A 57,406-nucleotide genomic window follows, 5' to 3' on the forward strand; every position below is an offset into this window, starting at 1 on the left:
CGGCCGCGGTGACGTTGGCGGCGGCGGCGAGTTCCGCGGGCGGAGCGAAACGGCGCTCCTCCTTGAGCAGGTTGGCCAGGCTCTCGTTGCTCAACAGGTCTCCTTGTACGAGTTTGGTGCGGGAGGCCCCGCCGTACGGGACGGCGGGGACTCCGGTCGTGCTGCTTCTGAGCATGGACCGCCGGAAGCCGGTTGACACCGGACTCCGGTGGAATTCTCGGTGTCGCGGGCAAAACCTTTCGGTCATGCCGGGAGCCATCAGACGGCTGTCCGGGCGTGCAGGCCCCGGTCGCTCCACCAGGTGCCGGCACTCGCGCAGTCCCCGACCGACAGCGGCCCGCCGGCCGGTGCGGCGACCAGGCAACCTCCTTGGTGCGCGCGGATCCTGAAGCGCATGGCCGGCCGCCGGGCGACCGGGTCGAGCCGGATCACGGGCATCCGTTCGGCGAACCGCCAGAGCTGCGCACTGACTTCCTCCCCGGTCTGCGAGCGGTCGCTTCGAAGGTCCACCAGGCCGTCGGGCTCGGCGGTGAGCACCAGCGGGCCGGAGGTGCCGCCGGACAGCAGGGACCGGACGGTGAACTCGCCGTCCTGCTGCGGCTGGAGGATCCACTCCTGGCTGTTCTCACCGGGCTTCTCGCGGGTGCCGACCACCGTACCTTCGGCGGCGGAGGACACCTTGGCGCCGAGGGCGTCCATCCGCTGGGCGGATTCCCACACGTCCAGCGTGCCCAGGCCCCGGTACGGGGCGACCGCCGTCATGGTCGCGGCCGTCACCGGCGGGATGTCCGGGGCGCCGAGCGGACCGGGACCCCAGCTCTCCAGCGGACCGGAGTACATGCCGATCGGGCCCGGCGCGGGGCGCGATGGCGCGGTGGTCACCGTGTCCGGATGCCCGACCGTGGCGATCAGGAGCATACCGGGGACGACGGTGAGGTAGGCGACGGCCTTGGCGGCCATCAGCGCCGGTTGGTGCACGGGAGTTCCTTGCTGTGAGAGAACGGTTCGACCGGCTCGGGGCACGATGGACGGCGGAAGGTCACGGCTGCCCCGCGCCCGCCGGCGCCACCGGTTCCGCAGCGGGCGGTCGCATGTGTCGCAACACCGACCCGCCAGGCCCGTCCTGCAGCTCCAGCCCGGGTACCCGGAGCAGTTGGGAGAGGCCGGGCGCCGGGAGTTCGGAGTGGATCGGGCTCACGGGAGTCGCGCCGTCCGGAGCCGGGTGCGGATGGACGTGCGCCTTCCCGACCACCATCACGTACTTCCCGTCGCCGGCGACCGCGTCGGCCGCATAGGTGTTGAACCGTGCCGCCCGCTCGTACAGCCCCCACTCGCCGGCCTCCCGGCGGGCCGGACGCCCGTCCACCGCCCGGATGTCGACGCCCTCGGCCTTGGCCGCCTCCACCACCTCGCGCAGACCGTTGCCCGGCAGCGAGCCGTGCGAGGAGTCGTAGCGCGAGATCATCGTGTCGAGTTCCGGTGGCATCGCCGACCCCTCCGGGGAGCGCAGATGGGTGTCCAGGTGGTGCTGGAAGCTGTCGTCCCGCAGAGCCTCCAGGTACACCGTCCTAACGCCGTGTTCTCGAAGGGCCGTCATGTTCTCCTTCAGGAACGGCCAGCTGGTCGACGCCGAGTGCACCTCGCCCAGCACGAAGCCCTGGTGCTGCGCGAGGATCCGGCCGGCACCGGTGACGGCGTCCGGGGCGTCGTGCAGCGCGGTGTCCACCCGGTGCAGGGACTCAGGGGAGAGTCCGGCGGGCGAACTCGCGGTGTTGGCCGCCACGATGACGTCGAGCTGCTCGCGGCGGGCGTCCTGTCCCTTCCAGTAGTCGGCCGTCCGGTAGTCCAGGCGAGCCGCCGCCTCGATCCTCTCCTGTCCGCTTCCGCTGACCTTGTCGGGCGCCCAGCGGGTGAGCGCCGCGTCGGTGTCGTTCCGGACCGTGCGCACGACCTGTGACGAGAGATCGTTGAGCGTGGTCGGGTCGTGATCGGTCTTGAGCGTGTTGGTACGCGTGTTCAGATGGATGCCCTCGAAGGGCCGCCCGGTGCCGGACTCCGGGTGCAGGTACTTGCCGCCGGAACTCTGCTGCGGCATGAGTTCCTTCAGCTCGTGCACGGCGGCCGGAACGTCCGGTCTCACCAGGTTCTTCGCCTTGAAGAGCGCCTTCTGCACCGCGGACTGCTGGATCGGGTAGACCAGCGCCGGACCGGAGGGATGCTCGTGCAGCCCACGCGTCGGCTGCGTCTGACCGGCCGGCCGCTCGGTTGCGGTCCGTGACGCGTCACCCGGACCCGGCGTCAGGTTCGGTGCCTCGGCGGGCGACCCGCGATGGACGGAAGCGGACGGGCCCTGGCCGATCGTCTCCGGCTGGGCCACCGCCGCGACCTCGGTGTGCGCGAGGTTCGGCGAGCGAACGTCCGCTGCGTGGGGGCCGAGGTTGATGGGGACGGGGGTCTCGTGGACTTCCGACGGGGTCTCGGTTGGTGGCAGGTGCGGTGAGGGTACGTCGGCCGCGTGCGGGCCGAGCCTGATCGGGGCGGGGGCGTCGTGCGCTGCCATCGGTGTTTCGGCCGGCGGCAGGTGCGGTGAGGGAGCATCCGCGACATGAAGGCCGGACGCAGCCGGAACACCGTGCCCGCCCGCCGTGCCCGGCTCACCAGTAGTCAGTGGAGCTCCGCTGTCCACGGCCGAGTGCGGCGCCGGATGGCCGGTCTCAGCGGCGGGTGCGTGCATCGGGCCCTCGAACGCGGGTGATGTCTCGACGTGTCCGGGAGCGGCCCCGGCGGCCGGAGCAGCGCCGTCGCCGATGCCCCGCGACATAGGTTGGGCCGGGGAACCGGCCTCTCCCGCGGGAGCGGCAGCCCCCGTGCTCGTGTGGTCCGACGTGACGGGGTGGGCCGAGCCGTCGGCTCCCGGGTGCGTCGCACCGCTCGCCGGAGCCGGACCGTCCGAGCCGGCGGCCGCGCCGGTGCCCTCCGCCGACCGCGGGACCGCCGCGCCGTGCTCGCCGGCACCGGGCTGCACCTCCGCGCCGGTCGGCACACCCGCGTGCGGGGCTTCGGCGGGAGGCCGGAAGTGCTCGTTGAGCGCGGCGCCACCGGCGTGCAGACCGGCGCCCGTGGCGCCGCTGAGGCCGGAGCCGAGCAGGCTGTGACTGTCCACCTTGCCGGTGGTGACCGCCTGGGTGATGACGTCCGCGCCGACCCCGACCGCTCCGGCCGTGACCATCCTGCCCGGCAGGGTGCCCATCACCCGGCCGAGCCCGGCCTTGGCGCCGGCCGCGCCGACGCCCTTGCCCAGCAGGTTGCCGGATGCACCGGCCACCGCACCGCTCGCGGCGTTCTGGCCCACCTCGTTCAGGTCGACACTCTTGCGGTGCCCCTGCATGACCTCGATGGACTGGGCGAGCAGGTTGATGGCGGCCATCTGGACGGCCTGCTTGGCCGCGAACTCCAAGGCCTCCAGCGCCAGTTTCTTGATGATCTGCTGGACGACCGTGCGGATGGCGGCGACCGCGACCGGGATCTGAGCCAGCGAGACGCCCGCGGTGAAGGGCGCCTCCACCTCGGCAGTCGCGATGTCGACGGCCAGGATGCCCAGTTGAGCGATGATCTGGATCTTGGCCGTCTCAGCGGAGTTGGCCATCGACTCCAGCATGTCGCCCATGCCGTTGCACGCCGCGACCAGACCCGGGAAGACGCCGGGCTGCTCCTCGCCCTTGCCCGTCGTGAAGTTGGCCCAGTACTCGGTCAACTTCGTTGCGGCCACGCCCTGCTGGTCGGCCAGTGCACGTCGCATCGTGGCGTCCGAGGTCTCGCCGATGTCGTCGAGAGCGCTCGCCACGGAGCGCCAGTGCTCGGCCATCTGCCGCAGGTTGTCCTCGTCGGCCTCGGGCCAGCGGGCGCCCGACAGCAGCAGCAGAACCCACTGCAGGGGTTCGGGTACCTCCACAGCCATGATCAGCGCCCCCCACCGATGCGGCCGCGGCCGATCTCGCGGTTGGTCGCGCTGAGCACCACCGGTGACGGCGGGCCGGCCGTGGCACCTGCGGGCGGAAGGGTGATCACCGGAGTGGGCAGGGACTCCACCACCTGGAGGTCCCGGCCGCGGCCGTTGAGGTCGGCGACCGTGTCGGACTCGGCCGACTCGTAGTTCTGTGCCATCGTCTTCAGGCCTTCCGCGACGCGGTGCAGGGCAGCGGGGAGGTTCTTCAGCCCCTTGAGCGTGGCCGCGCTGTAGGCCAGGTAGCCCTTCTCCCCTTCGGCGAACTGTTCTCCCGCGTGGTCCTTGCCCCAGGGCGAGGTCGCGTTCATGCTGGTCAGGAACCCGTCGAGGCCGAGATACAGCTGTGAGACACGGTCGGCGGCGGCGGACATCGGGGAACTCGCCGTCCGGTACTGCTCAGGGCTGATCTTGATACCCGTGCCCGCGCTTGCGGCCGTGGGCGCCGCCTGGGCCGCGTGGGCCGCCGCACCCCGGGAGACCGTCAGGGTTCCCATGCCGGGGGCGGGCGAACCGACGGCCATCGTCGCCATTCCAGGAGCGGGTGAACCGACGGCGGCGGTTCCCATGCCGGGGGCGGGCGAACCGACGGCCATCGTCGCCATTCCGGCGCCCTGCGGACCGACGGCCATCGACCCTGTCGCCGGCCCCGTCGACTGGCTGCTCGGCGTCGGCGCCTCGCCGGGCCCATGCACCTTCGTGCTGAACGGATCTTCCATGACACTTCCTCACCGACTTGTGCCGCCCACCGGTCGGACGACCGGTGGGCGGAATGGCTGCGAGCGCTGGCCGACGGCCGACAGCACGCGTTACTCGTTGTCTGCGCAGCCGCTCACTGCTGAGGGCTCTGCGGCACGGCCGAAGACCGCGGGGGCGCCGAGGTGGGTTCGGACCTGTCGAACGCACCGGAGGTCGCCAACTTCGCGAGCGCGGCCCGCAGATGCGGGCTGGGCACCTGGTAGCCGCCCTCCTCCCGCAGCGGCGCGCGCTTGGTCGCGGCCTCCGCTCCGGTCTGCGCCGATGCCCCGGCACCTGTGCCCTGGTCCGGCTCGCCCCGGCGCCGCGGGGTGGCCGTCCGGCCCTGCTCGACGCCCGCGCCGTCACCGGCCGGCCGGCCCTCGGCCTGCCCGGCTGCGGCTCCACCGGCTCCGGCCGGACCGGAAGCCGCCGCCGGCCCCTTTCCTTCCGGCTCGGGGCCGAGCACCACGCTCGTCAGCTGCTTGAGGAGATCGCTGTCCCCCTCGGGCGGGGGCTCCTCCTCGCCGGGCGTCTGCGGGGCTCCCGCCCGGCGCTCTCCGGCGGCGCCGGTCCGCGCGTCGTCCAGCCAGCGCTGCCGTGCCTGTTGCGCCCGCCGGTCACGTACCGGGGCGTCCCCGGCCTGGCCCTGGATGCCGGAGTCGGTGAGTATCTCCTCCTGCTCCGGTGCCTCCTCGGTGAGGAGTCCGGGCCTGCGCCTGCCACCCGTGTTCTTCTTGCCCCCGGCGCGACCGGTACCGTGCATGCCGCCGATGACGGGGCCCCGGCCGGAGGCGCCCGCACCGGCAGTGGCGGCACCCGAGCCCGCCCGCCCGCCGCTAGCGGAGCCCGCACCCGAGCCGAGCGGTTGCCGTGTCGGCTGGAGCGTGCTCTGCCCACCGGCGCCCGGCACCGTGCGGGACCGTGCATCGGGACCCGCGCCCGCAGCGGACGGCATGATCCCCGCCCCTGCCCGGCCCGCCGTCCCGCCGACGGCAGGCCCGCGCCCCGCAGCCCCGTTGACGGCACCCGCGCCGACCGCGGCCGCACCGAGCGCACCGGAGGACGCACCCCCGGAATCCCCCGGGGCCCCGGAAGCCCCGGCAAGGTCGGCGGCAGGTGCCGCGCCCGGCACGTCCGCACTCGCGACGGCACCGGTGAAACCCGCCAGACTCAGCCCGGCGGTCGCGGAGCCGTTCGCCGGGCACGCCGATCCGCCTGCCCTGCCGGGGACTTCGGCCGAGGCGAACGCGCCGGCGGTGCCGCCGTCCCGGGTACTGGTGCCACCGAGTGCGCAGACCTGCCCGGCACCGTCCATGCGCTCGATCCGGTCCGCGCTCCGGCGAAGCATCGAGTCGACCTCGGCGCCCGCCTGGCCGACATGGTGTCTGCACGAGTCCACGGTCAACCGCACGCCCTCGGACTGCGCCGCCACCTCGGGCGAGGCGCCCGGCAGGCTGCTGTCGAGGTAGTGCTTGGTCGACCAGAGCTGCTCGACCATCGTTGTCTTGGCACGGGCGACAGTACCGGAAGCGCCGCGCAGGCAGTGGGCCATCGCGAGCCCGGTCTCCAGCGTGGTGACCGCATGAGCGTCGTCACGGCCGCTGTACCGCTCCAGGTACCGGTGGAAGCCGTCGGCGGCCTCCCCGGACATATGGGCCACGGCCTGCCGCGCACAGGCCACGATGGCCTGGATCCGGGGCTCGGCGGCAGCGGTCCAGGCCTCCCAGGCTTCGGCGAGTTCCGTGAGCTGGTCCTCGTCGACATCGGGGAAGGCAATCTCGGTTCCGTCCTCACGGAGCTGGACGACCGTCAGCACCTCGGCCAGGTCGGCGGGCAGCTCGATCACGACGGACCACCGCTTTGGAGTGCAGCGGCATTGGCACCGTCGGTCTCGCGGTACCGCCGGCACATCAGCAGCAGGTTCTCCGCCATCGCAGCGGAGTTCCGCAGGTAGCGGTGGATCCCCTGGAGGGCCTGCTGCTGGTGCTCGACCAGCCCGCCGGCCCCGGACCCACTACCGGACAGAGCCCTGCCCAACTGATCGGTGCCGTACCCGGCTTGGGGAACCCGCCGCACCGCGCTCTCGACCCGTGCGGTACCGGACTCCAGCTCGCGAACGATGCTCTCGATCTTCCTGGCAGCCGCCTCGACCTCGTGAAGGTCGATCCAGAACGTCCCGCTGCCCATCCTGTTCCCCCGTCCTCAAGGTGTCCGGGCCATCTCACGGCCACCCAAGGATTGACGGTCTCTCACGCCGGTAATTGATCGATAAGTATTCTGCAAAACGCCACCCGACGTCCGTTGTGCGCCGGGCCCGCCAGCACGCTTGGAAAGCGCGTTGGGGGCAACCCCTCACGAGTTCGAATCTCGTATCCTCCGCCTCTGCCCGCCAGGGCAAACGAGGGCCCGGACAGCCATGCTGTCCGGGCCCTCGTCGTTCGTCGTCCCATCCGTAGTCCCAACTGCCCTTCCCGGGGGCCTGTGAGTCGTCCCCGTCGGCGTCCTTGGCCACCTGCCGGAGAGGCCACCGCGGGGCGTCACCCAGCCGTCCAGCGGGACTGCTCGGCCACCGGCCGGTCGTCTGGCCTGTTCGGGTGCCACCTGTGGGCCGTATAGGTCACCAAGGGCGAGGACCTCCGAGGCGAACGCCGCCGGCCGGTGCAACCTCGTGTGGGGCGCTGGCTTCCCGCTGCTTCCGGGCAGGACCGCCAGGTCGGTGGAGCCATCGCTCCGATTCCGCGCGGGTGAGCAGCAGAAGGAGGAGGGACGTGCCTGCAGCTATGGGTGCCTGGCACCGCTGGATGGCGGCTGCGACGGTGATGGTGACGGCTGGGGCACTCGGTTCGCTAGGGGCAGGCACGACTGCAGCCTCCGACCTGATGGAATGGGACCGTGCCCAGTGCGCGACCCGGCCCGCCCCGCCGGCGACGAGCGTACCGCCACCGATCACCTCCGGCAGCGATGTGTGGAGCTTCGTGTCCGCGCCGAAGCTGCATCCCATGCGGGTCACCGTTGCCACGCGACAACGGGGCACGGCCCCGGGGGACGTCTTCGTCGCCCCGTACAACCTCACCCAGCCGGTCGGCCAGACCGGGGCGCTGATGCTCGAAGACTCCGGCGATCCGGTCTGGTTCCGCCCGCTTCCCGTCGCGAACCTCGAGAACGGCGACTTCCGGGTGCAGACGTACCACAACCCCCGGACCGGCGTCACGCAGCCGGTGTTGACGTTCTGGCAGGGAACCATCGCGATTCCCCCGTATTACACCGACCTTCCCGGCGGCGCCCCCGAGCCGGGAGGCTGCTACTACATCTACGACGACCACTACCGCCTGCTCAGGACGGTCTTCGCCCGGCACGGCTTCTACCCGGATTTCCACGAGTTCCTCCTGACGCGCCGGGGGACCGCACTGTTCATCGCGTCCAAGCCGGTCCCGATGGACCTCACCCCGTACGGGGGGCCGAAGAACGGAGCCATCGAGGACAGCGAGGTCCAGGAGGTCGATCTCGCGACCGGGAGACTCGTCTTCTCGTGGGACATCCTGGACCACGTGAACCCGGCGGACTCCGAGGTGTCGGCCTCCTCGGCGTCCTCGTCCGGCGGGGTGTGGGACGCGTACCACGTGAACTCGATCGACGAGGGCCCCGACGGCCAGCTGCTGATCTCGGCCCGAAACCTCTGGGCGGTATACGACGTCGCGCGGCAGACAGGCGACATCCGCTGGCAACTCGGCGGCAAGAGAAGCGACTTCAGCTTCGGCCCGAACGCGGACTTCTACTGGCAGCACCACGCCCGGTTTCGGCCGGGAAACCGGATCAGCATGTTCGACGACGGCTGCTGCGACCAGCCGGACGGCACCCCCGAACAACAGTCACACGGCCTGATCCTCAACCTCGACTTCCTCAACCACCGCGCGACCGCGGTGCGGACCTACTACCACGCACCGGGGTTGTACGCGGCGTCCCAGGGAGACACCCAGGCGCTCACCAACGGCGACGAGTTCGTCGGGTGGGGGCAGGAGTCGTACTACTCGGAGTACAGGGGTGCCGGGAACACCGAGGGCGACGGCTCGAAGAACCTGCTCTACGACGCCATGATGCCGGGCTCCGACATCTCGTACCGGGCGTTCCGCCACAAGTGGGTCGGCAAGCCGTGGTATCCGCCCAGTGCGGCGGCGCGCGGCGGCAGCGGCGGGCAGAGCACCGTCTACGCCTCCTGGAACGGTTCAACGCAGACCAGAGCGTGGCAGGTGCTGGCCGGACCGGACGCCCGTTCCCTGTCGGTGGTCGTCGACCACGCCGACCGGACCGGCTTCGAGACGGCCGTCACGACGGACAACCCGGGACCGTACTTCCAGGTGAGGGCGCTGAACGCGAAGGGGGAGGTCATCGGGACGTCCCACGTCGTGACCCGCTCCGGTTGACGGTCGACGGCTCGATGCGACGGCCTGCACCAACACGCTTCCCCGCCGGCCGCCGAAGCGTGCCGACCAACGGTCCAGCACGGTGGAGGTGTGATCGGTACCAAGTCGGACTCCGCAGGAAGGACCGCTCCTCGGGCCGTTTTCGGTGGCAGCATCGCCCGCGACTGTCGAACGGCAGCCCCAGCCTGGTCTCAGTTCCGGTCAGTTTTGTTGTCGGTTCGGATTTTGGGCTTGACCGGGCAGTCGTCACTGGCCCCAGCCGGGCTCCTCGGCGGACCCCGCCACTTGCTTCGCGAGCCCTTTGCGGCTGGCAGGCCACCCCAGACTGGTAACGCCGAGTGCTGGGAAGCCACCACGGGACCGACCTCCCTCGCTCGGGCGTACCCGCCTGTCGCCCTGGCTATTGACCTCCTGCCATAAGCGCCGCCGCCCCGGCGACAAGCCGGTGCCGCCAGGGTGACAGGCCGCTGCCGGACAGCAGGCCGCCGAGGGTGCCGCACGCTGTGGAGCCGGGTCGTCTTCCGGGTGGCGCAGGGTGGAATCATCCCGTATGCCGGGAAGTACAAGGGGCCGATGCAAGCCATCCCGTCGCGGGGCCGGCGGGACTTCCCGGAGGGGACTAACCGTGCTCTCACAGCCTGACTGTGTTGTGGCGGTGGTGGCACACCCGGACGATGCCGAACTGATGTGCTACGGGACGTTGTGCCGCTTCCGCCGGCTCGGCGTCGCCGTCACAGTCGTCATCGCCACCAACGGCGTCAACGGTGTCTCGCTCACCGACCGCGACCGGGTACGGCTGGGTGAACAGGAACGCCTGGCCGAGTCCGCCGTCTCCTTCGCCGACACCGGCATCGAGGTGGTCTGCCTCGGGCTGTCGGACGGGGCGCTCAGAGCGGACCGGGAGCTGATCTCACGGATCGAGAGCGAGCTGGTCCGTCTCGGCTGCACGATGCTGCTGACCCACAGCCAGCACAGTGGCAACGACCACCAGGACCACCTGGCCGTCGCCAAGGCCGCCTCGAACGCGGCTACCCGGGTGCCGAGCTGCACCGCAATCCTGCACGGCGAGCCGCACGCCCCCCGCAACACCTTCCGCCCCAACGTGCTGGTCGACGTCACCGACGTGCTCGCCGACAAGGTCAAGGCGCTGCAGGCCCACCAGACCCAGGGCGGCCGCTGGTACCTCAGCGAGGAGTACACCCGGCACCGGGCGGCGGAAGCGGGCTGGAGTCTGACCCCGGCCCGCGCGGCGCACGGCCGGTACTTCGAGGCGTTCGAGGCCTCGCTGATCACGCTGCTCGGCCCGGAGGACTGAGCAGCGGTCCGAGCAGGCCCGCTGTCGAGCAGTCCCCGTCCGTGGCATGCCAGGGCTCCAGCGAGACACGCATCGCTGACACTGTCGACGGCGCGGCCCTGATTCGCGTCCTGCACTTGGCCTATCCCGTACCGCTCATTTCGGATCGGGTCACGGACGGATTCACCACCTGCACCCGTTCGTCACCGGCCGGCAGCACCGCCACGTTCGGCCTGCGCACCCACCGCTTCCAATCGTTCGGGACACGCCACCACCTCGGCGCGGCGTCCCACTGCGCCGAGGTGGTGGCCGCAACGTGCAGCACGGTCAGCCGCAGCGGATCCTGAGCGGTCGGCCGCGCCGCCGGGGGCCTTTCGGTGGAGTACGGAGTCCGGAGCGTGTTGCGCGCGGAGGTGAGCGGGCGGGAGCGGGCATTCCCCTCCCAGACCGGTCGCCGGCGCCCGCCGCCGCCGCTTCCGGATGCCACCGCAGGGGGTGTCGGCGCCGGGGTCACGTGGAAGCCACGGCAGCGGCTCGTCGGAGGTCGCGTTCGGCGACGAAGGCAACGCAGACCGCCGCGTAGTAGACGACCGACTTCAGACCGAAGATGGCCCCGATGAGCAGCAGGAATCCTGAGCTGTCGGACGCGATGGCGCCTATCGCGGCGGCGGTCAGGATGAGGGCGAGGGCAAGCTCCATACGGACCGAGGCGAGTACCCGCCATCCCGAGGCCCCGGCCTTGAACTTGGTGGTGCGGCGCCAGGCCGTGTTCTTGGTCAGGATGCCGTGGAGCGTGGCGCAGGTGCAGATCCACGACAGGGACGAATCCACCACCATGGCCATGAGGGTGTCCTTGGACGCGGAGCCGGCGATGTATCGGTACCGGCACCAGCGAAGAGCCAGCGCGGAGCTCAGACCCATGACCAGCCCGATCCACAGGCCCCGGTTCATGGGCGGCTGCTCACCGTGGACCAGCATCGAGACGAGCGCTGCCAGGGCGAGTGGCATTGCGGTCAAGAACCCGAGGCCCCCGGTCACAAGGACGAAGCCGTGTTCCAGGCCGAGGATCTTCTGCTGGACGGACATCGTCGACGGCGTCGCGAAACGCCTGGGCAGGAAGAGCCGCCAGTGCTGCTTGAGCTGCTGGACCGGTCCGTAGGTCCAGCGGAAGCGCTGCTTCTTGAACGCGGCGAAGGTTTCCGGGACAAGGCCCGCTCCCACCGGGTCGTCGAAGGTGAACGACCTGTAGCCGACGGCCTGGATGCGGACTCCGATCTCGGAGTCCTCGGTGACGCACGACATCGACCAGCCGCCCGCATCGACGATCGCCGCCCGGCGCAGTACGCACGAGGTGCCCATCGGATAGGCGGCCATCCGGTCGTTACGGCTGCGGAAGAGCATCGAGAACGACACCTGGTAGCCCCAGTAGGCGCCGCTGCGGAAGAGGCTGTCCTGCCAGTCCCGGAAGTTGTACTTGGCCTGGATGAAGCCGAGCCTCTTGTCGTCGAAGTGTCCGACCAGACGGGCGAGGAAGTCGGGTGCCATCTGGTAGTCGGCGTCCACCAGCGCGATGAGTTCCGCGTCCTGGGCGGTCCGGGCCAGAGCGAAGTTGAGCGCGCCGCCCTTCGCACCGGCCAGCGGGGCGACGTGGAAGAAGCGGAACCGTTCGCCCAGCCTCCGGCAGTGCTCCTCGACCGGGCGCCAGAGCGCCGGGTCCCTGGTGTTGTTGTCCACCACCACGACCTCGAAGTTGTCGTACCGCAGGCGGGCGAGAGCGTCGAGGCTGGCGATCACCATGTCCGGGGGCTCGGCGTAGCACGGTAAGTGGACCGAGACCTTCGGCCCGTTGACCACCGAGGATGCGTGCGGCATGTTCCGGCGTGCCCACTTCTCACGGCAGAAGGCTTCGATGTCGAGGAAGGAGTGCACGCATGACATGGGCAGGGCCACCAGCATGGACGGGATACCCGCGATGAAGAAAGCTCTCGTCAGCGCTGAGACGTTGATGGTGAAGGCGAAGTGGATGTACCACGTCACTGCGGCCAGCACCGCCGAGTAGAAGGAGACGAGCAGCAGAGAGCCGGGCAGGTGCATGGGCGAGCGGCGGTACAACAGGAAGACCATGCCGGCTTCGACGGTGGCGATCCCCACCAGCCAGGGCCGGAGCCCGTACACGGCGGTCGCCGCGACCACTGCCAGCAGGCAGCCGAACGCTCCGGCGGGAGCGGCGCGGCCGGGATCCGACCGTGGAAGGTACCGAAAGAACAGGAGAACGAGGGCGCTGCCCATCGCGAGGCAGTTGCAGACGAGCGCGGCTCCGAAGAATGTGTCCACCTGTTGACTCCCTCCCCGACAAATGACGGAAGGACCCCCTTTCCCACTTTTGCAGCATCGCCGGTCCGCGCAAGCCGACCCCCTGCACGCCCGGTGAACCGCCGCTTCCCGACGGTCCCCAACACGTGTTTTCTTGACCCTGGCGGCCTCGTAATCGGTCTGGTCAGCCCTCAACCACCGTGCCCTACTCCCACGTCGTTGTTCAGGACAGGGAGGTGGCGGGCCCGATGTCGCCGGGCAAAGAGCGGGCAGCGCAACGGCACGGAGACACTCCGCCGGCTCCGGCAGCTTCCCGATGCACTCCTCGACCTGACAGCTCAAGCGCGATCAGTCAGCAGCGACCCGGATGCGCGGGCCTGGACGGGCCCCGGCGACGACTTCTGCGTCGACGAGGCAGAAGCCGGCGGGTCTCAATGCCCGGCGAAGCGGTCCGGCAGGACGGCGGCGCCGTGCTGATCACGTCCGAGCGGCACGTCGTCACCCCGGACCGTGTGAACCTCAAGATCGTCGGCTATGCCGATTCGGCCAGCCAGTCCGCGGGCGGCTGGGTCACACCGGACCAGGCCCGGCCCTGCACGCGGCCTCCCTACAGATGATGTACCGCTTCCAGGACGCCGGATCCGACGCAGCGCTGAAGACCGACATGGCCGCCGCCACCAAGGGCCTGCCGTCCAACGCGCCGACTGGGACCAGCTCCTACCTGGCCATCAAGGCAAACCTCGCCAAGGGCCCCGACACCTACGTGCCGTTCCTGACGGTCTTCGGCGTCCTGGGCCTGATCGTCTCGGTCCTGATCGTCGTCAGCGGCGCCGTCGTCTCGGGCTTTCGGCACATCGGAGTCCTCAAGGCCCTGGGATTCACACCGAACCAAGTGACGGCTGACTACCTCGTCATGGTCACGTTCCCGGCGGCGATCGGCTGCGCGCTCGGCTCGGTACTCGGCAGCCTCGTCGGCAAGAAGCTGGGGCGCCAGACGTTCTGGGGCATCTTCGGCAACGACCTCGTTCGAGACAAGGCGACCGTCCCGACCTGGGTCTATCCGGTCGTGCCGATCGGGATGCCCTTGCTGGTCGCGCTGTCCGCGTTCGAGGTCTCAGTTCTGGTCTCGTTCACCACCGTTCAAGCACGTTCAGCAGGCTCTCCAGCGGCAAGAATGCCGCAGGTCAGGATGTGCACGGATCCAGCTGAACGGCGCTCAGCAGAATTGGAAAGCGTGTTGGGGGCAACCCCTCACGAGTTCGAATCTCGTATCCTCCGCCTCTGCCCATCTGGGCAGACGAGAGGCCCGGACCGCACTGCGGTGCGGTCCGGGCCTTCGTCATGTCGTGCTCTCAGTTTTGGTCTCAGTCAGTCCGACCGGATCTCACCGAGCAACGGGGAGCACCAACGGCTTCACGGAGTCGAGGCGGCGGCGAGGAGCCCGGTGGCGCGGTCCGCCGTGAGCACGCCGAGGATGTAGCCGTCCTCGTCGACGACGGGCCAGACCACCAGGTGCTTGATCCGCATCGCGATCGCGGCCAGGGCCAGGGCCATGGTCGGCCAGGCAAACGGGCCGCGCTGGTGCGAGGTGGCGCTGATCGCAGTCCGCTCGGTGGACCAGGAGCGGGTCAGGAACGGGTGCAGTCCGGTGCGGGTGACCAGTCCCTCGCACCTGCCGTCGTGGTCGCGGACTAGGAGGTACTCGACGTGGGCGCTGTGGAAGATGTCATTGGCCTGGTCGACGGTGCTGTCGTTGGCTATCTGGTAGTCGCAGGGTTCCATGGCGTCGGCGACCGTGAGGCCATGGCCGGGCCGTGCCGACTGAGGGGAGTGAGTGGTCACGGTGTTCACCGGTTCCTGTCTCCGGCTGCCCGCCGGGGCTGCCCGGGACGCTTTTCACCCAGAACGAAGCCGGAACGGATACCGGAATGCGGGATGCCCTGGATGTTTTCGAGGCTACTCCCGTGGCGGGCGGCCGGGGGAGACCGCTGCGGAGTACGGTGGGAGACAACCGAGGACATTCCGCACACCGGCATCAGCGCCGACGTCGCCCTGGGTCATGATTGGTCCACCCTCGTGGACCGGACGGGCGGCTCCGCATGATGCCGATCCCCCTCCCCGCCCCTTCCTCTTCCGGGCCGTGGACGGTGCCCGACGCCCCGCTACTGCCTCGCCTGGAACTGGAACCGACGATGTCGCGGGAGGGCGTCTTCGACGGGGCCTGGTGGCCCCGCTCGAACCACGTCCTCGCCGAGCTGCCGGACCTGATCACCGCGCTCGGCGCCCACCTCGGGCGCATCGTCCGGGTCGGCCTCGACACCTCGGCCTGGGACGGCGTGCCCCGGTCCGTCGTGGTGAACGGCCTGATGATCAGGATCAACTGGTTCGCCGGCAGCGACGCGACGATCAGCGTCACGCGGGGCTTCCAGGACCACTTCCTGCTGCTGGTGGTGCCACCCGGCACTCACTCCGGGGCGGCCGCCTTGGCGATGGCCGGAGCCTCCGCAACCGGAAACCACACCCCGGCGGCAGAACTCCTGCTCGGCTGAACGGTCCGTACCGCCGCACGCCGGACACTCCGACCGAGGTCTTCTCCGCCGAGCTGCACGGCGCTTTCGCCGTGAGCGTCGGCGTCGTCAGCCGCGCGGCTGCCGTTCAGTCGGACCAGACCCCGGGGGTGTGGGGGCAGCCGCACGAGCCGCGCAGCACCAGGCGGGACGGGAAGCACCGCAGCCGATCGCCCCGCCAGCCGGCCTCCTGCGGACCGCCGCCGATCGCCAGCTCGACCGCCGTGCGCGCCATCGCCTCGCGGTCGGAGGCGACGGTGGTCAGCGGCGGGTCGGTCAGGGCCGCCTCCTTGATGTTGTCGAAGCCGGCGACGGCGAGGTCACGCGGGACGTCGATCCGCAGTTCGCGGGCGGCCCGCAGCACGCCGATCGCCTGGTCGTCCGTCGAGCAGAAGAGAGCGGTCGGCCGGTCCGGCCGGGAGAGCAGGCGGAGAGCCACCTGGTACGCGTCGTACCGGCTGTACAGAGCGTGGAACAGCCGGCCCTCGGTGGACAGTCCGGCCTCCGCCATGGCCTGGCGCCAGCCCGCCACGTGGTCGGTGACCGGGTCACCGATGACCGGTGTGTATTCCGCGCCGCCCAGGCACGCCACGTAGGCGTGGCCGTGTTCGAGCAGATGCTTCGTGGCCAGCCGGGCGCCGCCGAGATCGTCGGTCACCACGGCGAACTCGTGGATGGTTTCCGGGTGTTCGTGCATGAGGACCACGCGGGAATCCCACGCGGCCAGTTCGGCCGCCGCCGACTCGCTGGGGCCGAGACTGACGAGTATCAGGCCGGCCGCACGCATGCCGAGAAAGGCACGCAGATAATGGACTTCCCGTGCGTCGCGATAGTCGGAGTTGCCGACGAGGACCATCTTGCCCCGGTCGGCCGCGGCCTGCTCGACTGCATGTGCCAGCTCTCCGAAGAAGGGCTGGCGGGCATCGGGGACTATCAGGCCGAGCAGATCGGTGCGGCGGCTGGCCATCGCCTGGGCCACACGGTTGGGGCGATAGCCGAGTCGGTCGATGGCCGAGAGCACACGCTCGCGGGTCCCGGTGGCTACGGGTCGGGGGCCGTCGTTGATGACGTAACTGACAACAGCGGTGGAGGTTCCCGCAAGTCTGGCCACATCGTCGCGCGTTACCTTCTTCACGTCCGAAGTCTACGCGTCGCAACTGTGCCTAGCAGTAAATATGCTGACGAGGCATCACCTGAAATCGGGGCGGAAGCGAGGGGCCGGATACCTTCTGTCCCCGTGACTTGAACTGCCATATCCAATTCGCGCCCGTTGACCGGCGGTTCTCGGGAATGCCCATCGGGCCGAAGGTGGCCGACTCGGCGGCGAGATCGCAGGCGTTGCCGGCGTACAGAACCGACATTTCGTCAGTCAATCGGTCACCAGGCCGGAGCCGATCACGTCTTCCGTGCAGGTCTCCTGCCACCCGCCCAGGAATGTCCGCAAGCCAAGGGGGTGTTGCCGGTGTCGGCGCATGCGCTCGGTCCAGCAGTCCACCCTCCTTCAGGCACAGGAGCCAGTCCATGTCCTATGACGCCGAGGTGCCGAGGTCCTCTTCGGCACAGGAACTCGTAGCTTCCACTGAGGCCTTACCGGGCACTTCGCAGCCCCAGTCCCGGGCCGGATTCAGCGGCCGCATGGTGGCGGCCCTGGTCGCCCTGTCGATCGCCCAGTTCCTGGTGGCCCTCGACTACTCCATCATTTACGTCGCTCTTCCCAGCATCGGTTCGGGGCTCGGCCTGCCGGCAGACCGGCTGCAGTGGGTGGTGTCGGGCTACGCGCTGTTCTTCGCGAGCTTCCTCGTCGTCGGCGGGCGAGCCGCCGACCTGACCGGCCCCCCTCCGGCTCTTCCTCTGGGCCCTGCTGCTGTTCGGCGCCGGTTCGCTCGCCGGCGGGATCTCGGGGAACCTCTGGCTGCTCGTCGCCGCGCGTGCGGCCCAGGGCATCGGCGCAGCGGCGCTGACGCCGTCGATGCTCGCCCTGATCAGCGCGACCTTCCCGGCCGGTGCGCTGCGCTCGCGGGCCCTGGCGATCTGGGGTGCGCTGGGCGCGGTGGGCCTGGCGGCCGGCGTCCTCATCGGCGGCGCGCTGACGGCGGAACTCTCCTGGCGCTGGGTCTTCTTCGTCAACGTCCCCCTGGTGGCGGCGACCTTCCTGCTCGCCGTGCGCGTGCTGCCCGCCGGGCAGCGGACGGGCATCTCGGTCCGCGAACTCAACATCCCCGGTGCCGCACTGTTCACCAGCGCGATCCTGTCCGTCGTGTTCGCGCTGACCGAGGCCGCGGGGGCCGGTTGGACCTCCTTGTCCACGCTTGCCTTCCTGGCGGGCTTCGTGGTGCTGGGCGGTATCTGGCTGGCGCACGACCGCCGGCCGTCGGTGACTCCGCTGATCGACCCCGCACTGCTGCGGATCCGCTCGCTGGCGGGCGGCGGCCTGATGTCCGCGCTCTACATGGCCAGTGTCGGCGCCGAGTTCTTCCTCATCACGCTGTTCCTGCAGGACCAGCGCGGCTACGGGCCGCTGGCGGCGGGCTTGGCCTTCCTCCCGCTCGCGCTCTGCGTGGTGGCCGGCAACCTGGTCACGGGCCGCCTCACCGAGCCGCTCGGCATCCGCGCCACTCTGGCCACGGGCTTCGGGGTCGGAGCGGTGGGGTTGGCCCTGCTGGGTCTGGGCGTCCACGCGCACTCCTACTGGCCGGGGGTCCTGCCGGGGCTCGTCGTCAGCGGACTCGGCCAGGGTATGGCCTTCGCGGGTATGTACATCGCAGGCACCAAGGACGTGCAGGACAGCGCCCAGGGCACGGCGGCGGCCATCCTGACCACCACGCAGTACACCGGCGGAGCGCTCGGGCTCGCGATCCTCGTCCTGGTCCTGGGCAAGACCCCGAGCGAGGGAAGCTTCGGCAACGCCTACACCGTCACCGTCTGCGTCGCCGCCGCGGCCGTCGTCTGCGCCCTGCTGACGCTGGGACACCACTCGACCGACAGCCGGAAGGGAGCCTGAGACGACCTTGCCCAGAATCATTCGGCCCGGTGGGGGCCTGGCGTTGACGTCGGTGGCACGCCCGTGTCGTTCCTGGTCGGCGGCCAGGAGACCGGAGCCCCCTGCGGGCGGGCGGCCGTGATGGCAGGCTCCCGTTGATCCGAGTGAGGCGCCGAGTCCAGGGTGCGGAGGACGGCGGCAGCGCTCGGCGCTCCGGGATGCGCCGGGGGCCGTCCTGCCGCAGGGTCGCAGTATGGGTTCTGTGATCGTGCTGTTCGAGCTGGACCCCGACCAGGCGATCGGGCCGGAGGGCGTCGAGCCGGTCGTGCTCCTGGTCCACGCGGCGGGGGCCGATCCCGATGCGTTGGAGGACCCTTTGCCGACGACGCTGTGCGGGCTGAGTACCGACCCGATGGAACACAGCCACTACCGGCCGGCCAGGCCGGGAGAGCCCTGGTACCCGCCGAAGCTGTACGACCGGCGCTGCCGGGAGTGCGAGGCCGTCCTGCGGAGCTGCTGAAGCGGTCCTGCCGGAGCCGCTGACCCGCGCTTGGTTACTAGTCGGTAGCGCACTGTCGGTCAGGCCGGATACGGTATCCGGTGGCAGAACGGTGCTATGGGGAGGACGGCGATGGTGCGGTTGGCGGACAGTCCGACGGTCGAGGTGAACGTACACGTGGCCGCGCCGCCGGAGCGGGTCTGGGCGCTGGTCAGCGACATCACCACGCCGGCCGGACTCGGCGGGGAGCTGTACGAGGTCGAGTGGCTGGACGGCGCTCCCGGGCCGGCCCTCGGCGCGACCTTCGTCGGGCGCAACCGGAACGACCGGCTGGGCAGTTGGGAGACCGTCTCGCGGATCTTCGACTACCGGCCGGAGCATGCGTTCGGCTGGGAGGTCCGGGCGCTCCAGGGCGGCTTCGACCGGCCCGTCGCCCGCTGGCGGTTCGACCTGGAGGCCGAGAACGGCGGTACCCGGCTGCGCCAGTCGGTCACGCTCGGACAGGGCGGCTCGTACCTGAGCACGGCGATCGAGGCCCAGCCCGAGCAGGAGGAGCAGATCATCGCCCGCCGGATGGGCATGCTGGAACAGGGCATCCGGTCGACCCTCGACAGCATCAGGGCGCGCGCCGAAGCCTGAGTCCGCCCCGGGGCGGGCTTCCGGCGGCCTTCGCACAGCCGAACTCCGTCGGGGCGGGCGGGAGATGCCGCCGGTAGCGAGCCCGGCGACGGCACACCGGGAATCGCCCCGGGGCGGACGCCCGTCTCCCCGGCCAGCAGGCCGGGGAGACGGCCCTGAGGGGCACGGCGGGTTACAGGGCGCGCTCCAGCCGGTCGGCCATCAGCTTGATGAAGCGGGCCGGCTCCCGCAGCTGGCCGCCCTCGGCGAGGAGGGCCATGCCGTAGAGGAGTTCGGCGGTCTCACCGAGGCCCGGGTCGTCCGTGCGCTCGGTGTGCGCCGTCCTGAGGCCGCTGACCAGCGGGTGGCCGGGGTTGAGCTCCAGGATGCGCTTGGCCCGGGGGATCTCCTGGCCCATGGCGCGGTACAGGTTCTCCAGGGCCGGCGTCGCGTCGTGGGTGTCCGAGACGATGCAGGCGGGCGAGACGGTCAGCCGCGAGGAGAGGCGCACCTCCTTGACCTCCTCGCTCAGCCGGCCGGCCATCCAGGTCAGCAGCTCCGCGAACTCCTGCTGCCGCTGCTCGCGTTCGGTCTCGGCCTGCTCCTCCTCCTCGGCGCCGAGGTTGATCTCGCCCTTGGCGACGGACCGCAGCTGCTTGCCGCCGAACTCGGGAACGGAATCCACCCACAGCTCGTCGACGGGGTCGGTGAGGAGCAGGACCTCGATGCCCTTGGCCTGGAACGCCTCCATGTGCGGGGAGTTCTCGATGGTCTGCCTGGACTCGCCGGTCAGGTAGTAGATGTGCTCCTGCCCCTCCTTCATGCGCTCCACGTACTGCTTGAGCGTGGTCAGCTCCTCCTCGTCGTGCGTGGAGGCGAACGAGGAGGCGGCGAGGATGGCGTCGCGGTTCTCGTAGTCGCTGAGCAGGCCCTCCTTGAGGACGCGGCCGAACTCGCGCCAGAGGGTGGCGTAGCGCTCCGGGGAGCCCGTCATCAGGTCCTTGACGGTGGACAACACCTTCTTCGCCAGGCGGCGGCGCATCAGCTCGATCTGGCGGTCCTGCTGCAGGATCTCGCGGGACACGTTGAGCGACAGGTCCTGGGCGTCGACGACGCCCTTGACGAAGCGCAGGTACGGAGGCATGAGCGCCTCGCAGTCGTCCATCACGAAGACGCGCTTCACGTAGAGCTGGATGCCGCGCTTGTACCCCTGGGTGTACAGGTCGTGCGGTGCGTGCGAGGGGAGGAACAGCAGGGCCTGGTACTCGAAGGTGCCCTCCGCCTGAAGCCGGACGGTCTCCAGCGGATCGGTCCAGTCGTGGCTGATGTGCTTGTACAGCTCGTGGTACTCGTCGTCGGACACCTCGTCACGGGAGCGGGCCCACAGCGCCTTCATGGAGTTGAGAGTCTCGGGCTCGCGCACAGCGGCGTCGTCCCCGTCCGCCGTGCCCGGGGCGGCCTCGGCGGCCATCCTGATGGGCCAGGTGATGAAGTCGGAGTACCGCTTGACGATCTCCCGGATCTTCCAGGCGGAGGTGTAGTCGTGGAGCTGGTCCTCGGTGTCCGCGGGCCTGAGGCGCAGGGTGACCGAGGTGCCCTGCGGTGCCTCGGCCACGGCCTCCAGTGTGTACGTCCCCTCACCGGTCGACGTCCAGCGGGTGCCCTGGCTCTCGCCGGCGCGCCGGGTCAGCAGCACGACCTCGTCGGCCACCATGAAGCTGGAGTAGAAGCCGACACCGAACTGCCCGATCAGGCCCTCGGTGGCGGCCGCGTCCTTGGCCCCCTGCAGCTCCTGCACGAACTTCGCGGTACCGGAGTTGGCTATCGTGCCGATGAGCTGGATCACCTCGTCGTACGACATGCCGATGCCGTTGTCCCGCACGGTCAGGGTGCGGGCCTCCCGGTCGGTCTCGATCTCGATGTGCAGGTCGGACACATCCGCACCCAGCGCGTCGTCGCGCAGTGCCTCCAGACGCAGCTTGTCCAGCGCATCGGAGGCGTTGGACACGAGCTCGCGCAGGAACACGTCCTTGTTCGAGTAGATCGAATGGATCACCATCTGCAGCAGCTGGCGCGCTTCCACCTGGAACTCGAACGTCTCAGTCGACATGACTCGTGACTCCTCCTCAGGACACCAAGGGACAGGAACTACCCCGAGCACTGTAGATCAACCGGCCGGCGTGCAAGTCCTGTCTTCCGCCGGGCGTGTCAACTCCCGTCCCGGCCACGGAAGTCCTGGCGGTGGCGGGGAACGGGGCGCGCCGATCCCGGAGTTGCCGGTCATCTCCGGACCCGCTCCGGCCGGGGGCGGAAGGACCGTTCGTACTCGTCGGCCGAGTCGCCGAGTCGCCGAGTTGCCGAGGCGGGGGAGCGCCGGGGAGCGCGGGGAGTGTGGAGCGGGGCAGGTGCGGACGGTGTGCGCGACGAGCTGCGCCCGTGCGCCGTCGGCTGCGGACCGCGAAGGACGGCAGGGGAGGACGGCAGGGGGAGGACAGCAGGGGGAGGACGGCTGTCTGGCCGAGGAGCTGACTATGAGAGCCCCGTCACAGTCGCCCCCGCCGAACGTGAGAACGGTCTCAAGAAGCCGTGAACGCTTTGGAAGCGCGCGATCGACGGCCATTGTCGAAGGGAAGCCCGGTGTCATGCCGGGCCTTTGTACGACCCCAGGAGTAACAGCCATGCCGGATCAGGGCACGACCCGCACGATTCTTCGCCGGGCCGCCGCAGGATGCGCCGCCCTCCTCCCGCTCGCCCTCGCCTGCGCGTGCGGGCCGACCTCGAACGGCGCCTCCGCCGCCGCGAGCCCGAGCATCCACGCAGGCGCCACCGCGTCGGCGACCGCACAGTCGGCCCCCGGCAGGGCAGCGCTCGGCTCCGTGGCCGCCACCACTGCCGGTGCGCCCGGTACGGCGGCTCCCGGCATCACCGTCGCCACCACAGCGCTCCCCGCCGCCGGTGCGCCCAGCGCCGCGACGCCCAGCACCCCGGCCCCCGGTCCCGTGACTCCCGGCACACCCGCCTCCGGCACCGCGGCCCCCGCGGCCCCCACCCGGCACGCGCCCGCTCCCGGCACCCCGGCCCCGGCGGCGACTACCGGACCCGCTGCCGCCACCGCCGCGCCGGACGCTCCGGGCTCGTCGATCGTGTACCGCACCGCGAGCGGCGGCAAGACGGTCGCGCTCACCTTCGACGACGGCCCCGGCCCGGCCACCGGCGCGATCCTCGATCTGCTGAAGCAGTACCACGCCAAGGCGACCTTCTGCGAGATCGGCCCCCAGGCCGCCGCGAACCCGAAGACGGTCCAGCGCATCCTGGACGAGGGCCACCGCCTGTGCGATCACACCGTGAACCACCCGCAGCCGATGCACACCCTCCCGCGCGAGCAGCAGGTCTACGAGATCGACGCAGCCAAGGCGATGATCCTCAAGTCCGGTGGCCCGGACGCCAAGGTCGCCTGGTTCCGGGCCCCCGGTGGTGACTTCAGTGCGCAGAACCGCCAGATCGCCGTACAGGACGGTCTGCGCCCGCTCGGCTGGACGGTTGACACCCGCGACTGGGCGAAGCCCGGCGTGCCGGAGATCGTCGCCACCGCGCAGCGCGAGCTGCACCCGGGCGGCATCATCCTGATGCACGACGGCGGCGGCGACCGCAGCCAGACGGTGGCCGCGCTGGCCCAGCTGCTCCCGTGGCTGGTCCAGCAGGGCTACACCTTCGACTTCCCGGACTGCTGACCGTACGACCGCACCCCGCCCGGAGGCCGGGCGGGGTGCGGTCAAAAGGCGTTCAGGCGGCGTGCGAGAGCTCGCGGAGGTCGACCGCCCGGGAGATCTGCCGCAGGTCCGTGTAGAGGGCGGACGGCGGAACGGCGACGACGGGGCAGCGGGCGTGGGCCAGGCAGTAGCGACCCACCGAGCCGTGGAGGTAACGCTGCAGGCTGCCCTGGCGTCCGGTGCTGATGACCAGCAGGTCACCCGGCCGGTCCGCGACGTGGACCAGGGCCGGTCCGGCGTCACCGCGGATCACCAGCGGCTCGACCTCGACGCCGACGGGGAACCCGCCGAACGCCTCCTCGAAGGCGCGCTCCAGCCGCGCCCTGGCGGCCGTCTCCCAGGCGCGCAGCAGCGGCGGGCAGGGGTGGGCGCGGTAGCTGAGCTCGCCGCCCACGGGCGTCCAGGCCAGCACGGGAACCAGCACCGCCTGCTGGGCGCGGGCCTCGTCGACCGCGCGGTGCAGTGCGGTCAGACTGTTCAACGAGCCACTCACTCCGACGATGACACGCGCGCCGTGCGACATGGGACTTGACTACTTCCGTTCTCGATCGCTCCACGGGATCAATCCCGATCCCTGTGATTATGCTGACATGCTCGCCGATCTCCCTGCAAATCGAAAGCATCTGATCGCTTTCGCCTTCCATGCTTAGGAATTTTGATGGCTGGCGGGTGTCATCTGGGTGTTGCGGAGGTGTTCGGGGCGCTTCCGGCGAGCGTGGCCGTCCCCGTGCCGGCATGGCCTGACCTGCGGCGAGATCCCGTCGGGGTGTCCCGTCGTGCGCCGCTCCGGGTGCTGTCACCGGCGCGCCGGAGGGGTGGCGGATCTTAGGGTGACGGGCTCCGGTGTCCGGCTAGCCAGTCGTTGATCTGGCAAAAATTCACTGGATCTACACACTTTCCTTGCGGATCCTTCTTGATGATCGCGCCCGGTGGCGACGCCCGCCGTGCCGCTCGCGTCCGGGGCTCACCGGTCGACTGCCGGGGCGGATCTGTGCGCCCGTTGGGTGCGCAGTTGCCGCGCCAGATCCCCCGGTGTCAGCTCGACGGTGTCGGCGCTGCCCTCGATCGGCCGGTCCGCCTGGGCGCGGAGCGCGTCCAGTTCCCGGCGCAGCCAGTCGTGCACCTCGGTGATCCGGTCGCCCATGCCCTTGACCCGCTCCTCGCCAGGGGCGGGTTCGATCCGGTGCAGCACGATGACCGGGATCTCCCGGAAGGTCCTGGCCTGGTGGTCGGCGTACCCGGGCGCCTCGGCGACCACGCGCTCGAAGAGGGCGTCCCGCTCCCGGCCCGGCGGGATGGCGGCGATCGCCCGGTAGGTCTCGGTGCCGGTCTCTACCGTCACGACCGGGTTCTTCCGGATGTTGTGGTACCAGGCGGGATGCCGGTCCGCACCGTTCGCGGACGCCACGACGACCCCGTTCCCATCGAGTTCGAGGTACCCGAGGATGCTCTCCCGGCTCAGGCCGGTCCTGGCGCCGGTGGTCGTCAGTACGGCCAGGGACCAGCCCTCGAACATGCCGGTCATCCGCCCGTTGTTCGCCCGGAACTCGGCGATGACCCGGCGCTGGAAAGCGTTGACGTCGAAATCGGCCCAGCTGCGGGCCTGTTCCTCGCTCATGCACTGCCTCTCGTGTCGATTCCGTCGATCGGAGGGCGGCGCCACGGGAGAACGGCACGGAAACACCCCGCATGCCTACGCAGTGGAAAATGGAGGCGCAGCAACCCCAGGACGGGGATTGACGAGCTGCGGGAGACGGAACGTGCCGATCTCCGTGGTGGCTGAGTAGCCGCTACCTCCAGATGTAGGCCCATACGGGGCTCGGCTGGACCGTAACACGTGCGCGACGAGCTGGGCAACGCGTCTCGTCGGCAGGCACGATGAGGGTGGCACACGCCAAACAGCCTGGTCGGGTACGTCACTGACGGACGATCACTTGGACATCGTCCGTCGTCTCGCGCCAGCCCGACCGGTAGTCTGCGGCGGACACCGGTAGAAACTCTGACGGTCCGGCAAACACACTCACGCCCCGGAGGCAAGGTGCCAGCGGTCCAGCGGATCACCTCACGCAACGCGCGGTTCCAGCAGTGGCAGGCGCTGCTCACCAACCGCAACAAGCGGCAGCGGGCGGGGGAGTTCCTGGTGCAGGGCGTGCGGCCGATCTCGCTGGCGGTGGAGCACGGCTGGCCGGTGCGCGCACTGATCTTCGACGGGAGCCGGAACCTCTCGCGCTGGGGTCAGGAGCTGCTGCGGACGGTGCGGACCGAGCAGATCGCAATGGCCCCGGAGCTGCTGGCCGAACTCGGCGAGAAGAACGAGTCCGCGCCCGAGGTGATCGCCGTGGTGGGGATGCCCGCCGACGACCTCGACCGGATCCCGGTGGGGGACGACTTCCTCGGGGTGCTGTTCGACCGGCCGACCAGTCCGGGGAACATCGGGAGCATCATCCGCTCGGCCGACGCGTTCGGCGCGCACGGCGTGATCGTGGCCGGGCACGCCGCCGACGTCTACGACTCCAAGTCGGTGCGCGCCAGCACCGGTTCGCTGTTCGCCCTGCCCGCGGTCCGGGTGCCCGCGCCCCGTGAGGTGGCGGACTGGGTGGCCGGTCAGCGGGCCTCGGGGCGCGGGGTGACGCTGGTGGGGACGGACGAGCACGGCGACTGCGACGTCTTCGACTTCGACTTCACCCAGCCGGTGCTGCTGCTGGTCGGCAATGAGACCAGTGGACTCAGCAACGCCTGGCGCGAGTTGTGCGACCACACGGTGAGCATCCCGATGACCGGCGCGGCGAGCTCGCTGAACGCCGCCAACGCCGGCACCGCGGTGCTGTACGAGGCCGCCCGGCAGCGGATCGCAGCCGCGAGGCGCGGTCCGCGCCCGGTGTGAGACCGACCGGCCGAACAACTCGGTTGCCCACCTGCGCAACCGCGGCCGAGAATCGCGGGCGTGCAGGAAGTGCTGACAGCAGAACAGATCGAACGGTTCGTCACCGACGGGTTCGTCCATCTCGAAGAGGCGTTTCCGCGCCCGTTGGCCGAGGAGTGCCGGGCGTTCCTGTGGCGTGGGACGGGGCTCGACCCGGACGACCCCGGAACGTGGACCGAGCCGGTCGTCAGGCTCGACGGCTACGCCGAGGAGCCGTTCCAGCGGGCGGCCACGACCCCGCGCCTGCATGCCGCCTTCGACCAACTGGTCGGCGCGGGCCGGTGGGTGCCGCGCGTCGGCCTCGGCACCTTCCCGATCCGGTTCCCCCACCCCGACGATCCCGGTGACACCGGGTGGCACATGGACGCCAGCTACACCCCCGAGGGTGAGAGCGGGTACTGGCTCAACCTCCGCTCCCGCGGCCGGGCGTTGCTGATGCTGTTCCTGTTCTCCGACGTCGACGCCGACCACGGGCCGACCCGGATCAAGGTCGGCTCGCATCTGGACGTCCCGCCGTTCCTGGAGCCCGCCGGTGAGCGCGGTGCCGACCTCTTCGGCCTCTGCACGGAGATGGACACCACGGGCAGGCTCGACGCCCCCGACCGGCCGACCGCCCTCGCCACCGGCCGGGCCGGCGACGTCTACCTGTGCCACCCGTTCCTGATCCACGCCGCGCAGCCCAACCGCGGTACCCGCCCCAGGTTCATCGCCCAGCCGCCGCTGGTGCCGACCGGGCTGCTCGAGCTCGACCGGAGCGACGGCGCGTACTCGCCGGTCGAACGCGCCGTCCGGCTCGGGCTGGGCCTGCCCGATGACACGGGGCGCCGACCGGTCTGACGCGGGGCGCCGGCCCGCCTGGGCATCGCCCGCAGGTCGGCCCGGCGGCACCTCCCGGCGATATCCTTGATCCCGCGAACACGGTGCGGCAGCGGAGGCTCTCCGGCCCGTCGCCCGGCCCGGTGCGGTGGGAGTGCCGCGGCGGGAGGTCGATTGCCATGGCGCCGGAGACAGGGGCCCAGCTCTCCGAGGCACAGATCGCGGTCCACTGGCGCGAGGAGCGCACGTACCGGCCACCGGCCGCCTTCGTCGCCCAGGCGAACGCCGCCGACCCCGGGATCCTCGAACGGTTCGGTGAGGAGCACTTCCCCGACTGCTTCAACGAGTACGCCGACCTGCTCAGCTGGGACACCCGCTGGCACACGGTCCTGGACGCCGGGAATGCGCCGTTCTGGAAGTGGTTCACCGGCGGCAGGCTGAACGCCTGCTACAACTGCGTCGACCGGCATCTGCCCACCGGCCGGAACAAGGCCGCCCTGATCTGGGTGCCCGAGCCGGAGGACCAGGCCACCGAGACGATCACCTACCAGGAGCTGTACCGGCGGGTCAACGAATTCGCCGCGCTGCTGCGTGAGTTCTGCGGGCTGGAGGCCGGTGACCGGGTCACCTTCCACCTGCCGATGGTCCCCGAGCTGCCGGTGGCGATGCTGGCCTGCGCCAGGCTGGGCGTGATCCACTCCGAGGTGTTCGGCGGGTTCAGCGGCGCCGCCTGCGGCGATCGGATCGCCGACTCGGCCAGCCGGGTCCTGGTGACGGTGGACGGCTACTACCGGGGCGGCTCGCTGGTCGACCACAAGGCCAAGGCCGACGAGGCGGTGGAGGCCGCCCGCAGGAACGGCCGGGAGATCGAGAAGGTCCTGGTGTGGCGGCGGCACCCGGGGCGGTACGCCTCGCGGACCCCCATGGTCCTGGGCCGCGACTTCTTCGTGGACGACCTCCTGGGCGGCTACCGCGGCCGGAGCGTGCCGCCGGTGTCCATGCCCGCCGAGGCGCCGCTCTTCCTGATGTACACCAGCGGGACCACCGGCCGCCCCAAGGGCTGCCAGCACTCCACCGGCGGCTACCTCGCCTATGCGGCGGGCACCGCCAGGTACCACCTGGACATCCACCCCGAGGACACCTACTGGTGCGCCGCCGACATCGGCTGGATCACCGGCCACTCGTACATCGTCTACGGGCCGCTGGCGCTCGGCACCACCAGCGTGCTGTACGAGGGCATGCCGACCCACCCCGACGCGGGCCGCTGCTGGCGGATCGCCGAGCGGCTGGGGGTGGACATCTTCCAGACCGCGCCCACCACCATCCGGATGCTGCGCAAGCTCGGCCCGCACGAGCCGGCCAGGTACCACCACCGGTTCAAGCTGATGACCACCGTGGGCGAGCCGATCGAGCCCGAGGTCTGGCGCTGGTACCACGACGAGGTCGGAAAGGGGCAGGCGGTGATCGTGGACACCTGGTGGATGACCGAGACCGGCGGCATCCTCGGCACCACCCTGCCCGCCCTGCAGCCGATGAAGCCAGGCAGCTGCGGGCCCGGGGCACTCGGCATCCTCCCGGTGATCTACGACGAGGACGGTGCGGTGGTCGAGGCCGGCAGCGGCCGGGCGGGCAACATCTGCATCCGCAATCCCTGGCCCGGCGTGCTGCAGACGATCTGGGGACAGCCCGAGCGCTTTGTCGACGTCTACTACGGCAGGTACTGCCGCGACCCCGGGAGCAAGGACTGGCACGACTGGCCGTTCCTGTGCGGTGACGGCGCCGTGCAGGCGAGTGACGGGTACTTCAGGATCCTCGGGCGGATCGACGACGTGATCAACGTGGCCGGCCACCGGCTCGGTACCAAGGAGCTGGAGTCGGCGGCCCTCACCGTCGAGGAGGTGGCCGAGGCGGCGGCGGTGCCGGCGGTCGACGAGGTGCGCGGCCGCGTGGTCGAGATGTACGTCGCGCTGAAGCCGGGGCTGAGCCCGAGCCCGGAGAGCGGGCAGAAGGTCACCGCGGCCATTGAACGGGAGATCGGCAAGCTCGCCCGGCCCGCCCACGTGTGGATCGTGCCGGACATGCCCAAGACCCGCTCGGGCAAGATCATGCGCAGGGTCATCGCCGGTATCTCCAACTTCGCCGACGTGGGCGACATCAGCACCCTGGCGAACCCCGAGATCGTCGACGACATCCGCCACCGCGTGCAGAGCGCGAAGCTCGCGCGGGGCGAGGTCCCGCGCGAACTCACCGCCCAGGAGGCCGAGGAGATCGGCGACTTCGGCAAGGCCGAGTGAGCGGACCTCAACTCCGCTCGCCGGCGGGCCGGATGCGGCGAGGGGTGGGTGGCGTGTCCTGAGGGGGGACGGCTGCGCCGTGACGGCCGTCCGCAGCTCGGTGACAGCGGTCGGCGCCGTCCTCGCCCTGCTCCTCGTCGTCCCGTGCTGACCGCACGGCCCCGTGCGGCGCCGCCACCCGGAGCGGATGCCACCCTGCCCGCGCAGCCCGTCCGAACCGGTCGGCCCACCTCGGCCGGACACGAACGAAGCCGGCCTGCGGGGCTCTTCAGGCCGGGCTGGATCAGCTGAAAAAAATTTTGGCCGACTTTCTGTTATCCGAGCCGAGGCCCCTGCTCTCCCAATACGTCGGCAGCGAACCCCTCATGCCGACAGGGAGGGTTACATGGCACGGAACAGAGCGTCACACCGGCGGCGGAACCGTCGCCCGCTTGTGATCACGGCAGTGGCCGTGACGGCGGGCGTGATCGCCACCGCCGTCGGGCTCAACGTGGCCACGAGCGGTCAGGACGCGCACACGGCCGCCACGGCGCAGGTGGCCCAGGTCGCCGCGGGTGACGACTCGCCGCCGTCCCCCGCGGCGGCGCCGCAGCACAAGGAGGCGCCGGCCCCGCTGGGCTCGGTACCGAAGAGCGATCCGGCGCGCGGCATGGTCTACACGGGGCTGACCGTCGCGACCAAGGACGACAAGTGCGCGGGTGTGTTCCGCACCTCCGCCGCCGATCTGTGCACCCACGGTCCGGACACGGCCCCCAAGGACGTGGACATCCACAAGACGGTCGCCCCCGCCGTGGCGGCGGTGGCACCCAACCCGGACCTGCACGGCGACTCCCAGGCACCCGCGGCCGACGACCTGTTGAAGGGCGCGCCGCCGGTGCTGAACGCCCAGACCGGTGCCACGCTGGCCTCTGCCGCGCCGGCTTCGGCGAGCCCGGGCAAGGCCGCCGCCGGCGGCTCCACGGTGGTCTGCGACGGTGACGGCAGCAGCGGCAACCGGGTCCAGGTGCTGTACGTGCACGGCTCCGGCGAGGACCGGTACGCCCAGTACCTGGCCTCCTTCAAGAAGTGGGCCGCGGACGTCGACGTCATCTACAACGCCAGTGCCCAGCAGACCGGGGGCACCCGCCACGTCCGGTTCGTCACCGACGCCGACTGCAGCGCCAACGTGCTCGACGTCGAGCTGCCCGACTCGGCGATGAAGGAGTTCGGCGCGACCAACGACGCGCTGGCGGCCAAGGGCTTCAACCACAAGGACCGCAAGTACATGATGTTCGCCGACGCCCAGGTGTACTGCGGCATCGGCACCTTCGCGGGCGACGAGCGCCCCAGTCAGGACAACCTGAGCAACTTCGGCCCCTCCTACGGCCGGAGCGACTCGGGCTGCTGGAGCGGCCATGTCGCCGCGCACGAACTGGGCCACAACCTCGGTGCGGTGAACAACAGCGCGCCGGACTCCAGCAAGGCCGGGCACTGCACGGTCGACTGGGACCTGATGTGCTACTCGGACGCCCCGTACTACCCGAAGATGCGGACGGTCTGCCCGGACCAGAACCAGCAGGACCGGCTGGACTGCACCAAGGACAACTACTTCAACACCAACCCCAAGCCGGGCAGCTACCTGTCCTCGCACTGGAACGTGGCCAACAACCGCTTCCTGATGGCCGACAACGGCACCAACCCCAACCCCAACCCCAATCCGTCGCCGACATCGACCCCGAGCCCGAGCCCGACCTCGAGCAAGGGACCGGGCAAGGCGCCGAACGTGACGGTCAGCCAGGTCACCCAGAACTCCGCGGTCCTCTCCTGGCCGAAGGCCGACTCCGCCGCCGGGTACGAGATCCGGCTGAACGGGCGCGCGATCGGCACCGTGACGTCGACCGTGGTGCGGCTGGTCTCGCTGCAGCCGGACACCGACTACCAGGTGGCAGTGGCGGTCCGCGACCAGAGCGGCAGCACCTCGCAGCCCGGTCGTGCGGCCTCGTTCCACACGATCGCCAAGACGAACCCGACCGGTCCGACCAAGCCCGGCACGCCGTACCTGATGTCCAACAGCCTCACCGGCCAGGTGGCCGACATGTGGGGCGGTTCGAGCAACGACGGTGACGTGCTGATCGCCTACCAGCGCACCGGCTACCAGAACCAGCAGTGGCTGTTCGACGACGCGGGCGACGGCAACGTCCGGGTCAAGAGCGTGCTGTCCGGCAAGTGCCTCCAGGTCGGAGGCGACCTCGCGCAGGGCCAGTTCGTGTTCCAGCAGCCGTGCGGGAACAAGGACTCGCAGGACTGGAAGCTGACCGCCGCCGGCAGCGGGTACACCCTCACCCCCAAGGGCTCCTCGCTGGTGCTCGGGGCCAGCAACCGCTGGTACTACGGCGGTTGGCTGCTCGAGCTGCAGCAGCCGAACCAGCAGGCGTACCAGAACTGGACCATCCAGCCGGCTTCCTGACACCCCCAGGCCGGCATTCCCCCCGGAGGTGGGGCGGGAGTCCTCTCCCGCCCCACCTCCCCCCTCTTTTCAGGAGTCCACCGATGCGTCGTTCCTCTCTGCCCGCCGCCCTGGCGCTCGCCGGGCTCGCCGTGCTCGGGTCGGCCCTCCCGGCGGCCGCGCACGGCGACAGCATCCACTTCGCGATCACGGCCCAGGGCGACGGGCACACCCGCGCCATCGCGAGCTACGACGACGACAACGACCCTGTGGACCAGCCGGTCACCGGGACCCTCAGTGCGGTCGCCGCGGACGGCCGCACGGTCGGCCCGTGGCAGCTGGTCCCGGTCGCCGGAGTGCAGGCCGCCTACACCACCGCCGAGGCGCTGCCCCCGGGCCACTGGAAGGTCACCGTGGAATCCGCCTTCCCCGATCTCGGCCACGGTGAGGCCGAGGCCGACGTGACCGCCGTACCGGAGGGGCCGGCCCCGTCGGCCGCCGCGCCGTCGGTCACCGCCCCGTCGACCGCTCCCGCGCCCGCCCGGAGCAGCGCGGCGCCGGAGGCGGCGGCGCCCACGAGTTCGCACTCCGGCGGCAGCGGTGCCGTCATCGGCGGCACCGTGGCCGCGGTCGTGGTCGTGGCCGCGGCGGTGGCAGCGGTGCTGCACCGGAAGCGGCGGTCGATCCCGGCGGGACGCGGGCGCTGACTGCCAGTCGGATGGCTGTCACTCCCGCGTTGCCCGCCGGTCAGCCGGGGGACCCCGGGGAGCTGGCCGCCGCGCGGTCGCGCCGGGCCGGGGCCAGCGCGGTGAGCATCAGCACGGCGGTGAGGGCGAAGGCCGCCGGGTAACCGGTCCGCCCGGCGGCCGCACCGAAGGCGAGGGCGCCGACACCCATGCCCGCGTCGTAGGCGAAGTTCCACAGGGCGGAGACGATGCCGTACTCGGCGGCGGGGACCCGTGCGTACATCAGCGTCAGGGTGGCGTTCTGGGAGACGCCGAAGCCGAGGCCGAACAGTGCCACGCCGGCGACAACGGCGACGGGGCTGCCGGTCAGCGCCGTCAGGAGCGTGCCGGCGGCCGAGACGAGCAGGCCCGGCAGGACCAGCCCGGCCGGGCCGTGCCGGTCGCCGTGCCGGCCGGCCAGCCAGCGGGCCACGGTCGCGGCCGCGGGCTGGACGAACAGGGCCGCGGCGACCAGAGCGGTGGACGACCTGGGTACGGCGAGCGGCAGGAAGGTCACGATGATCCCGGCTGCCAGTGCGGTAGCCGCGAAGACGACGGCGGGCCGCAGCAGAGCCGGCGAGCGGAACCCGGCCACCACGCCCGCCGACCGCCCGCAAGTCCGCTCCCGGTCGGGCAGTCCGGGGACCGAGGGGATCGCGGCCAGCGCGGCCACGGCCGCGGCCGTGAATACCGGCCCGTTCCCCACGTGCGCGGCCAGCCACATCCCCAGCGGCAGACCCACCAGCGACGGCACCCCGGACACGATGCCGACCAGCGCCAGCCCCTCGCCGCGCCGCCCGGCCGGGATCAGCGACGCCGTCAGCGCACCGCCCGCGACGACCGTGAACGCGAAGCCCAGCCCCCGGAGCAGACAGACGGCGACGATCCACCCGGTACCGGTGGCGGCGATCAGCACCAGCGCGGGCGCGCCGAGTAGGACCAGCCCCGTCGCCAACGCGATGCGGTAGCCGAAGCGGGCGATCAGGCGCGGCGCGGCCAGCTCACCCGCGACTGTCGCCAGCATCAGAGCGCCGGTGGCCAGTCCCGCGGCACCGCCGCCGGACGACGCATCGGCGTAGTGCGGAACGACCGGCAGCAGCAGGTAGAAGCTGGCCGAGGCCCCGATCATCGACACGAACCGCAGCAGCAGCGCCCTGGTCACCAGCGGCGGCCGTGAACCGGAGCTCAGGGCGGAGGAGTTGAGCGAAGTGGTCACGCGAGGACGCTAACGGCCGAGCGGACCACCGGTAAGCTCCAATTCCATGCCGTTGGAGTGGTCCGGTCTGTCACCCGATCTGCTGCTGGTCATCGACCGGGGCAGCGGTGTGCCGCTGCGCTCGCAGCTCGAAAACCGGCTGCGGGAGGCGATCCGGACCGGCCGGATCCAGGTCGGGGAACGGCTGCCGTCCTCCCGCGAACTCGCCCGGCGGCTCGGCGTGTCACGAGGTCTGGTGCAGGACTGCTACGCGCAACTCCGTGCCGAGGGCTACCTGGTGACCCGTACCGGTTCCGCGACCCGGGTGGCGGCCGGCGCGGTGGTACCGCCGTCGTCCGCGCCGCAGTCCGTTCCCGCGCCCCGTCTGCTGGCCGACTTCCGCTGGGGCGTACCGGATTTGAACGCGTTTCCGATCGCCGACTGGCTGTGGGCCACGCGCGAGGCGGCGCGCCGGATGCCGACGGTGGACTTCGACTACGGCGACCCGCGCGGCCACGCGGAGCTGCGCGAGGTGGTGGCCGGCTACCTGCGCCGGGTGCGCTCCGCCGCGGCCGACCCGGAACGGACGGTGATCTGCTCCGGCTACGCCCAGGGACTCGGCCTGGCCCTGCGCGCCCTGGCCCGGTCCGGTGTCCGCACGGTGGCCTACGAGGATCCCGGCACGCCCGCCACCGTCGCCGCGGCCGCCGCCGGGGCGGGCCTGTCGGCGGTCCCCGTACCGGTCGACGGGCACGGCATCGACCTGCGCGCCCTGGACGCGACCGACGCCCGCGCCGTCGTGGTGACCCCGGCCCACCAGTGGCCGACCGGGGTGGCCCTGGCCCCCGAGCGGCGGCTCGCGCTGATCGAGTGGGCCCGGCGCCGGGACGCGGTCGTGATCGAGGACGACTACGACGCCGAATTCCGCTACGACCGCGAGCCGGTGGGCGCACTGCAGGGCCTCGCTGCCGACCGCGTCATCTCGATCGGCACCGTCAGCAAGTCACTGGCGCCCGCACTGCGCATCGGCTGGATGCTCTGTCCGCCCGCACTCCTTGCGCAGATCGTGGAGAACAAGCAGCTGAGCGACCGCGGCTCGCCCACCCTCGACCAGCTCGCCCTCGCCCGGCTGATCGAGTCCGGCCGCTTCGACCGGCATCTGCGCCGGATGCGGACCGGCTACGCGGCGCGGCGCACCGCCCTGGTGGAGGCGCTCGCCGAACACGCCCCCGGAGTTCGGCTGACCGGCTTGGCGGCGGGCTTCCACGCGGTCGTGACCCTGGGCGCGGCCGTTGACGAACAGAGCGTCATCACCGCGGCCCGGGCCCGGTCCGTCGGCCTGTACGGGATGACCCAGTGCCGCTCGGAGCCCGTGCGGACGCCGGCGCAGCTGGTCCTGGGGTTCGGCAACGTTCCCGTGCGCGCCATCGCGGCCGGCATCGCCGTGGTCGGGGGCCTGCTCGTCGGCGGCTGAGCCCACCGGCAACGGCACCGGCCGGGCGCCCAAACCCCTTGCTGCTGGGCGGTGTTACGGTACGGACGTGCTGAGCATTATCGAGGACGTCGCCCGATCCGGCGCGCGGTTCACCGCCGCCCTCGCGGGCCTGACCGACGAGGACGTGCGGGCGCCCTCGGCCCTGCCCGGCTGGAGCCGCGGTCACGTCGTCACCCATGTGGCCCGCAGTGTCGACGCCTACCTGTGGCTGCTCGCGGTGGCCCGCACCGGTCTCGAGCCCGGGCCGCGGGCCGACGCCGCGGCGCTGGCCCGGGCCGTCCAGGAGGGCTCCGGCCGTCCCGCCGCCGAACTCGCGGCCGATCTGCGCGGCCGGCTTGAGCAACTGGCCTCAGCCGTCGCCGAGATGCCCGCCGGACGCTGGGACACCCCGGTCACCGCCCTGGCCGGCTGGCGGCACCCGGCCTGGTACACCCTGCACCGCTGCCGACGCGAACTGGAAACCCACCACATAGACCTGAACACCGGCTACGGGACGGCCGACTGGTCAGGCGACTACGTGGCATGGGCCCTCGACGACACCCTCGCCGCACTGGCCGCAGGCGACTTCCCGCTCGCCCGGGTCGAGGCCGTCGACCTCGGCCGGTCCTGGCAGCTCTCCGGGAGCGGCCCCACCGTGACGGGCCCCGGCCACGCCGTCCTCGGCTGGCTCAGCGGCCGTACCCCCGGCACCCGGCTCGGCGCCGACCAGCCGCTGCCGGACCCGCCGGCCTGGCCGCAGCCTCCGGCCCCCGGATGGACCTGAACGGCCGGTGCTCGCCGGACGCGCGCGGCCGGACCCGGACCGCGCGCGGCGAGGGTCCGGGCCCGGCCGGTCCGGTCGGCTGGTTCTGAACGTAGAACTGGAACTTCCCCCGGAACGACGCCAGTACCGGGACGGCGATGCGGGACGGCGGCTCTTCATCGGCTGCCCCGGGGCCCAGCTCGCGCCCTGGTAAGCGCCGGGCCGCCATCCGGTGCGCCGCCGACACGGCAGACCTCGGAGCTTCCTCCGTCGAAGGCCGGGTCCCACGCCCGCCCACCCTCCGCCGCACCGCCCGCCCGCCGCTCTCTGCGGTGCGAAGGCTGCGGGAGAGACCGACCATGGTGGGGAAGCTGCGCCCTGACGGAGGGAGGCGACCGATGAGCATCACCGGAGACTGGTACAACGAGTTCGGCTCGCACATGCACCTCACGGCGGACCCGTCGGGTGGCATCAGCGGCACCTACACCTCGGGCACCGGCCAGGTGGCCGGGCAGTACGAGGTCACCGGGCGCTATCAGCTGTCCACGCAGCCTGGGCGCGGAGCGGCGGTCGGCTGGACGGTCGCCTGGCACAACCGGCAGCGCGATCCGGACTCCGTGACCAGCTGGAGCGGCCAGTACTTCGAGCGCGAGGAGCGGATCTTCGCCACCTGGCTGCTGACCCGGCCGTCGGGTCCGGCCGACGTCTGGGAGGCGACCACGGTCGGCCAGGACGTGTTCACCAGGCAGCGGCCCGGAGCGTCCGAGGAGGGAGAGCCGTAGGGATGGCGCACACCTACGCGGCGCTGGTCGAGCGCCTGGTCGCAATGGTCCGGCTGGCGGAGACGGCCCTGAGCCGGGCGTCGCACGTGGCGCTCGAAACGGTGGCCGCCGCAGCGGACCAGGAACTGGCGGCCGCCGAGGCGGCACTGCAGCCGCTCGACGACCTGATCGAGGACGATGCCGCACTGCTGCTGGCGGGGCACGGGACCACACCGGGGGACGTGCGGTCGGTCGTCGCGGACACCCATGTCGGTGCCGAGGTGCAGCAACTGGCCGAGGCCATCCGCCGGGTCGGCGAGATCGCCTGGGTCCGGCGCACCAGGGGCCCGCTGCCGGAACCCGCACGGCAGCCGCTCGGCGGGATGAGTTCGCTCGCCCTGGAGATGGTCGCCAAGGCCGCCGACGCGCTGCAGAACGCGGAACCCGAGATCATCGCCGACCTGCACACCGGTCTCAACGAGATCGGCCAGCGCCAGCGCCTGCTGTACGGGCAGCTGCTGTCCTTCGAACAGCCGCTTGAGCGGACGGACGTGGTGGACGCGGTACTGCTGAGCGGCTACTTCGAGCGCTGCGCGAGCCACGCGCTGGCACTGGCCAGGCACGCCGCCCTGTTCGCCGTGCGGCCGTAGCCGTACTCGGCCGGCCGTCAGGGCAGGCCCGCGGCGGTGGTGGCCTGGAGGAGCAGCCGCCGGACGGCCTCGCTGTGCAGTTCACCCGCATGGCTCACCACCAGGGATGGGCCAGGGCGGGGTCGGCCGGGCCGGCCGGCAGCAGGCCGTGCGGAAGCAGGTGGTCCAGCAACGCCAGGACGCTGCGGGCGAAAGCGGCGGAGGCGGTCACCGGGGCTCCAGCGGCGGGCCCGACCGACCCCGGGACCAGCGCCACCCGCCGCTCCCCGGGAACCGTCTCACGACCGGCCCCGAACGTCACCGGCGCCACGGCCACCTCCGCCCTCCGCACGGATACGCCAAGCATGTCCTTTTGCGGCCCCGCCCGGCCGGGCCGGATACTCGAAGCCGCGGTATCCACGGGTTCCCTTGTCGGAGGCGGCTGTGGCAGGACCGGGCTGGCAGTTCTGGGTGGACCGCGGCGGAACGTTCACCGACGTCGTCGCGCTGCGCCCGGACGGCCGCCTCGTCACGCACAAACTGCTCTCCCAGGACCGCCGCTACCGCGACCCCGCGGTGGCGGGCATCCGGGCGCTGCTCGGCCTCGCGCCGGACCAGCCGCTCGACGGCGTGCACATCGACGCGGTGCGGATGGGGACGACGGTCGCCACCAACGCCCTGCTGGAGCGCACCGGGGAGCGGACGGCGCTGGTGATCACCCGCGGGTTCGGGGACGCACTGCGGATCGGCTACCAGAACCGCCCGGACATCTTCGCCCGCGAGATCGTCCTCCCCTCGCTGCTGTACGAGCGGGTGATCGAGGTGGACGAGCGGATCACCGCCGACGGCACGGTGCTTCGCGAACCCGACCTCGACGCCCTCGCCGAGCAGCTGCGCGAGGCGTACCGGCAGGGCGTTCGGGCGGTCGCGGTGGCCTGCCTGCACAGCCACCTGCACCCGGCGCACGAGCGGCTGATCGGCGAACTCGCCCGCGCCACCGGCTTTCCGCAGGTGTCGCTGTCCAGTGAGGTCAGCCCGCTGATGCGGCTGGTGCCGCGCGGGGACACCACCGTCGTCGACGCCTACCTCTCGCCGGTTCTGCGCCGCTACGTGGAGCAGGTGGCCGGCGAACTCGCCGGCGTACGGCTGATGTTCATGCAGTCCAACGGCGGACTGGCCGAGGCCGGGCACTTCCGGGGCAAGGACGCGATCCTGTCCGGACCGGCCGGCGGCATCGTCGGTATGGCGCGGCTGTCCCGACTGGCCGGGTACGACCGGGTGATCGGCTTCGACATGGGCGGCACCTCCACCGACGTGTCGCACTACGCGGGCCGCTACGAGCGGGTGTTCACCACCCAGGTGGCCGGAGTGCGGCTGCGGGCGCCGATGCTGGCGATCCACACCGTGGCGGCGGGCGGCGGCTCGGTACTGCACTTCGACGGCAGCCGCTACCGGGTCGGCCCCGACTCCGCCGGCGCGGATCCGGGCCCCGCCTGCTACCGGGGCGGCGGGCCGCTCACCGTGACCGACGCCAACCTGATGCTCGGCCGGATCCAGGCCGCCCACTTCCCGCAGGTCTTCGGACCGGACGGCGACCAGCCGCTCGACCTGGTCACCGTCCGACGGGCGTTCGCCGGACTCGGCGAGGAGATCAGGGCCAGGACCGGGGACGACCGCTCGCCCGAGCAGGTGGCGGAGGGCTTCCTGCGGATCGCCGTGGACAACATCGCCAACGCGGTCAAGCGGGTGTCGGTGCAGCAGGGCCACGACGTCACCCGCTACGCGCTGACCACCTTCGGCGGCGCCGGCGGCCAGCACGCCTGCGCGGTCGCCGACGCGCTGGGCATCCGGACCGTCCTGGTGCCGCCGATGGCCGGGGTGCTCTCCGCGCTCGGCATGGGGCTGGCGGACACCACGGTGATGCGCGAGCAGTCGGTGGAGGCCCCGCTGGAGAGCGCCTCGATGGACCGGATCCACCGCGTCGTCGAGGAGTTGGCGTCCTCGGCCCGCACCGAACTGCTGGCCGAGGACGTACCCGAGGACCGCATCCGGATCGTCCGCCGGGCGCAGCTGCGCTATGACGGCACCGACACCGTCGTCCCGGTGGACCTCGCGGACCCGGACACCATGACCGCGGCCTTCGAGCGGAGTCACCAGCAGCTGTACTCGTTCCTGATGGATCGTCAGATCACTGTCGAGGCGCTGTCGGTGGAGGCGACCGGGCTCACCCGGCAGCCCGATCTGACCCCGCTCGGCGCGGCGGAAGGCGGCGGGGCCGAGCCACCGGGCGAGGTGCGGCTCTACCGGGACGGCGCGTGGCACCCGGCCGGGCTGTACCGGAGGCAGGCGCTGCGACCGGGCGCCGCGGTCACCGGACCGGCGGTCGTCACCGAGGCCGGCGCCACCACGGTGGTGGACGAGGGCTGGCGGGCGACGGTCGGCGAACTCGGCCACCTGCTGCTGGAACGGGTGACCGCCCCGCCGGGAGCCGCCGCCGGTGCCGAGGCCGACCCGGTCCTGCTGGAGATCTTCAACAACCTCTTCATGTCCGTCGCCCGGCAGATGGGCGTGCGGCTGGAGTCCACCGCGCAGTCGGTCAACATCAAGGAACGGCTGGACTTCTCCTGCGCCCTCTTCGACCCGGACGGCAACCTGGTCGCCAACGCCCCGCACATCCCCGTCCACCTGGGCTCGATGGGCACCGCCGTCAAGGAGGTGATCCGTCGGCGCGGGCCCTCGATGCGGCCCGGCGACGCCTACGCCGTCAACGACCCCTACCACGGTGGCACCCACCTGCCCGACATCACCGTGGTGACGCCCGTCTTCGACCAGGTGGCCGAGCGGATCCTGTTCTTCGTCGCCTCGCGCGGCCACCACGCCGAGATCGGCGGCCTCACCCCCGGCTCGATGCCCGCCGACAGCCGCCGGATCGAGGAGGAGGGCGTGCTCTTCGACAACTGGCCGCTGGTCGAGGCCGGGCGGCTGCGCGAGGCCGAGACGCTGCGCCTGCTCACCGGGGCGCCGTACCCGTCCCGCAACCCCGCCGGCAACCTCGCCGACCTGCGCGCCCAGATCGCCGCCAACCGCAAGGGAGTCGAGGAACTGGGCGCGATGATCGACCACTTCGGCCTCGACGTGGTGCAGGCGTACATGCGGCACGTCCAGGACAACGCCGAGGAGGCCGTGCGGCGGGTGATCGACCGGCTCCGCGACGGCTCCTGCCGATACGAGACCGACTCCGGCGCGGTGATCCTCGTCCGGGTCAGCGTGGACCGCAGGCAGCGGTGCGCCACCGTGGACTTCACCGGCAGCTCGGCGCAGCTGGAGAGCAACCTCAACGCCCCCTCCTCCGTCGCCACCGCCGCCGTGCTCTACGTCTTCCGCACCCTGGTGGCCGACGACATCCCGCTCAACGACGGCTGCCTGCGGCCGCTGCGCATCATCGTCCCGCCCGGCTCGATGCTGGCGCCGAGCCCCCCGGCCGCCGTGGCAGCCGGCAACGTCGAGACCTCCCAGGCCCTGGTCGGCGCCCTGTGCGCGGCCCTCGGGGCGCAGGCCGAGGGCTCCGGCACGATGAACAACGTCAGCTTCGGCAACGAGCGTTACCAGTACTACGAGACCGTCGGGTCCGGCTCCGGCGCGGGCGAGGGCTTCGACGGGGCCTCGGTGGTGCAGACCCACATGACCAATTCCCGGCTGACCGACCCCGAGGTGCTGGAGTGGCGGCTTCCGGTGCTGCTGGAGGAGTTCGCCGTCCGGCCGGGCACCGGCGGCGGGGGCCGCTGGCGCGGTGGCGACGGGGCGGTGCGCCGGCTGAGGTTCCGCGAGCCGATGACGGTGAGCGTGGTGTCCGGCCACCGCCGGATCCCGCCGTACGGGCTGGCTGGCGGGGCGCCCGGTGCGCTCGGCGCCAACCGGGTGGAGCGCGCGGACGGCACCGTCGTGCGGCTGGCGGGCTGCGACTCGGTCGAGCTGGCGGCAGGCGACGTCCTGGTGGTGGAGACCCCCGGAGGCGGCGGCTACGGCAGCAGCGCCTGAGCCGGCGTCCGTCTCAGCCGCCCCGGCGGGCCGGACGGGCGGTGCGCGCGGCGGCGCGGTCACCGGGGCGGGGACGGCACGGTGATCACGGGGCAGTGGGCGCGGTGCAGCAGCCCGTGCGGGACGGAGCCGAGCCACATGCCGGTGAAGCCGCCGTGCCCGCGCCGCCCGACCACCAGGGCGAGCGCGTGGGTGGAGGCCCTGCCCAGCTCCTCCACCGGGTGGCCGCGAACCACCTCTTGGAGGAGCTCGACCTCCGGGTACCGCTCGCTCTGCCCGGACGTGGCCTCGTAGAGCATCCCGCGCAGCCGCTGGAGGGTGGCGTCCTCGTCGACGGGGAGGAACGGCAGCGGGTGCCAGACCCACAGCGCCCGCAGTGCGGCCCCGCGCCGCGCGGCGAGGCCGAAGGCCCAGTCCACCGCGGCGGCGGAGGAGGGGCTGCCGTCCACTCCGACCACCACGTACGGCGGGTCCTCGGTGACGTGCTCCGCCTCGCGGACCACGGCCACCGGGCATTCGGCCCGGGCGCTCACCGGCACGGTCACCGAGTGGGCGCTGAGCATCTCCTCCAGCCGGGATAGGCGCCGCGACCCGAGGACGACGAGTTCGGCGTGCGCCGACTCCCGGACCAGCACATGGCCCGCGTTCCCGTCCACGACGTCGGTGGAGACCTCCAGCTCAGGATGGCGCTCCAGAGCGAGGGAGGCGGCCCTCTCGACCAGCTGGTGGCCGGCGCGCCAGAGCTCCGCGTGGAACGACTCGTCGTAGCCGCGCGGGTCCCTGAACCGCGGCGCGATGACATGGAGCAGCCGCAGCGGCAAGTGCCGGCGGGCGGCCTCGTCGGCCGCCCAGGCCGCCGTGAGCGGGCCCCGGTCCAGGGCGTCGACGCCCAGCACGATCGGACGGCGTTCGCTGGGGGCTGTCATGGCTCCTCCACCGGGTGCTGTGGCGCTGCCGGATTCACCCGGCCCTGTCTGCACGCTACGCGCGGCGGGGCCGGGACGGCAGCGCCGGATGACCCGTCTGCGCGCGGCGGTGCTGTGGGGTGCCGCTGCGGGCGCTCCTCGAGGGCCGGACGGCACGGGGGCCCGGCCGCCGGCCGTACGGCCGGCGCGGGACGGGAACCGTTCGGCGCGTCGCCGCGTTGTGGCCAGAGGAACACGGCAAGTCAGTACAACTGCGGAGGAAGCTCGATGGGCGCGACCCTGGTCAAGGGTGGGAACGTGTCGCTGAGCAGGCAAGCCCCGGGTGTCACCGGCATCCTGGTGGGGATCGGTTGGCAGGTGGCCGGCACCACGGGTGCCGAGTACGACCTGGACGCCAGCGCGCTGCTCTGCGACCGCTCCGGGAAGGTCCTCTCGGAGCAGCACTTCGTCTTCTTCAACAACCTGAGCAGCCCGGACGGTTCGGTCCGGCACTCGGGCAGCGGCCTCTCGGGTGGCGCGGGCGACAAGGAGCAGATCCAGGTCGACCTCGCCGCGGTCCCGGCCGGGGTGGAGAAGATCGTCTTTCCGGTCGCCATCTACGAGGCCAGGGCGCGCGGCCAGAACTTCGGGCAGGTCCGCGGTGCCTACATCCGGCTGGCCGACCGGGACGGCGGCGCCGAGCTGGTCCGGTACGACCTGGGCCAGGACGCCTCGACCGAGGCCGCAATGGTGTTCGGCGAGCTGTACCGCAACGGGAGCGACTGGAAGTTCCGCGCCGTCGGCCAGGGCTACGCCTCCGGACTCGCGGGCATCGCACGGGACTTCGGCGTGACCGTGCTGCAGGAGGCCGAGCCGGCCGAGGGCAGCGGGCCCGCTCCGGCTCAAGTGCCCGTGCCGGCCGCCCAGGTGCCCGCACAGTCCGCGCAGCCGGTACGGGAATCCGTCCAGCCGGCACCGACGACCGCCGGTGCCCCGGTGGTTGTCCCGGGTTCCACCCTCGCACCACAACAGATCCCAGGGAGTTCCTCCGTGACGTGCTTCTTCGACCCCGGCCACGGTGCCGGCCTGGCCCCCGTGCTGTGGTCCCCGCAGTGGGGTGTGCCGCGCCAGATCCAGGCCTGCGCGGCCTGTGCCCAGCGGGTGCAGACCACGCCACCGCCGTTCTACACGCCGCAGGCCGGTTACCCGCAGGCCGGCTACCCGCAGGCCGGCTACCCGCAGCCGGTCCAGCAGGGCTACCCGCAGCAGGTGCAGCCCGGCGTCGGCCAGCCGGACCAGCAGCGGCGGTACGGCACGGGCGCACTGATAGGTGCCGGTGCGGCCGGCCTCATCGGCGGTGCGCTGATCGCCGAGGCGCTGGACGACGACGAGCCCGAGGTGATCGTCAACAACTACTACGAGGGCGACGGCGACTTCTTCTGACAGGTCGTCGACGCACCGTCCGGACGCCCGCTCCACGGCTGTGGGGCGGGCGTCCGCGCGTCCCGGGCACCTGCTCGTCCCCGCGTGCCCAGCGCTGCCGTGGGCACCGGCGGGCCGGGGAGAGCCTCAACCGGGCTCGCCGGTCCGGACCTCCTGCAGCAATCCCCAGGTGAAGTCGGCGGTGCAGGCCCGCGGTTCACCGGCCGTGCCCGGGGCGGTGAAGTCGAGCTGCCACCGGGTCGGGGCACTGCCCTCGCGTGGCACGGCTGGCGGGAAGGCCGCAGCGACGTCCGAGACGACGCAGCTCCACGGCCTCAGATCGGCGAGGGTGCGCAGTACGGGCGGCGGCGAGTCGGTGGCCCGCACCAGCCACTCGTTCCAGACCGGGCCGCCGCTGTCGGCCGGACCGACCAGGATCTCGAAGCGCAGCTCGGGCCAGAGCGGCAGCGCCCACTGCTGGGCCGTGCAGACCAGGTCACCGATCCGCCGGGGGAGCACCGCCTGCGGCGGCCCGAGCACCGCGCGGTACCGGCTCGCCCCGTGCGGGAAGCGGGGTGAGCGGATCATCGCCTGCCAGCGCTTGTTCGCCTCCCGCATCACGGCCCGCGACGAGCCGAGCCGGCGTACCGCCTCCTCGACCAGTTCGGGGTTGAAGTCGGCCATCCGCCGCAGCAGCACCAACTGGAACTCGGTGGTCGAGAAGCCGTGGACTGACATCCGGCCAGGCTAGCTGTTCTCGCCCGTGAGGTTGGGGACGCGGCTGGCGGGTCCCGGCGAGCAGGACGCCAGGACCCGCTGTCGTGTCCGCGGCCGCGCTCAGCCCGTGCCGTGGCGCTTGTGGCAGGGCCCCGGGTCCGCATTCGCGGGTTGGGGGTCCGGTTCCTCGGGGTTGTGGACCAGCCTGCGCGGGCCCGGGCCCTCCTGGCCGAGCACGTCGAACGGGTTGGCCAACGGGCAGGCCGCGATGGAGAGGCAGCCGCACCCGATGCAGTCGGTCAACCCCTCGCGCAGCGCGACAAGTTGATGGATCCTGGCGTCCAGGTCGGCGCGCCAGGACTCAGAGAGCTGCGCCCAGTCCTCGCGGTTCGGCGTCCGGCGCTCGGGCAGTTGGGCCAGTGCCTCCCGGATGGCCCCCAACGAGACGCCGACGCGCTGGGCGGCGCGGATCAGCGCTACCCGGCGGAGCGTGTCGCGGGCGTAGCGGCGCTGGTTGCCGGCCGTACGCCGACTGCGGATCAGCCCTTTGGACTCGTAGAAGTGCAGTGCCGTGACGGCCACGCCGCCGCGGGCAGACACCTGGCCGACGGTGAGTTCCTTGGCCAGGTGGAGTGGCCGGCCCTCGCCGCCCATAATCAGCGAGCCTGGATCAGGTGCTGGAGCAGCGCCTGTGTGGAGGGGACGCCCGAGGACACCTGCCCGCCGTTGATGAAGAAACCGGGCACGCCGGTGACGCCGCGGCGTGCCCCGAGCTCCTCATCCCCGCGGACGTCGGCGGCGTACGCGTCGCCGTCCAGGGTGGCCTTCACAGCCACCGGGTCCAGGCCGACGTCCAGCGCCAGCTCCAGCAGCACATCGGGGTCTGCGACGTTGCGCTGCTCGCCGAGGTAGCCCCGGAACAGCCGCTCCTTCATCTGTGAGGCCAGGCCGTGGTCGGCTGCCAGGTGCACCAGGCGCTGGGCGTCGAAGGAGTTCACAGGCTGGACCCCGGTCAGCTCGATGTGCAACCCCTCCTCCTGGGCGAGGCGCTCGATCTCCGCGAACAGTCCGACCGCCGAGCCGGGTTGCAGACCGAGCCGGTGCTGCATCATCTCGCCGAGGGTGGGCCCCGGGGTCCGTGGCTGATCGGGCCGCAGCTCGAAGCTGCGCCAGACGACCTCCACCTGGTCTCGGTGCTCGAAACGGGCCAACGCCGTCTCCAGGCGCCGCTTGCCGATGTAGCGCCAGGGGCACATGATGTCCGACCAGATCTCGATCTTCACTGCTTCTCCTCCAACGGAACGTATCCGTCTCCCAGGATGAAACCTCGACATTGGTCGAGGTCAAGAGTGGACGGTGCCGGATCGCACGGCCGTTCCGAGAGACGGACTGCGCGTGGGTGCCGGGGCGTTGGCGTCGACGTAGTCGGATCGGGCGACGATGAGGTGGCGTCAGGTCTGGTTGGCCGTCTCCTTGGCTGCCTCGGTGCGCTTCGCGGCGCCACCGAAACCGGCCTGGGCCGGGCCGCGCCGCATCTCCTTCGGAATCGCGGCCAGTACCAGTGCCAGCAACAGCAGGCTCCCACTGACCATGAACACGGTCTGCATTGCGTGCGCCATCCCCTCGAGGAAGGGGTGCGCCAACCGTGGATCGGCGTGCTTGAGGAAGGAGGTGTCATCCAGCGGGATGTGGCCGCCCCGGCCCTGCAGCAACACCTGGTTGGCAGGCAGCGCCGCGATCGACGGGTCGTTCGCCGCGCTCTGGAAGGCGGGATCGGACGCGGCGCCGGCGTAGGCGTCGGCGACCTTCCCGCCGACGGAACCGAAGAACACGGACAGGAACACCGCGATGCCCGCCGTCCCACCGATCTGCCGGAAGAAGGTGAACGAGCCCATGCCGGCGCCCATGAACTGCGGATCCACGCCGGTCTGGATGGCGATCAGCATGACCTGCCAGCACAGACCGATGCCGATGCCCATGAGACCCGCGGCGATCCCGGTCTGCCAGAGCGGCGTGTTCACCCCGAAGGCGCCGAACCAGAAGGCGGCGATCACCATCAGGGCCACCCCGCCGAGCAGGAAGACCTTGTAGCGGCCGCTCTTGGTGGCGTACGGACCGCACAGTCGCCCGGCCAGCACGATACCGAGAGTCTGCGGCAGCATCATGAGACCTGCCTGGGTGGGCGAGAGCCCCTTGACGATCTGCAGGTAGAGCGGGAGCACGGCCAGCGCGCCGAACACGGCCGCGCCCACCATCACGTTGACACCGTTGAAGAGCGAGAACACCGGGTTACGGAACATCGGGGTAGGGAGCAGGGCGGCGCTCCCGGCCCGCCGCAGCGCCAGGATGAACAGCACCAGGGCGACGGTGCCCACAGCGAACAGCGCGAGGGTGCCGGTCGCCGTCCAGCCCCACTTGGGCCCCTGCTCGACGGCGAAGAGCAGCGGGATCAGGCAGACGACGAGGGTGGCGGTTCCGGCCAGGTCCACCGGGTGGTTCGACCGGTTGGGCTGCAGCTTCACCAGGGCGGCGATCAGCAGCATGGCGGTGAGGCCGATCGGCACGTTGATGAAGAAGGCCCAGCGCCAACCGGTCGCGCCCGCGAAGCTGTTCAGTCCGGCGAAGAAGCCGCCGACGACCGGGCCGACCACGGCGGAGATCCCGAAGACCGCACCGAACCAAGCCTGGTACCGGGCACGCTGAGCCATCGGCAGGAGGTCCGCGAGGATGGCGAAGGCCAGGCTCATCAGGCCGCCCGCGCCGATGCCCTGGACACCGCGGAACACCGCCAGTTCGGTCATGGACTGCGACAGACCGCACAGCACCGACCCGAGGATGAACATGCCCACGGAGACGCAGTACACCGGCCGGCGACCGTAGATGTCGGAGAGCTTTCCGTACAGGGCTGTGGCGATCACCGATGTGGTCATGTACGCGGTGTTCGCCCAGGCCTGGTAGGTGAGGCCGTGCAGGTCGTCGGCGATGGTGCGCAACGCGGCGGCGATGATGGTCTGGTCCAGCGCGGCCATGAACAAGCCAAGCAGCAGACCAAGCACGATCAGTCTGATTCTGCGTCGGTCGAGCGCGGGGGTACCGGATTCCGGCACGGAGGCGCCCGCGTTCGCTGTTGCTGTCATCAGTTCTCTCCCCTTGAAATGGCCGCAGATCCGGTGCGTTCACAGGTCCGGCCATGGACACGTGGCAAGCATGAAACCTCAAGCGCGGTAGAGGTCAAGCTTGACTCTCGGGCGGCGGACTCGAGTGGGATCCGGGCAGCGCTCAACCGTCCTTCGGTAACCCTCGCGGGGCTCTCCGCTGTTCTTGCCCGTGGGGTTGGGGGACGCGGCCGGTGGGTGGCTTGCCCGTAAGCGCGGCGTGTTTGCCGGGTGGACCAACTCGCCTGGTGCGGAACGCTCGTAGCGTCGGATGCAGTGGCCGGTGGCGCGGTCGAGGTGTGCGAGGCGGACGATTCGCTAGCGGGTGAGGACGCGGTGCACGGTGTCCGGGTCGAGCCGCAGGAGGTGGGCGATGCGGACTGGTCCCAGCGGCGGAGCATGCGGACCTTGATGATCCGCCGCTCGGTGCGGGTCGGGGTTCGGCGCGGACTGTGGTGCGGTCTTGAGGAGCGGTCGGTCATGCCGGCCTCGCCCAGGGTGCGGTAGCGGTCGGCCCAGCGCGTGGCCGTGGTCGGCGAGACCTGGAAGCGCTCGGCGGCCCGCCGCAGGGGCCAGCCGTTCTCGACCCCGAAGGGGCCAGGCGCAGGCGCCCGGTCTCGGTCAGTGGTGCGTCACGGCGTGGCATGAGGGCCTTTCCGGCGCTGGGGTGGATGTCGCAATCCACGCCTGGCCGGAAGGCCCTCACACATTTCAAGACCACCCGGCCGTGAGCCCTGTCATCAACCTCCGTGGTCAGTGCAGCTGCCTGGACCGGCCCGGGAGCCGCGGTGCCTCGGGTCGGCGGACGCGATTGACTGCGCGACGATCTGACGTTACGTCATTACGTCAGAATCCGTCGGCCGCCTGGTCGATGGCGTCCTTGGCTCGCTTCAGGCCGAAACCGGTGCGCTGTCGGTAGGCCTTGATGGCCTGGATCTTCTTGCCGGCCTGGACGAGCTCCAGTACCTCGGGCATCCGGCGGGGGTCCGTCTCCGGCAGGGGGTGGGTCAGGTTGAGATAGGTCATGATCGCGTCGAGTTTCGACTCGATCGTGTTCAGCCGCTGTGCGAGCGCCGCGTCGTCCATGGGTTCCATGTCCAGCACCCTAGCCGCTGCGTTCCGGCCGGTGATCAACACCCCGGCCGGCACCGGACGGCCGCGGAAGGCGGTGGTGGGCCTGCGTCAGATCGCCCCGGGAGAAGGAGGATCGGGGACTCCACCGCACGTAAAGGCGGGGTAAACGCCTTGCTAGGGTGATCCGTCACCGAACTCCGAAGGACAGCGCATGAGCACCCCCGAGCCGCCACCCGCCCCATCCCCGTGGGCACCGCCACCCGAGAACGCTCCGGAGCCGCCACCCGCCCCGTCCCCGTGGGCACCGCCACCCGAGAACGCTCCGACGCATGCACCCGCGGCGTCCCCCTGGGCGCCGCCGGCCGAGAACGCTCCGCAACCACTCCAGTGGGGCCCGCCGCCCGGCTTCCCGGGGCCGTACGCAATGGCGCCGCAGCCCCAGAACGGCCTGGGGGTGGCGGCGTTGGTGCTCGGCATCATCGGTGCGCTCCTCGGGATCGTCCCGTTCCTGTTCTGGATATCGGGTGCGCTCGGGCTGGCCGCGCTGATCCTCGGTCTGGTCGGGCACGGCCGGGCCCGCCGGGGCCAGGCCACGAACAAGGGGATGTCCCTCGCCGGGAGCATCCTGGGCGGCGTGGCGATGCTGCTGGCGATCGTGGGCCTGGTCGTCACCGTGATCGTCGTGAAGAAGGTCGCCCACGACGTCGAGGAGCGCAGGAAGAGCGCCTCCTCCACCGGGCCCGCCGACTCCGCCGCCCCGCAGGCCCCCAAGGCCGACGAGCCGGTGCCGTTCGGTGAGACCTGGGAGTACGAGGACGGGCTCCGGATCACCGTCGGCAAGCCCGAGTCCTTCGAGCCGGGGCGCTACGCCATCGGCCACAATGACGGCGACCTGGCGATCCAGGTGAGGATCACGATCGTCAACGGCGGCCACGAGCCGGTCCCGCTCGTCGGCGTACTGCCGTTCGTGAAGGACGCCGACGGCGCGCAGGTCGCCAGCATCTACGACACCGCGCACCCGACGAAGCTGTTCTCCGGCACGCTGAAGCCGGGCGAGCGGGCGGAGGGCCAGTTCACGTACTCGGTCTCCCCCAAGGGGGCCGGAAAGCTGCGGCTGACCATCTACCCGGGCGCCGGGTACGACCGCGCCGAGTGGGACGGACCGGCTCAGGACGGAGCCCCGGACGCCACCGCGAGCGCCACGCCGAGTGCCTCGCCGAGCTCCCGTACGGACGAGAGCGCCAAGCTCGGCGTGTAGGCGCCGACAGCCGCCGCTTCGGGAGCGCCGCCGACAGCCGTGCTCGAACACCGGAGCCGTAGCATGTCGATGTTCACGGATCGTCAAGCGTGGCTGGATCGGACAGTGGTGGGGCGGATGGGGACGGGCGGCTGGCCGGGCGGGCTCGGGAAGCTGGTGGGGACGGCGGCCCAGCTGGGCGAGGTCGGAAAGCAGGCGGTGCTGCGCGGCGGCCGGACGGTGGCCGGCGGGACGGTGGCGGGCGGTCAGTGGGTGCACGGCGCACTCACCTCCCTCGCCCCGCCGCAGGTACCAGCCACCGAGCCGTGGAAGCTGTCACTGGGCGCGCTCGTCGGACGCCACCCGCGCACACCGGCCGTGGTGCACAAGCTCCTCGGCCTGCTGGACGGGTTCGGCGCGGTGCACCTCGGCCCGGAGCGGGTGGGCTTCGACGGCGAGGAGATCGAGTGGGGGAAGGTCGTCGAGATCCGCACCCGCAGCGCCTTCGAGGTGATGACCACGTCGGCGCTGGAGCACGAGGTCGACCGCATCCGCGAGTTCCTCCCGCCGGTTCCCGGTCGCAAGTGGGTCGTCACCAGGGCGGCCGAGGCCGTCGCCACCGTCGTGCTGGCGGCGCTCGAACAGGGCGCGGTCGAGCAGCGCCTGGACGCCCTGACCGTCCCCTCCGAGATCGTCCACCGCGGCCTGCTCGGCCGCACGCGCACGCTCGACGGCGGCCTGTTCGCCACGGCCGGCCTGGTCCTCGTCGGACAGGCGGGCGAGAGCCTGATCGCCACCGCCGGACAGCACGGCATCCCGGTCCGCCCGGCCGAACGGCCCGACGACCGCATCGCCCATGTGGAGACGCTGCGCGAACGCACCGACACCGTCGCCCGCCTGCTGCGCCGGCTCCAGGAGGAGAGCCCGGAGCCGGCGGAGCCGCCGGGCGCGGGCGTCCCCGGCGGCACCGAGTCCGGCCACGCGGGGCTCGACGGTGCCGGGGCGGGCAACCTGATGAGCCTCGACAAGGCCCTGAGTGACAAGGCCGGGAGCGACGAGGCCGCCGGACCCGGCCCGGCGGCCTCCCCGTACCGGTGGCTCAGCTGACCGGCTGGACGCTGCCGGGCAGCCCCGGCTTCCCGGCGGCGCCGAGCATCAGGACGGCGTCGGCGGTCCGGGCGAGCTTCTGGTCGTGGGTGATCAGGATGGTGGTCCGCCCGGCCATCAGGCGCCGCAGCGGGGCGATGACGTTCGCTGCGGACTGCTCGTCGAGGCCGGTCGTCGGCTCGTCGAGGATCAGTACCGGCGTGGCCCGCAGGAAGGCGCGGGCGATGGCGATCCGCTGGGTCTGTCCGCCGGAGAGCTGGAAACCGTCCCGTCCGATCTCGGTCCGGTACCCCTCGTTCAGGGCCGTGATGAACTCATGGGCGTCCGCGTCCTTCGCGGCCTGCACCACCTCGTCGAGCGAGGCCGAGGGTCTGCCGTAGGCGATGTTGTCGCGGATCGTGGCGTGGAAGAGCGGCGCCTGCTGGGGGAGCAGGGTGACGGCCTGGCGCAGCGAGGCCAGCTTGAGGTCCCTGAGGTCGTGCTGGTCGAGGCGTACCGTGCCGGAGTCCGGGTCGAGGAAGCGCACCAGCAGCTTGGCCAGGGTCGACTTGCCGCAGCCGCTGGGGCCCATGACCGCGAGGATCGTCCCCGGGCCGATGTCGAAGCTGAGGTTCTCCAGGACCGGCCGGCCGTCCTGGCCGGGGTAGCCGACTCGGACGTCCTCGCAGCTCACCCGGCCGGCCACCGGGCCGGTGCCGTGGGCGTGGGGACGCTCCACCACCGGGGACGGGGTGTCCAGCAGTTCCAGGACCCGCTCGCCCGCGGCACCGGCCGCGCCGGCCACCGGCAAGAGCTCCGAGATCCGCTGGGCCGGTTCGAAGAGCTGGGCCATGAAGGCGGCGAAGGCCAGCAGGCCGCCGAGGCTCAGCACACCCCGGTCGAGTTCGACGGCGCCGATCCCGACGACCGTCAGGCCGCCGAGGACCTCCAGGACGTTCAGGACCGGCGGGTACAGACCGGCGTACCGGGCGATGGAGAGCTCGGACTCCAGCAGAGCCCGGCCGGTCCGGTGGACCTTCGCGACCTCGCGGCGCTCCTGGTTGCAGGTGCCGGCGATGGCGGCGTTGCGCAGGCTCTCCTCCAGTACGGCCGTGACCGCGCCGCCGCGGCGTCTGGCCTCCCGCTCGCGGATCAGGATGCGGTTGCCGAAGTACCGTCCGGACAGCCAGAAGACCGGGGCCACGGCCAGCGCGGCCAGCGCGAGCTGCCAGCTCAGGTAGAACGCGGCGGCCCCGAACAGCAGCAGGCTCAGCACCGCGGAGCCGGCCTCGACCACCCCGGTGGCCACCAGCTGTTCGATGGCGGCGATGTCCCCGGTGAGCCGGGCCACCACATCACCGCGCTGGCGGCGGTCCAGGGTGTCGGGCGGGAGGCCGTGCAGGTGGGCCACGACGGAGGTCCGCAGCCGGAGGATGAAACGCTCGGCCACCCAGGTGATGGTGTAGTTGCCGGCGAAGATCAGCAGCGCCGAGACCACGGCGGTCGCGGCCATCGTGCCGGCCGGTGCCCAGAAGGCGGAGAACCGGTGGGGTACCAGGACTTGGTCGATCAGGTCCTTGAACAGCCAGACCGACACCACCTCGCCGAACGCGCCGGTGAGCAGCAGCAGGATCGCGGCGGGCAGCCACAGCCGGTCCTGGCGGACCCACGGCCAGAAGCGCCGGAACGCCTCCCGCGGTCGGACGGGCGGCGCGGCCGCGACCGGTCCCTTCGGATCGGACTCCTCGGCTGACGGGTCCGGCTCGGCCACCGGGTCCGAGTACGCCGGATCCGGAAACGTCGCAGTCTCCATGCGCAGTGCTAGCCCTTCAAGGATGTGGGGGCCGGCGGGCGAACCCGCCGGCCCCCGGTCTACGAGTACCGCGGACTACCGGCGGTGGTGACGCCGCCGACCGTGACGGCGGCGACGACGGCGGCCCTCGCCACGTTCACCACGGTTCCCGCGGCCGCGACTTCCGAAGCTGCTGAAAACGCTCATGACTTCCTCCTGTTGCGATCGAGCGATGCTCAACGCCGTTCTTCACGAACCGGGTTCACCGGCGGTGGCGGCGGTGGTGGTGATGGCGGTGGTGACGGTGGTGGCGGCGACGACGGCCCTCGCCGCCCTCGCCGCGGTCACCGCGGCCACGACCTCCGAAGCTGCTGAAAACGCTCATGATGACTTCCTTTCCGCGTATCGGCATGCCGCCGTGTCCCCGCACGAGTCCGAGGGCTCGGTGGAGAATCCGGTAGCACTGGGATACGGAAGGGGTTAACGGTGCCGGTGCCCGGTCCCAAATGCCGGACGCCGCGCGGATCACACGCCGCGGACGTGACGCCCATCGAAAACGGGCACCTGTTGTCGGTCATCCAAGTGGCCGCCCTTTCGGGGTACTTCGGCCCTCGGAGGACTCGAATGGCAGGTTCTCCTGCTGATACTGCCGTGACTGCTGCGCACAGTTCTTCTGTCGCAGTCGCCTCGATCTCCAGAAGAGGGGTGATGGGATCGGAATGGTCCGATCCGCCCTGCCAGAACCCAGTTGAGCATTCGGGTCGGAGTGCGGCAAGACAGGTGACTTCTCGATGCACCCATCCGGGAAGCGGGCCCGGAACCAGGCCGCGAAAGGCTCCACGACGAAGGTCGCGACGGCCTGCTGGGCGGCCCGCAGCAGTCTGCCGGGCGGCGGGCGGCGGGCGGTTCGGTGGTTACTCGCGGGTCCGGGAGGCGGGGTTGACGGGCAGCGGCGCGGGCAGGGCGGGACGACCGGCTGCCCGCGCCCACGGCGAATCGCCCGATGCCGTCATGGCAAGGTAATTTGACGTTTCGCCAGATAGTGGAGTCAGCTACTGGCGACCGGATAGCCGAACCCACCGGCCGGTGCGGCGAAGCCGGGCAGCCAGCTGCCGAGGACCAGCGCCGACGGGTGGAAGAGCGGCTCGGGCAGCGTATCGAGCGGGAAGCGCTCCCAACCCGCGCAGGCGTGCGGCTCGGTGACATCCGCCGGGGCGTCGGTCGGCGGCGCCAGGACGGCGGCCGTCAGCCGGGGGCGGCCCAGTTGGTGGTCGAGCAGTACGGCCAGCACCCGCAGCCGCCCGGCCGACAGGGTGATCCCGGTCTCCTCGGCGAGCTCCCGGGCGGCGGCCTGCTCGAAGGACTCCCCGGCCTGGTCCACCTTGCCGCCGGGCAGGCCCCAGGTCGGCGGCTCGCCCGCGGTGATCCGCCGGCCCAGCAGGACCCGTCCGTCCGTGCTGGGCACGATCACGCCGACTCCGAGCACGGGTGCTGCCATGGTTCCCGCCCCTTGGTTGTCCATCGTCCGTTTCGATCGCGGCCGGGACGCCGGCCGCGGTGGGTCTACCAGGCGGCCTTGGCGTAGTCCTTGAGGAAGCAGCCGTAGAGGTCCTCGCCGAGCTCGCCGCGGACGATCGGGTCGTAGACCCGGGCCGCGCCGTCCACCAGGTCGAGCGGGGCGTGGAAGCCGGCGTCGGCGAGCCGCATCTTGTCCGGGTGCGGGCGCTCGTCGGTGATCCAGCCGGTGTCGACGGCGGTCATCAGGATGCCGTCGGTCTCCAGCATCTCCTGCGCGCTGGTGCGGGTGAGCATGTTGAGCGCGGCCTTGGCCATGTTGGTGTGCGGGTGGCCGGCTCCCTTGTAGCCGCGGCTGAAGACGCCTTCCATGGCGGAGACGTTCACCACGTACTTGCGGCGGGCCCTGGCGGCGGCCATCGCCGGGCGCAGTCGGCTGATCAGGATGAACGGCGCGGTGGAGTTGCAGAGCTGGACCTCCAGCAGCTCCACCGGGTCGACCTCGTTGACCGTCTGGATCCAGCTGTTGCTGGCCGCGAGGTCCGGCACCAGGCCGCCCGCGTCGATCGCGGTGCCCGCCTCGATCCGGGCGGGCGAGGCGGAGCCGCTGACCAGCGCCAGGCCGGTGACGTCCTCCGGGGCGAGCCGCTCACTGCCGGTGGTGGCCTGGCCGGGCAGGGCGCGCAGCTCGACGCCGCCGCTGCCGAAGCGGCCGATCACCGTGGACGACGGCAGTTCGCCGGCCGGGAGCGGCGCGGACTCGGCCGCCACCAGCTCGCGGTAGGCCCCGGGGGAGCGGCGGACGGTCTGCGCCGCGTTGTTGATCAGGATGTCCAGCGGCCCGTCGGCGGCGACCTCGTCGGCGAGCGCCACCACTTGGGCCGGGTCGCGAAGGTCGATCCCGACGATCTTGAGCCGGTGCAGCCAGTCCGCGCTGTCCGGCATCGACTTGAAGCGGCGGATCGCGTCGTTCGGGAAGCGGGTGGTGATGGTGGTGTGCGCGCCGTCGCGGAGCAGCATCAGCGCGATGTACATACCGATCTTGGCCCGGCCGCCGGTGAGCAGGGCCCGGCGTCCGGTCAGATCGGTCCGGGCGTTGCGGCGGGAGAGGTTGAACTCGGCGCACTTGCGGCAGAGCTGGTGGTAGAAGGCGTCGACCTCGACATAGCGCTCCTTGCAGATGTAGCAGCTGCGCGGGCGCTCGAGTATGCCGGCGATCTCCGTCGTGGTGACCGTGCTCAGGCCGAACACACCCCGGGTCTCGTCGTCGATCCGGCCGGGCGCGCCGGTCGCGGTCAGCGCGGTGACCTTCCGGTCGTTGGCCGTCTTGCGGGCGCGCGTCTCCTGGCGGCGGCGCTGCTTGAGCGTACGGAAGATGCCGCCCACGGCCTTGCGGACGGTGATCGCGTCCGGGTGGTCCACGTGGATCTCGTCGAGCTCGGCGAGCACGCTCAGGCAGAGCTCCAGCCGCTCGGGGTCGATGCCGGGACCGAACTCGATCTCCTCCTGCTCGCCCGGAGCCCCTGCCGCCCACTCGTCCGCCTGCTGCTCCACCTGCTTGGCCGCTCCCGCCGTCATGCCTGCTTACTGCTTCCCGCTCGTCCTGCCCGTATCAGCCGTACCGGCGAACTCTACGTGAGAGCGCGGCGGAGGGGCGAAAGTCGATCGAGATGTAATGGGCAAAAGATCATAGCACTGCTTACCGGTTCTGTCTGTATTGGTAATGGCCGATCACAGGGCGGTCCATTGCCGCTGCTCACCGCCGCCGACGAGGCGTTCCAGCGCCGCCGCCAGGAGTAGGAGCGGGCCGACGGCGCGCTCGACCGGGCCGAGTGGCCTCCTCCTCCGCCGACCCGCTGCTGGCCGAGCAGGTCGCCGCTCGCCCGGGCAGCAGCGCGAGATCGCGGCCGCGCTCCATGGTGCAAGTGCTGCGCCACGAGTTCGTCGCCTACCCCGGTGTCGGCCATGGCTTCCTCGGCGCCGGCGCGGACGACCCGGCCGGCTCGGCGGCGGCAGCCGACGCGTGGCGGCGCGTCCGCGAGCTCTTCGAGTCCAGCGGGCTGTCCGCTGGAGCCGGTGCGCAGGGGCTGGGCTGAGGCCCCGAAGTCCGGTAGAACAGCAAGTGGTCGTCGGCACCGGATGGGTGGAGGGCGGATGAGGGTCGACCGCAGGGGGTTCCTGAGAGCATCGCTCGCGGCGGCGGCCGCCGGCGCGGTCGCCTGGCCGACCGTCGCACCGGCGTCGGCCGCGACCGGTACTGCGGCCGGGGCCACGGCCAGGACCGCGCCGACGGCCGGGTTCGCGCCGAGCGACTGGATGTCCGCACTCGGTGACGCCGTACCGCTGTCCCGGCTGACCCTCCCGGGCACCCACGACTCCTGCGCGCGCTACGGTGGTGCACTGACTGAGTGTCAGACACTGCCCATAGCAAGGCAGTTGGAGTATGGGATCCGCTTCCTCGACATCCGCTGCCGCTCCATCGACGGTTCCTTCGCGATCCACCACGGCCCGGTGTACCAGCAGCAGATGTTCGGTGACGTACTCGTCGCCTGCGCCGCCTTCCTGGCCGCCCACCCGGGCGAGACCGTCCTGATGCGGGTGAAGCAGGAGTACTCGCAGGTGAGCGACACGGACTTCCTCGCCGTCTTCAACGACTACCTGGACAACCGGGGTTGGCGGGGCCTGTTCCACCTGGGCGACACCCTGCCCGCGCTCGGTGCGGCCAGGGGTCGGGTGGTGCTGATCTCCGACGTCCCGACCCTGCCGGCCGTCGGCTGGTGGAGCTCCCAGCTCGACCTCCAGGACGACTGGACCGTTCCCACGCTCTTCGACCGTCCGCACAAGTACCAGGACGTCGTCAACCAGATCAACCGGGCGGCCGCCACCGGCCCCGGCGGGCCGCTGTCCGTCAACTTCCTGAGCGGTTCCAGCGCCGGCTGCTTCCCCACCGACTGCGCGGCCTACGTCAACCCGCACGTCCAGGACTACCTCGGCTCCTTCGCCGCGAGCCACGGCCACCCGCCGCTCGGCGTCCTGGTCATGGACTTCCCCGAACGCCACGCGCCCGCGCTGACCTCGACCCTGCTGAACTGGAACGCCCAGGGCACACCCTGATGGCCGCACGAGGCCGACCGGGTCAGGGGCGGCGGTTGTGGGCGCCGGGGGTGTAGCCGAAGGAGCGGCGGAAGACGTCGATGAAGGCACTGGTGGAGGACCAGCCGCAGCGGTGGGCGACCGCGGTGACGGGGACGCCGTCG

The 57,406-nt window shown here is 71.5% G+C and carries 45 protein-coding genes and 3 pseudogenes (1 of these 48 cut by a window edge); 25 read left to right on the forward strand and 23 right to left on the reverse strand.

The features are described 5' to 3' along the window. Positions 1-258: 258 nt before the first annotated feature. The 5 genes from ACWDAK_RS17300 to ACWDAK_RS17320 all read right to left on the reverse strand — a co-directional run bounded on the left by ACWDAK_RS17300 (position 259) and on the right by ACWDAK_RS17320 (position 6,928). Positions 259-978 carry an RICIN domain-containing protein gene (locus tag ACWDAK_RS17300; protein ID WP_344641192.1) on the reverse strand — a complete coding sequence of 240 codons (720 nt, stop codon included), beginning with the start codon at positions 976-978 and terminating at the stop codon, positions 259-261. Between the two features lie 61 nt (positions 979-1,039). Then, positions 1,040-3,958, reverse strand: coding sequence for a WXG100-like domain-containing protein (locus tag ACWDAK_RS17305; protein WP_427393903.1), 2,919 nt, complete (start codon positions 3,956-3,958; stop codon positions 1,040-1,042). A gap of 2 nt (positions 3,959-3,960) precedes the next feature. Continuing rightward, the gene (locus ACWDAK_RS17310) at positions 3,961-4,722 is read right to left on the reverse strand and encodes a WXG100 family type VII secretion target (protein ID WP_427393902.1); all 762 of its coding nucleotides are present in this window, start codon (positions 4,720-4,722) and stop codon (positions 3,961-3,963) included. 113 nt (positions 4,723-4,835) lie between these two features. After that, positions 4,836-6,587, reverse strand: coding sequence for a WXG100-like domain-containing protein (locus ACWDAK_RS17315; RefSeq protein WP_427393901.1), 1,752 nt, complete (start codon positions 6,585-6,587; stop codon positions 4,836-4,838). Next, a complete protein-coding gene (locus tag ACWDAK_RS17320; RefSeq protein ID WP_344641196.1) occupies positions 6,584-6,928 on the reverse strand; it encodes a hypothetical protein in 345 nt (114 codons plus the stop codon). The genes ACWDAK_RS17315 and ACWDAK_RS17320 overlap by 4 nt, the downstream gene beginning before the upstream one ends. Before the next feature lie 812 nt (positions 6,929-7,740). On the opposite strand from ACWDAK_RS17320, the gene ACWDAK_RS17325 reads away from it, so the two are divergent. Together ACWDAK_RS17325 and ACWDAK_RS17330 are read left to right on the forward strand one after the other, a co-directional pair. After that, positions 7,741-9,162, forward strand: coding sequence for an arylsulfotransferase family protein (locus ACWDAK_RS17325; RefSeq protein ID WP_344641197.1), 1,422 nt, complete (start codon positions 7,741-7,743; stop codon positions 9,160-9,162). 658 nt (positions 9,163-9,820) lie between these two features. Then, positions 9,821-10,477 (forward strand): PIG-L deacetylase family protein, encoded by a 657-nt coding sequence (locus ACWDAK_RS17330; RefSeq protein WP_344641198.1) that lies wholly within the window; start codon positions 9,821-9,823, stop codon positions 10,475-10,477. Between the two features lie 489 nt (positions 10,478-10,966). Here ACWDAK_RS17330 and ACWDAK_RS17335 read toward each other — a convergent pair whose 3' ends face one another. Continuing rightward, positions 10,967-12,790, reverse strand: coding sequence for a glycosyltransferase family 2 protein (locus tag ACWDAK_RS17335; protein WP_427393899.1), 1,824 nt, complete (start codon positions 12,788-12,790; stop codon positions 10,967-10,969). Between the two features lie 413 nt (positions 12,791-13,203). On the opposite strand from ACWDAK_RS17335, the gene ACWDAK_RS17340 reads away from it, so the two are divergent. Both ACWDAK_RS17340 and ACWDAK_RS17345 read left to right on the forward strand, forming a co-directional pair. Beyond that, the gene (locus ACWDAK_RS17340) at positions 13,204-13,386 is read left to right on the forward strand and encodes a hypothetical protein (RefSeq protein WP_427393898.1); all 183 of its coding nucleotides are present in this window, start codon (positions 13,204-13,206) and stop codon (positions 13,384-13,386) included. Beyond that, positions 13,386-14,249, forward strand: a complete 864-nt coding sequence (locus tag ACWDAK_RS17345; protein ID WP_427393897.1) for an FtsX-like permease family protein — start codon at positions 13,386-13,388, stop codon at positions 14,247-14,249. Before ACWDAK_RS17340 ends, ACWDAK_RS17345 begins: the two co-directional genes overlap by 1 nt. Here the strand turns inward: ACWDAK_RS17345 and ACWDAK_RS17350 are convergent. Further along, positions 14,183-14,611 carry a CBS domain-containing protein gene (locus ACWDAK_RS17350; protein WP_344641201.1) on the reverse strand — a complete coding sequence of 143 codons (429 nt, stop codon included), beginning with the start codon at positions 14,609-14,611 and terminating at the stop codon, positions 14,183-14,185. The two genes, ACWDAK_RS17345 and ACWDAK_RS17350, sit on opposite strands and share 67 nt — an antisense overlap. A gap of 350 nt (positions 14,612-14,961) precedes the next feature. On the opposite strand from ACWDAK_RS17350, the gene ACWDAK_RS17355 reads away from it, so the two are divergent. After that, on the forward strand, positions 14,962-15,318 hold the full coding sequence (locus ACWDAK_RS17355; protein ID WP_425557870.1) for a DUF5994 family protein: 357 nt from the start codon (positions 14,962-14,964) through the stop codon (positions 15,316-15,318). A gap of 106 nt (positions 15,319-15,424) precedes the next feature. Here the strand turns inward: ACWDAK_RS17355 and ACWDAK_RS17360 are convergent, their stop codons facing one another. Then, on the reverse strand, positions 15,425-16,471 hold the full coding sequence (locus ACWDAK_RS17360; protein WP_344640019.1) for a LacI family DNA-binding transcriptional regulator: 1,047 nt from the start codon (positions 16,469-16,471) through the stop codon (positions 15,425-15,427). 717 nt (positions 16,472-17,188) lie between these two features. Between ACWDAK_RS17360 and ACWDAK_RS17365 the strand changes: the two are divergent. The 3 genes and pseudogenes from ACWDAK_RS17365 to ACWDAK_RS17375 form a co-directional block, all read left to right on the forward strand. Next, positions 17,189-18,337, forward strand: a pseudogene (locus tag ACWDAK_RS17365) (MFS transporter); the annotation flags it as partial. Between the two features lie 232 nt (positions 18,338-18,569). Then, positions 18,570-18,836, forward strand: coding sequence for a hypothetical protein (locus ACWDAK_RS17370; protein WP_344640017.1), 267 nt, complete (start codon positions 18,570-18,572; stop codon positions 18,834-18,836). Positions 18,837-18,947: 111 nt separating this feature from the next. Then, a complete protein-coding gene (locus tag ACWDAK_RS17375; RefSeq protein ID WP_427393896.1) occupies positions 18,948-19,454 on the forward strand; it encodes an SRPBCC family protein in 507 nt (168 codons plus the stop codon). A gap of 172 nt (positions 19,455-19,626) precedes the next feature. Here the strand turns inward: ACWDAK_RS17375 and htpG are convergent, their stop codons facing one another. Beyond that, positions 19,627-21,543, reverse strand: coding sequence for a molecular chaperone HtpG (gene htpG / locus ACWDAK_RS17380; RefSeq protein WP_427393895.1), 1,917 nt, complete (start codon positions 21,541-21,543; stop codon positions 19,627-19,629). A gap of 568 nt (positions 21,544-22,111) precedes the next feature. Between htpG and ACWDAK_RS17385 the strand changes: the two genes are divergently transcribed. Next, complete coding sequence (locus ACWDAK_RS17385; RefSeq protein ID WP_344640014.1) at positions 22,112-23,164, forward strand: polysaccharide deacetylase family protein; 1,053 nt, start codon at positions 22,112-22,114, stop codon at positions 23,162-23,164. Between the two features lie 52 nt (positions 23,165-23,216). Here the strand turns inward: ACWDAK_RS17385 and ACWDAK_RS17390 are convergent, their stop codons facing one another. Together ACWDAK_RS17390 and ACWDAK_RS17395 are read right to left on the reverse strand one after the other, a co-directional pair. Then, positions 23,217-23,726, reverse strand: coding sequence for a universal stress protein (locus ACWDAK_RS17390; RefSeq protein ID WP_427393894.1), 510 nt, complete (start codon positions 23,724-23,726; stop codon positions 23,217-23,219). A gap of 441 nt (positions 23,727-24,167) precedes the next feature. Continuing rightward, complete coding sequence (locus ACWDAK_RS17395) at positions 24,168-24,821, reverse strand: nitroreductase family deazaflavin-dependent oxidoreductase (RefSeq protein WP_427393893.1); 654 nt, start codon at positions 24,819-24,821, stop codon at positions 24,168-24,170. 420 nt (positions 24,822-25,241) lie between these two features. Here ACWDAK_RS17395 and ACWDAK_RS17400 point away from each other — a divergent pair, with 420 nt between their 5' ends. The 5 genes from ACWDAK_RS17400 (at position 25,242) to ACWDAK_RS17420 (ending at position 32,368) form a co-directional block, all read left to right on the forward strand. Next, on the forward strand, positions 25,242-26,087 hold the full coding sequence (locus tag ACWDAK_RS17400) for an RNA methyltransferase (RefSeq protein ID WP_427393892.1): 846 nt from the start codon (positions 25,242-25,244) through the stop codon (positions 26,085-26,087). 60 nt (positions 26,088-26,147) lie between these two features. Further along, complete coding sequence (locus ACWDAK_RS17405; protein ID WP_427393891.1) at positions 26,148-26,963, forward strand: phytanoyl-CoA dioxygenase family protein; 816 nt, start codon at positions 26,148-26,150, stop codon at positions 26,961-26,963. A 158-nt stretch (positions 26,964-27,121) separates the two neighbouring features. Further along, positions 27,122-29,236 carry an acetate--CoA ligase gene (acs, locus tag ACWDAK_RS17410; protein ID WP_344640010.1) on the forward strand — a complete coding sequence of 705 codons (2,115 nt, stop codon included), beginning with the start codon at positions 27,122-27,124 and terminating at the stop codon, positions 29,234-29,236. 445 nt (positions 29,237-29,681) lie between these two features. After that, positions 29,682-31,682, forward strand: coding sequence for an RICIN domain-containing protein (locus tag ACWDAK_RS17415; RefSeq protein WP_344640009.1), 2,001 nt, complete (start codon positions 29,682-29,684; stop codon positions 31,680-31,682). An 83-nt stretch (positions 31,683-31,765) separates the two neighbouring features. After that, positions 31,766-32,368, forward strand: a complete 603-nt coding sequence (locus tag ACWDAK_RS17420) for a hypothetical protein (protein WP_427393889.1) — start codon at positions 31,766-31,768, stop codon at positions 32,366-32,368. A 40-nt stretch (positions 32,369-32,408) separates the two neighbouring features. On the opposite strand, the gene ACWDAK_RS17425 is transcribed toward ACWDAK_RS17420, so the two are convergent. Further along, a complete protein-coding gene (locus ACWDAK_RS17425; protein ID WP_427393888.1) occupies positions 32,409-33,602 on the reverse strand; it encodes an MFS transporter in 1,194 nt (397 codons plus the stop codon). 46 nt (positions 33,603-33,648) lie between these two features. Between ACWDAK_RS17425 and pdxR the strand changes: the two genes are divergently transcribed. From pdxR to ACWDAK_RS17450, 5 genes are all read left to right on the forward strand, one after another. Next, positions 33,649-35,055 (forward strand): MocR-like pyridoxine biosynthesis transcription factor PdxR, encoded by a 1,407-nt coding sequence (gene pdxR, locus ACWDAK_RS17430; protein ID WP_427393887.1) that lies wholly within the window; start codon positions 33,649-33,651, stop codon positions 35,053-35,055. A gap of 67 nt (positions 35,056-35,122) precedes the next feature. Beyond that, positions 35,123-35,839, forward strand: a complete 717-nt coding sequence (locus ACWDAK_RS17435) for a maleylpyruvate isomerase family mycothiol-dependent enzyme (RefSeq protein WP_344640005.1) — start codon at positions 35,123-35,125, stop codon at positions 35,837-35,839. Positions 35,840-36,216: 377 nt separating this feature from the next. Further along, complete coding sequence (locus ACWDAK_RS17440) at positions 36,217-36,600, forward strand: avidin/streptavidin family protein (RefSeq protein ID WP_344640004.1); 384 nt, start codon at positions 36,217-36,219, stop codon at positions 36,598-36,600. A 2-nt stretch (positions 36,601-36,602) separates the two neighbouring features. Then, positions 36,603-37,229, forward strand: coding sequence for a PhoU domain-containing protein (locus tag ACWDAK_RS17445; protein ID WP_344640003.1), 627 nt, complete (start codon positions 36,603-36,605; stop codon positions 37,227-37,229). 423 nt (positions 37,230-37,652) lie between these two features. Continuing rightward, complete coding sequence (locus ACWDAK_RS17450; RefSeq protein WP_344640002.1) at positions 37,653-41,246, forward strand: hydantoinase B/oxoprolinase family protein; 3,594 nt, start codon at positions 37,653-37,655, stop codon at positions 41,244-41,246. A 59-nt stretch (positions 41,247-41,305) separates the two neighbouring features. On the opposite strand, the gene ACWDAK_RS17455 is transcribed toward ACWDAK_RS17450, so the two are convergent. Then, complete coding sequence (locus tag ACWDAK_RS17455) at positions 41,306-42,172, reverse strand: universal stress protein (RefSeq protein ID WP_427393886.1); 867 nt, start codon at positions 42,170-42,172, stop codon at positions 41,306-41,308. Positions 42,173-42,439: 267 nt separating this feature from the next. Between ACWDAK_RS17455 and ACWDAK_RS17460 the strand changes: the two genes are divergently transcribed. Continuing rightward, a complete protein-coding gene (locus ACWDAK_RS17460; RefSeq protein WP_427393885.1) occupies positions 42,440-43,594 on the forward strand; it encodes a TerD family protein in 1,155 nt (384 codons plus the stop codon). 126 nt (positions 43,595-43,720) lie between these two features. On the opposite strand, the gene ACWDAK_RS17465 is transcribed toward ACWDAK_RS17460, so the two are convergent. From ACWDAK_RS17465 to ACWDAK_RS17490, 6 genes and pseudogenes are all read right to left on the reverse strand, one after another. Beyond that, on the reverse strand, positions 43,721-44,311 hold the full coding sequence (locus ACWDAK_RS17465) for a hypothetical protein (protein ID WP_344639999.1): 591 nt from the start codon (positions 44,309-44,311) through the stop codon (positions 43,721-43,723). A 99-nt stretch (positions 44,312-44,410) separates the two neighbouring features. Next, entirely contained in the window at positions 44,411-44,944 is a 534-nt protein-coding gene (soxR, locus tag ACWDAK_RS17470) for a redox-sensitive transcriptional activator SoxR (RefSeq protein WP_344639998.1), read from the reverse strand. A gap of 2 nt (positions 44,945-44,946) precedes the next feature. After that, positions 44,947-45,573 (reverse strand): DsbA family oxidoreductase, encoded by a 627-nt coding sequence (locus ACWDAK_RS17475; RefSeq protein ID WP_427393884.1) that lies wholly within the window; start codon positions 45,571-45,573, stop codon positions 44,947-44,949. 168 nt (positions 45,574-45,741) lie between these two features. Continuing rightward, positions 45,742-47,427, reverse strand: a complete 1,686-nt coding sequence (locus ACWDAK_RS17480; protein WP_427393883.1) for an MDR family MFS transporter — start codon at positions 47,425-47,427, stop codon at positions 45,742-45,744. Between the two features lie 249 nt (positions 47,428-47,676). After that, positions 47,677-48,091 (reverse strand): annotated as a pseudogene (locus ACWDAK_RS17485) (helix-turn-helix domain-containing protein); the annotation flags it as partial. A 200-nt stretch (positions 48,092-48,291) separates the two neighbouring features. Next, the gene (locus ACWDAK_RS17490; protein WP_427393882.1) at positions 48,292-48,540 is read right to left on the reverse strand and encodes a ribosomal protein L7/L12; all 249 of its coding nucleotides are present in this window, start codon (positions 48,538-48,540) and stop codon (positions 48,292-48,294) included. Positions 48,541-48,943: 403 nt separating this feature from the next. On the opposite strand from ACWDAK_RS17490, the gene ACWDAK_RS17495 reads away from it, so the two are divergent. Together ACWDAK_RS17495 and ACWDAK_RS17500 are read left to right on the forward strand one after the other, a co-directional pair. Continuing rightward, entirely contained in the window at positions 48,944-49,777 is an 834-nt protein-coding gene (locus ACWDAK_RS17495) for a DUF4190 domain-containing protein (protein WP_427393881.1), read from the forward strand. A gap of 117 nt (positions 49,778-49,894) precedes the next feature. After that, positions 49,895-50,863 carry a hypothetical protein gene (locus ACWDAK_RS17500; RefSeq protein WP_344639993.1) on the forward strand — a complete coding sequence of 323 codons (969 nt, stop codon included), beginning with the start codon at positions 49,895-49,897 and terminating at the stop codon, positions 50,861-50,863. On the opposite strand, the gene ACWDAK_RS17505 is transcribed toward ACWDAK_RS17500, so the two are convergent. Next, on the reverse strand, positions 50,856-52,655 hold the full coding sequence (locus ACWDAK_RS17505; protein WP_344639992.1) for an ABC transporter ATP-binding protein: 1,800 nt from the start codon (positions 52,653-52,655) through the stop codon (positions 50,856-50,858). The two genes, ACWDAK_RS17500 and ACWDAK_RS17505, sit on opposite strands and share 8 nt — an antisense overlap. Before the next feature lie 211 nt (positions 52,656-52,866). On the opposite strand from ACWDAK_RS17505, the gene ACWDAK_RS17510 reads away from it, so the two are divergent. Further along, a complete protein-coding gene (locus tag ACWDAK_RS17510; RefSeq protein ID WP_344639991.1) occupies positions 52,867-53,118 on the forward strand; it encodes a hypothetical protein in 252 nt (83 codons plus the stop codon). A gap of 564 nt (positions 53,119-53,682) precedes the next feature. Here the strand turns inward: ACWDAK_RS17510 and ACWDAK_RS17515 are convergent. Both ACWDAK_RS17515 and ACWDAK_RS17520 read right to left on the reverse strand, forming a co-directional pair. After that, complete coding sequence (locus ACWDAK_RS17515) at positions 53,683-54,132, reverse strand: nucleotide triphosphate diphosphatase NUDT15 (RefSeq protein ID WP_427393880.1); 450 nt, start codon at positions 54,130-54,132, stop codon at positions 53,683-53,685. Positions 54,133-54,197: 65 nt separating this feature from the next. Beyond that, positions 54,198-55,727 carry an SDR family NAD(P)-dependent oxidoreductase gene (locus ACWDAK_RS17520; protein WP_344639989.1) on the reverse strand — a complete coding sequence of 510 codons (1,530 nt, stop codon included), beginning with the start codon at positions 55,725-55,727 and terminating at the stop codon, positions 54,198-54,200. A 254-nt stretch (positions 55,728-55,981) separates the two neighbouring features. Here ACWDAK_RS17520 and ACWDAK_RS17525 point away from each other — a divergent pair, with 254 nt between their 5' ends. Then, positions 55,982-56,245 carry a dienelactone hydrolase family protein gene (locus tag ACWDAK_RS17525; RefSeq protein WP_427393879.1) on the forward strand — a complete coding sequence of 88 codons (264 nt, stop codon included), beginning with the start codon at positions 55,982-55,984 and terminating at the stop codon, positions 56,243-56,245. 58 nt (positions 56,246-56,303) lie between these two features. Continuing rightward, entirely contained in the window at positions 56,304-57,263 is a 960-nt protein-coding gene (locus ACWDAK_RS17530) for a phosphatidylinositol-specific phospholipase C (RefSeq protein WP_344639987.1), read from the forward strand. Positions 57,264-57,285: 22 nt separating this feature from the next. Here the strand turns inward: ACWDAK_RS17530 and ACWDAK_RS17535 are convergent. Further along, positions 57,286-57,406 (reverse strand): annotated as a pseudogene (locus tag ACWDAK_RS17535) (helix-turn-helix transcriptional regulator); its annotated part runs 146 nt beyond the window's last position; the annotation flags it as partial.

The organism is Kitasatospora sp. NPDC001175 (assembly GCF_053598215.1).

Excerpts from the sequence above, each read along its gene's own strand:
- ACWDAK_RS17305 (WP_427393903.1), bottom strand. The coding sequence starts at position 3,958 with ATGGCTGTGGAGGTACCCGAACCCCTGCAGTGGGTTCTGCTGCTGCTG.
- ACWDAK_RS17310 (WP_427393902.1), bottom strand. The coding sequence starts at position 4,722 with ATGGAAGATCCGTTCAGCACGAAGGTGCATGGGCCCGGCGAGGCGCCG.
- ACWDAK_RS17320 (WP_344641196.1), bottom strand. The coding sequence starts at position 6,928 with ATGGGCAGCGGGACGTTCTGGATCGACCTTCACGAGGTCGAGGCGGCT.
- ACWDAK_RS17325 (WP_344641197.1), top strand. The coding sequence starts at position 7,741 with ATGCGGGTCACCGTTGCCACGCGACAACGGGGCACGGCCCCGGGGGAC.
- ACWDAK_RS17340 (WP_427393898.1), top strand. The coding sequence starts at position 13,204 with ATGCCCGGCGAAGCGGTCCGGCAGGACGGCGGCGCCGTGCTGATCACG.
- ACWDAK_RS17345 (WP_427393897.1), top strand. The coding sequence starts at position 13,386 with ATGTACCGCTTCCAGGACGCCGGATCCGACGCAGCGCTGAAGACCGAC.
- ACWDAK_RS17355 (WP_425557870.1), top strand. The coding sequence starts at position 14,962 with ATGTCGCGGGAGGGCGTCTTCGACGGGGCCTGGTGGCCCCGCTCGAAC.
- ACWDAK_RS17370 (WP_344640017.1), top strand. The coding sequence starts at position 18,570 with ATGGGTTCTGTGATCGTGCTGTTCGAGCTGGACCCCGACCAGGCGATC.
- ACWDAK_RS17375 (WP_427393896.1), top strand. The coding sequence starts at position 18,948 with ATGGTGCGGTTGGCGGACAGTCCGACGGTCGAGGTGAACGTACACGTG.
- htpG (WP_427393895.1), bottom strand. The coding sequence starts at position 21,543 with ATGTCGACTGAGACGTTCGAGTTCCAGGTGGAAGCGCGCCAGCTGCTG.
- ACWDAK_RS17385 (WP_344640014.1), top strand. The coding sequence starts at position 22,112 with ATGCCGGATCAGGGCACGACCCGCACGATTCTTCGCCGGGCCGCCGCA.
- ACWDAK_RS17390 (WP_427393894.1), bottom strand. The coding sequence starts at position 23,726 with ATGTCGCACGGCGCGCGTGTCATCGTCGGAGTGAGTGGCTCGTTGAAC.
- ACWDAK_RS17395 (WP_427393893.1), bottom strand. The coding sequence starts at position 24,821 with ATGAGCGAGGAACAGGCCCGCAGCTGGGCCGATTTCGACGTCAACGCT.
- acs (WP_344640010.1), top strand. The coding sequence starts at position 27,122 with ATGGCGCCGGAGACAGGGGCCCAGCTCTCCGAGGCACAGATCGCGGTC.
- ACWDAK_RS17420 (WP_427393889.1), top strand. The coding sequence starts at position 31,766 with ATGCGTCGTTCCTCTCTGCCCGCCGCCCTGGCGCTCGCCGGGCTCGCC.
- pdxR (WP_427393887.1), top strand. The coding sequence starts at position 33,649 with ATGCCGTTGGAGTGGTCCGGTCTGTCACCCGATCTGCTGCTGGTCATC.
- ACWDAK_RS17440 (WP_344640004.1), top strand. The coding sequence starts at position 36,217 with ATGAGCATCACCGGAGACTGGTACAACGAGTTCGGCTCGCACATGCAC.
- ACWDAK_RS17445 (WP_344640003.1), top strand. The coding sequence starts at position 36,603 with ATGGCGCACACCTACGCGGCGCTGGTCGAGCGCCTGGTCGCAATGGTC.
- ACWDAK_RS17455 (WP_427393886.1), bottom strand. The coding sequence starts at position 42,172 with ATGACAGCCCCCAGCGAACGCCGTCCGATCGTGCTGGGCGTCGACGCC.
- ACWDAK_RS17460 (WP_427393885.1), top strand. The coding sequence starts at position 42,440 with ATGGGCGCGACCCTGGTCAAGGGTGGGAACGTGTCGCTGAGCAGGCAA.
- ACWDAK_RS17465 (WP_344639999.1), bottom strand. The coding sequence starts at position 44,311 with ATGTCAGTCCACGGCTTCTCGACCACCGAGTTCCAGTTGGTGCTGCTG.
- soxR (WP_344639998.1), bottom strand. The coding sequence starts at position 44,944 with ATGGGCGGCGAGGGCCGGCCACTCCACCTGGCCAAGGAACTCACCGTC.
- ACWDAK_RS17480 (WP_427393883.1), bottom strand. The coding sequence starts at position 47,427 with ATGACAGCAACAGCGAACGCGGGCGCCTCCGTGCCGGAATCCGGTACC.
- ACWDAK_RS17490 (WP_427393882.1), bottom strand. The coding sequence starts at position 48,540 with ATGGAACCCATGGACGACGCGGCGCTCGCACAGCGGCTGAACACGATC.
- ACWDAK_RS17495 (WP_427393881.1), top strand. The coding sequence starts at position 48,944 with ATGGCGCCGCAGCCCCAGAACGGCCTGGGGGTGGCGGCGTTGGTGCTC.
- ACWDAK_RS17500 (WP_344639993.1), top strand. The coding sequence starts at position 49,895 with ATGGGGACGGGCGGCTGGCCGGGCGGGCTCGGGAAGCTGGTGGGGACG.
- ACWDAK_RS17505 (WP_344639992.1), bottom strand. The coding sequence starts at position 52,655 with ATGGAGACTGCGACGTTTCCGGATCCGGCGTACTCGGACCCGGTGGCC.
- ACWDAK_RS17510 (WP_344639991.1), top strand. The coding sequence starts at position 52,867 with ATGCTCAACGCCGTTCTTCACGAACCGGGTTCACCGGCGGTGGCGGCG.
- ACWDAK_RS17515 (WP_427393880.1), bottom strand. The coding sequence starts at position 54,132 with ATGGCAGCACCCGTGCTCGGAGTCGGCGTGATCGTGCCCAGCACGGAC.
- ACWDAK_RS17520 (WP_344639989.1), bottom strand. The coding sequence starts at position 55,727 with ATGACGGCGGGAGCGGCCAAGCAGGTGGAGCAGCAGGCGGACGAGTGG.
- ACWDAK_RS17530 (WP_344639987.1), top strand. The coding sequence starts at position 56,304 with ATGAGGGTCGACCGCAGGGGGTTCCTGAGAGCATCGCTCGCGGCGGCG.